At 59.9% G+C, this 57671-nt stretch carries 45 protein-coding genes and 1 riboswitch (1 of these 46 cut by a window edge); of the genes, 13 read left to right on the plus strand and 32 right to left on the minus strand.

Annotated elements, in window-relative coordinates; all coding sequences use genetic code 11:
• On the minus strand, positions 1–568 hold the 5' end (the start) of the coding sequence (gene cytX, locus CXK96_RS16455) for a putative hydroxymethylpyrimidine transporter CytX (protein WP_200640687.1). The gene continues 701 nt to the left of window position 1, outside the view; 568 of the gene's 1269 nt are visible here — the first part of the coding sequence; the start codon lies at positions 566–568; its stop codon lies off the left edge, out of view.
• Positions 569–946: 378 nt separating this feature from the next.
• A complete protein-coding gene (gene thiC / locus CXK96_RS16460; RefSeq protein WP_102837564.1) occupies positions 947–2827 on the minus strand; it encodes a phosphomethylpyrimidine synthase ThiC in 1881 nt (626 codons plus the stop codon).
• Between the two features lie 102 nt (positions 2828–2929).
• Positions 2930–3036: riboswitch (TPP riboswitch) on the minus strand.
• Between the two features lie 195 nt (positions 3037–3231).
• Between thiC and CXK96_RS16465 the strand changes: the two genes are divergently transcribed.
• On the plus strand, positions 3232–4683 hold the full coding sequence (locus CXK96_RS16465; RefSeq protein WP_102837511.1) for a TolC family outer membrane protein: 1452 nt from the start codon (positions 3232–3234) through the stop codon (positions 4681–4683).
• A gap of 150 nt (positions 4684–4833) precedes the next feature.
• Here CXK96_RS16465 and waaA read toward each other — a convergent pair whose 3' ends face one another.
• On the minus strand, positions 4834–6102 hold the full coding sequence (waaA, locus tag CXK96_RS16470) for a lipid IV(A) 3-deoxy-D-manno-octulosonic acid transferase (RefSeq protein WP_102837512.1): 1269 nt from the start codon (positions 6100–6102) through the stop codon (positions 4834–4836).
• 144 nt (positions 6103–6246) lie between these two features.
• On the opposite strand from waaA, the gene CXK96_RS16475 reads away from it, so the two are divergent.
• From CXK96_RS16475 to CXK96_RS16490, 4 genes are all read left to right on the plus strand, one after another.
• Positions 6247–6579, plus strand: a complete 333-nt coding sequence (locus tag CXK96_RS16475; protein ID WP_102837513.1) for a DMT family transporter — start codon at positions 6247–6249, stop codon at positions 6577–6579.
• Between the two features lie 68 nt (positions 6580–6647).
• Entirely contained in the window at positions 6648–7820 is a 1173-nt protein-coding gene (locus tag CXK96_RS16480) for an NAD(P)/FAD-dependent oxidoreductase (RefSeq protein WP_102837514.1), read from the plus strand.
• Positions 7820–8632: an aldo/keto reductase gene (locus CXK96_RS16485; protein ID WP_102837515.1), complete on the plus strand. Its 813-nt coding sequence runs from the start codon at positions 7820–7822 to the stop codon at positions 8630–8632. Before CXK96_RS16480 ends, CXK96_RS16485 begins: the two co-directional genes overlap by 1 nt.
• A 36-nt stretch (positions 8633–8668) precedes the next feature.
• Positions 8669–9556, plus strand: a complete 888-nt coding sequence (locus CXK96_RS16490; RefSeq protein WP_102837516.1) for a metal ABC transporter ATPase — start codon at positions 8669–8671, stop codon at positions 9554–9556.
• A gap of 49 nt (positions 9557–9605) precedes the next feature.
• Here CXK96_RS16490 and hldE read toward each other — a convergent pair whose 3' ends face one another.
• From hldE to msbA, 4 genes are all read right to left on the minus strand, one after another.
• Positions 9606–11027 (minus strand): bifunctional D-glycero-beta-D-manno-heptose-7-phosphate kinase/D-glycero-beta-D-manno-heptose 1-phosphate adenylyltransferase HldE, encoded by a 1422-nt coding sequence (hldE, locus tag CXK96_RS16495; RefSeq protein WP_102837517.1) that lies wholly within the window; start codon positions 11025–11027, stop codon positions 9606–9608.
• Positions 11028–11105: 78 nt separating this feature from the next.
• Positions 11106–12500: a PIG-L deacetylase family protein gene (locus CXK96_RS16500; RefSeq protein WP_102837518.1), complete on the minus strand. Its 1395-nt coding sequence runs from the start codon at positions 12498–12500 to the stop codon at positions 11106–11108.
• 3 nt (positions 12501–12503) lie between these two features.
• On the minus strand, positions 12504–13400 hold the full coding sequence (locus tag CXK96_RS16505; RefSeq protein WP_102837519.1) for a GNAT family N-acetyltransferase: 897 nt from the start codon (positions 13398–13400) through the stop codon (positions 12504–12506).
• The gene (gene msbA / locus CXK96_RS16510) at positions 13400–15217 is read right to left on the minus strand and encodes a lipid A export permease/ATP-binding protein MsbA (RefSeq protein WP_102837520.1); all 1818 of its coding nucleotides are present in this window, start codon (positions 15215–15217) and stop codon (positions 13400–13402) included. The genes CXK96_RS16505 and msbA overlap by 1 nt, the downstream gene beginning before the upstream one ends.
• A gap of 35 nt (positions 15218–15252) precedes the next feature.
• Between msbA and CXK96_RS16515 the strand changes: the two genes are divergently transcribed.
• Positions 15253–15852, plus strand: coding sequence for a lipopolysaccharide kinase InaA family protein (locus CXK96_RS16515; protein WP_102837521.1), 600 nt, complete (start codon positions 15253–15255; stop codon positions 15850–15852).
• Positions 15853–15879: 27 nt separating this feature from the next.
• Complete coding sequence (locus tag CXK96_RS20665; protein WP_146030710.1) at positions 15880–16731, plus strand: hypothetical protein; 852 nt, start codon at positions 15880–15882, stop codon at positions 16729–16731.
• Between the two features lie 71 nt (positions 16732–16802).
• Here the strand turns inward: CXK96_RS20665 and CXK96_RS16525 are convergent, their stop codons facing one another.
• The 14 genes from CXK96_RS16525 to glnE all read right to left on the minus strand — a co-directional run bounded on the left by CXK96_RS16525 (position 16803) and on the right by glnE (position 33711).
• Positions 16803–17345, minus strand: a complete 543-nt coding sequence (locus tag CXK96_RS16525; RefSeq protein ID WP_256061702.1) for a serine acetyltransferase — start codon at positions 17343–17345, stop codon at positions 16803–16805.
• Positions 17346–17350: 5 nt separating this feature from the next.
• Positions 17351–18544 carry an O-antigen ligase family protein gene (locus CXK96_RS16530; protein ID WP_102837524.1) on the minus strand — a complete coding sequence of 398 codons (1194 nt, stop codon included), beginning with the start codon at positions 18542–18544 and terminating at the stop codon, positions 17351–17353.
• Positions 18541–19461, minus strand: coding sequence for a capsular biosynthesis protein (locus tag CXK96_RS16535; RefSeq protein WP_256061701.1), 921 nt, complete (start codon positions 19459–19461; stop codon positions 18541–18543). The genes CXK96_RS16530 and CXK96_RS16535 overlap by 4 nt, the downstream gene beginning before the upstream one ends.
• A 200-nt stretch (positions 19462–19661) precedes the next feature.
• On the minus strand, positions 19662–20891 hold the full coding sequence (locus tag CXK96_RS16540; RefSeq protein WP_256061700.1) for a hypothetical protein: 1230 nt from the start codon (positions 20889–20891) through the stop codon (positions 19662–19664).
• A 14-nt stretch (positions 20892–20905) separates the two neighbouring features.
• Positions 20906–21823, minus strand: a complete 918-nt coding sequence (locus CXK96_RS16545) for a glycosyltransferase family 2 protein (RefSeq protein ID WP_102837526.1) — start codon at positions 21821–21823, stop codon at positions 20906–20908.
• Positions 21810–23564: a carbamoyltransferase family protein gene (locus tag CXK96_RS16550; RefSeq protein ID WP_102837527.1), complete on the minus strand. Its 1755-nt coding sequence runs from the start codon at positions 23562–23564 to the stop codon at positions 21810–21812. Before CXK96_RS16550 ends, CXK96_RS16545 begins: the two co-directional genes overlap by 14 nt.
• A gap of 12 nt (positions 23565–23576) precedes the next feature.
• Positions 23577–25019, minus strand: coding sequence for a lipopolysaccharide kinase InaA family protein (locus CXK96_RS16555; protein ID WP_102837528.1), 1443 nt, complete (start codon positions 25017–25019; stop codon positions 23577–23579).
• Between the two features lie 5 nt (positions 25020–25024).
• Positions 25025–25759 carry a lipopolysaccharide kinase InaA family protein gene (locus CXK96_RS16560; RefSeq protein ID WP_102837529.1) on the minus strand — a complete coding sequence of 245 codons (735 nt, stop codon included), beginning with the start codon at positions 25757–25759 and terminating at the stop codon, positions 25025–25027.
• Complete coding sequence (rfaP, locus tag CXK96_RS16565) at positions 25759–26565, minus strand: lipopolysaccharide core heptose(I) kinase RfaP (RefSeq protein ID WP_102837530.1); 807 nt, start codon at positions 26563–26565, stop codon at positions 25759–25761. Before rfaP ends, CXK96_RS16560 begins: the two co-directional genes overlap by 1 nt.
• Positions 26562–27683, minus strand: coding sequence for a glycosyltransferase family 4 protein (locus CXK96_RS16570; protein WP_102837531.1), 1122 nt, complete (start codon positions 27681–27683; stop codon positions 26562–26564). Before CXK96_RS16570 ends, rfaP begins: the two co-directional genes overlap by 4 nt.
• Positions 27683–28684: a lipopolysaccharide heptosyltransferase I gene (gene waaC, locus CXK96_RS16575; RefSeq protein WP_102837532.1), complete on the minus strand. Its 1002-nt coding sequence runs from the start codon at positions 28682–28684 to the stop codon at positions 27683–27685. Before waaC ends, CXK96_RS16570 begins: the two co-directional genes overlap by 1 nt.
• A complete protein-coding gene (gene waaF / locus CXK96_RS16580; protein ID WP_102837533.1) occupies positions 28685–29719 on the minus strand; it encodes a lipopolysaccharide heptosyltransferase II in 1035 nt (344 codons plus the stop codon). It abuts the gene before it with no gap.
• A 79-nt stretch (positions 29720–29798) separates the two neighbouring features.
• Positions 29799–30722: a branched-chain-amino-acid transaminase gene (gene ilvE, locus CXK96_RS16585; protein ID WP_102837534.1), complete on the minus strand. Its 924-nt coding sequence runs from the start codon at positions 30720–30722 to the stop codon at positions 29799–29801.
• Between the two features lie 43 nt (positions 30723–30765).
• Positions 30766–33711 (minus strand): bifunctional [glutamate--ammonia ligase]-adenylyl-L-tyrosine phosphorylase/[glutamate--ammonia-ligase] adenylyltransferase, encoded by a 2946-nt coding sequence (gene glnE / locus CXK96_RS16590; RefSeq protein WP_102837535.1) that lies wholly within the window; start codon positions 33709–33711, stop codon positions 30766–30768.
• Between the two features lie 276 nt (positions 33712–33987).
• Between glnE and aceE the strand changes: the two genes are divergently transcribed.
• Positions 33988–36633: a pyruvate dehydrogenase (acetyl-transferring), homodimeric type gene (gene aceE, locus CXK96_RS16595; RefSeq protein WP_102837536.1), complete on the plus strand. Its 2646-nt coding sequence runs from the start codon at positions 33988–33990 to the stop codon at positions 36631–36633.
• A 24-nt stretch (positions 36634–36657) separates the two neighbouring features.
• A complete protein-coding gene (aceF, locus tag CXK96_RS16600) occupies positions 36658–38667 on the plus strand; it encodes a dihydrolipoyllysine-residue acetyltransferase (RefSeq protein ID WP_102837537.1) in 2010 nt (669 codons plus the stop codon).
• A gap of 66 nt (positions 38668–38733) precedes the next feature.
• Here aceF and CXK96_RS16605 read toward each other — a convergent pair whose 3' ends face one another.
• Positions 38734–39261 (minus strand): hypothetical protein, encoded by a 528-nt coding sequence (locus CXK96_RS16605; protein ID WP_102837538.1) that lies wholly within the window; start codon positions 39259–39261, stop codon positions 38734–38736.
• Positions 39262–39371: 110 nt separating this feature from the next.
• On the opposite strand from CXK96_RS16605, the gene CXK96_RS16610 reads away from it, so the two are divergent.
• Together CXK96_RS16610 and msrA are read left to right on the plus strand one after the other, a co-directional pair.
• A complete protein-coding gene (locus CXK96_RS16610) occupies positions 39372–42047 on the plus strand; it encodes a putative bifunctional diguanylate cyclase/phosphodiesterase (RefSeq protein WP_102837539.1) in 2676 nt (891 codons plus the stop codon).
• A 95-nt stretch (positions 42048–42142) separates the two neighbouring features.
• Positions 42143–42790 (plus strand): peptide-methionine (S)-S-oxide reductase MsrA, encoded by a 648-nt coding sequence (msrA, locus tag CXK96_RS16615; RefSeq protein WP_102837540.1) that lies wholly within the window; start codon positions 42143–42145, stop codon positions 42788–42790.
• 521 nt (positions 42791–43311) lie between these two features.
• Here the strand turns inward: msrA and CXK96_RS16620 are convergent.
• The 10 genes from CXK96_RS16620 to bioB form a co-directional block, all read right to left on the minus strand.
• On the minus strand, positions 43312–45090 hold the full coding sequence (locus CXK96_RS16620; RefSeq protein ID WP_102837541.1) for an acyl-CoA dehydrogenase C-terminal domain-containing protein: 1779 nt from the start codon (positions 45088–45090) through the stop codon (positions 43312–43314).
• Positions 45091–45312: 222 nt separating this feature from the next.
• On the minus strand, positions 45313–47106 hold the full coding sequence (locus CXK96_RS16625) for an acyl-CoA dehydrogenase C-terminal domain-containing protein (RefSeq protein ID WP_102837542.1): 1794 nt from the start codon (positions 47104–47106) through the stop codon (positions 45313–45315).
• Positions 47107–47261: 155 nt separating this feature from the next.
• Positions 47262–48599 (minus strand): GGDEF domain-containing protein, encoded by a 1338-nt coding sequence (locus CXK96_RS16630; RefSeq protein ID WP_102837543.1) that lies wholly within the window; start codon positions 48597–48599, stop codon positions 47262–47264.
• Positions 48600–48713: 114 nt separating this feature from the next.
• On the minus strand, positions 48714–50519 hold the full coding sequence (locus CXK96_RS16635) for a phenylacyl-CoA dehydrogenase (protein ID WP_102837544.1): 1806 nt from the start codon (positions 50517–50519) through the stop codon (positions 48714–48716).
• 238 nt (positions 50520–50757) lie between these two features.
• Positions 50758–51015, minus strand: a complete 258-nt coding sequence (locus tag CXK96_RS16640) for a hypothetical protein (RefSeq protein ID WP_102837545.1) — start codon at positions 51013–51015, stop codon at positions 50758–50760.
• Between the two features lie 89 nt (positions 51016–51104).
• Positions 51105–51803 (minus strand): dethiobiotin synthase, encoded by a 699-nt coding sequence (gene bioD / locus CXK96_RS16645; RefSeq protein WP_102837546.1) that lies wholly within the window; start codon positions 51801–51803, stop codon positions 51105–51107.
• Positions 51800–52624: a malonyl-ACP O-methyltransferase BioC gene (gene bioC, locus CXK96_RS16650; protein WP_102837547.1), complete on the minus strand. Its 825-nt coding sequence runs from the start codon at positions 52622–52624 to the stop codon at positions 51800–51802. The genes bioD and bioC overlap by 4 nt, the downstream gene beginning before the upstream one ends.
• Positions 52621–53343 carry an alpha/beta fold hydrolase gene (locus CXK96_RS16655; RefSeq protein WP_102837548.1) on the minus strand — a complete coding sequence of 241 codons (723 nt, stop codon included), beginning with the start codon at positions 53341–53343 and terminating at the stop codon, positions 52621–52623. The genes bioC and CXK96_RS16655 overlap by 4 nt, the downstream gene beginning before the upstream one ends.
• Entirely contained in the window at positions 53336–54517 is a 1182-nt protein-coding gene (gene bioF, locus CXK96_RS16660) for an 8-amino-7-oxononanoate synthase (protein ID WP_102837549.1), read from the minus strand. Before bioF ends, CXK96_RS16655 begins: the two co-directional genes overlap by 8 nt.
• 104 nt (positions 54518–54621) lie before the next feature.
• Positions 54622–55680: a biotin synthase BioB gene (gene bioB / locus CXK96_RS16665; RefSeq protein WP_102837550.1), complete on the minus strand. Its 1059-nt coding sequence runs from the start codon at positions 55678–55680 to the stop codon at positions 54622–54624.
• Positions 55681–55773: 93 nt separating this feature from the next.
• Here bioB and CXK96_RS16670 point away from each other — a divergent pair, with 93 nt between their 5' ends.
• Together CXK96_RS16670 and CXK96_RS16675 are read left to right on the plus strand one after the other, a co-directional pair.
• Complete coding sequence (locus tag CXK96_RS16670) at positions 55774–56481, plus strand: ComF family protein (protein ID WP_102837551.1); 708 nt, start codon at positions 55774–55776, stop codon at positions 56479–56481.
• A gap of 67 nt (positions 56482–56548) precedes the next feature.
• A complete protein-coding gene (locus CXK96_RS16675) occupies positions 56549–57523 on the plus strand; it encodes a serine/threonine protein kinase (protein WP_102837552.1) in 975 nt (324 codons plus the stop codon).
• Positions 57524–57671 lie beyond the last annotated feature (148 nt).

Raw genomic sequence — 57671 nt, forward strand, 5'->3', positions numbered from 1 at the left:
CGTCCCCCTGACGTGCCCACAGCGCCTGGAGATCGGCCTTGTCGAACAGGTTCCAGGTCAGCCAGACGCAGGCACCGAGCAGCAACCATATGCCCCATTTGCGCAGAATCTTACGGACGAAGGTCAGCGGGCCGGTGATCGCCAGTAGCGTCGCCAGCGCACCGAAGAACAACGTCCAGAGCGCGGGGTTAACCCAACCGCTTTGCTCGCCAAACGCCCGCGCAGACAGCACGCTTGCCGCATCGCGCATGACAATGATCTCGAACGCGCCCCAGCCGACCAGCTGAACCAGATTCAACAAGGCCGGGAGCACCGCGCCGCGGTCGCCCAGGGTGCGCTTCAGATTGGCCATCGAGGACAATCCTGTGTCGCTGCCGATCACCGCAACCGCCCCGAGCAATATCACGCCGACCGCAGTGCCGCTGAGGATCGCCAGCAAGGCGCCGCTCATGCCCAGGCCCGGCGCCAGCAACGCGCCGAGTTGCAACACCATGAGGCCGACGCCCAGCGAGAACCACAGGGAGAACAGATCACGCCCACCGAATACACGGTGCTCAGCGGCGATCATCTGATGCGGGGAATAACGACCTGGAATGTTCACATTGTTATCTCAGAGAAACCGGTTGCCCGGCACAACCGTGAGCACGATGTTTCGCCTCACGAAAAGGAATACCAGCAGCGATCCAAAGAGCGGATGACGCCGAAGGCTTATCTGCTTCAAATAGAGAGGTACCGGTTGGCCGCCGAATCATTTCGGCAGGACCGGTTGGTCGATGAGTGTAAAGGCTCCGCCGTTTCCCACCCTACAGTTGAGCCATGCAGCTGCCCCCCGGCGTGACCGCACCGCGACAAGCGGTTAGGACCGACTCTGCTGTGTCGCAGGGTGGATCACGCTTCATCGATCCACCCTACGACACAGTCCACCGGAGTGATGGCGACCCGGCCGCTACACCTGTTTGTAGATCACCGAGCCTTCGTCCTTGAAGCGCGAAGACTGCTCCTTGAAGCCGGCCTCGATCGCTTTTTGCTCATCGGTTAGCCCGTTCTGCGACGCGTATTCGCGCACTTCCTGAGTGATCTTCATCGAGCAAAATTTCGGCCCGCACATGGAGCAGAAATGCGCGACCTTGGCGGAATCCTTCGGCAGGGTCTCGTCATGGAAAGCGCGTGCGGTGTCCGGGTCCAGGCCGAGGTTGAACTGGTCTTCCCAGCGGAATTCAAAGCGCGCCTTGGACAGGGCGTTGTCGCGGATCTGCGCGCCCGGATGGCCTTTGGCGAGGTCCGCGGCGTGGGCGGCAATCTTGTAGGTGATGATGCCGGTCTTAACGTCATCCTTGTTCGGCAGGCCGAGGTGCTCCTTCGGCGTGACGTAACAGAGCATGGCGCAACCAAACCAGCCGATCATGGCCGCACCGATGCCCGAGGTGATGTGATCGTAGCCGGGCGCGATGTCGGTGGTCAGCGGGCCGAGGGTGTAGAACGGCGCCTCATCGCAGCATTCCAGCTGCTTGTCCATGTTCTCCTTGATCATCTGCATCGGCACGTGGCCAGGGCCTTCGATCATGCACTGCACGTCGTGCTTCCAGGCGATCTTGGTCAGCTCACCGAGCGTTTCAAGCTCACCGAACTGCGCAGCGTCATTGGCATCGGCAATCGAGCCCGGACGCAGGCCGTCGCCCAGCGAGAAGCTGACGTCGTAGGCCTTCATGATTTCGCAGATTTCCTCGAAGTGGGTGTAGAGGAAATTCTCCTGGTGATGCGCCAGGCACCATTTGGCCATGATCGAGCCGCCGCGGCTGACGATGCCGGTGACGCGCTTGGCGGTCAGCGGGACGTAGCGCAACAGCACACCGGCATGGATGGTGAAGTAGTCAACGCCCTGCTCGGCCTGTTCAATCAGGGTGTCGCGGAACAGCTCCCAGGTCAGGTCCTCGGCCACGCCGTTGACCTTCTCCAGAGCCTGGTAGATCGGCACGGTACCGATCGGAACCGGCGAGTTGCGGATGATCCACTCGCGGGTTTCGTGGATGTGCTTGCCGGTCGACAGGTCCATCACGGTGTCCGAACCCCAGCGGATGCCCCAGGTCAGCTTGGCGACTTCTTCTTCAATCGAGGAGCCCAGCGCCGAGTTGCCGATATTGCCGTTGATTTTCACCAGGAAGTTGCGGCCGATGATCATCGGCTCCAGCTCGGTGTGGTTGATGTTGGCGGGGATGATCGCGCGGCCGCGGGCCACTTCGTCACGCACGAACTCGGCGGTGATTTCCTTCGGAATCGAAGCCCCGAAGCTCTGCCCGGCATGTTGCTCGGTGAGCAGGCCGGCGGCGCGCGCTTCCTGCAGCTTCATGTTTTCGCGGATGGCGATGTATTCCATCTCGGGCGTGATGATGCCCTGACGCGCGTAATGCATCTGGCTGACGTTCTTGCCCGGCTTGGCCCGGCGCGGATTGCGCACATGGGCGAAGCGCATCTTGGTCAGCTCGGCATCGGCCAGGCGTTGCTGGCCGAATTGCGAGGTCAAGCCGTCGAGCAGTTCGGTATCGCCACGGTCATCGATCCAGGCCGAGCGCACGTCGGCCAGGCCTTTACGCACATCGATGGTCACGCTCGGATCGGTGTAGGGACCGGAGGTGTCGTACACCAGCACCGGCGCGTTGATCTCACCGCCGAAATCCGTGGGTGTTACGTCGAGACTGATCTCGCGCATCGGCACGCGGATGTCAGGGCGCGAACCCTGCACATAGATTTTCTGCGAACGCGGGAAAGGCTGGATCGACCCTTGGTCGACCTGGGCTGATTCACTCAGGTTTTGTTGTTCTGCACGCATCAGGCTGGCTCCTCGAAAGTTGTCGGGGCGAACCTGAAAAACACGGCGGATGAAGGGCATCGGGCGCGCCGGAACTGGCGCCGAGAGAGCTTGCCGAAAGACTGGCGAGCACATCTTGTTCCCTACGCAGGCCTTAACCTGATCAGGTTCAACGGGATCCGGAACTTTCCGATCTCAGCCTTCGCTTCAAGGCACCCCGACAAGAACGGGGCCGAGTCTAATCAAGACTGACCGGGAATACCATGCCGATGGCAAGCGCCGCGACCGTCGGGTCACATCCGTCCCCGCCCGCCCTGCTGCCTGATCGCCTCCAACAAGGTCCCGAACACCCTGCTCAAGCGCCTTGACCGCCCGCATGACCACGCATAGCCTTGCCCATCACTTCGCTTCAGGGAAAGACGCACATGCTGCGCAGACTCACGCTGGCACTCGCCGTGACCGCCGCCTCGTCCGGGCTGACCTGGGCCCAGACAGCGCCACCGCTTTCCGCTCGGACCGACCTGGTCAGCGTCTACCGACAGGCCGTTGAGAACAACGCCGACCTTGCGGCGGCGCACGCGCAGTTCCAGGCGATCCAGGAAGTAGTGCCCCAGGCCCGTGCCGGTTTGCTACCGAACCTCAGCGGCGGTGCGGAGCTCAGCAACACGCGCACCGATGTCGATACATCCATGGGCTCGCGTTCGCTGTCACGCAGCGGCACCGTCTATAAGGCAACCCTCAGCCAGCCGATCTTTCGCCCCGAGCGCTGGTTCCAGTTACAGGCGGCTGAGGCCATTAGCGAACAGGCCGCGCTGGAATATTCAATCGCCGAACAGGATCTGATTCGCCTGACCGCGCAAGCCTACTTTGCCGTATTGCGCGCCCAGGATAATCTTGCCGCGGCCAAGGCCGAAGAGTCAGCTTTTCAGCGCCAGCTCGACCAGGCCAATGAGCGCTTCGAAGTTGGCTTGTCCGACCGGACCGATGTTCTGGAAGCACAAGCAGGCTTCGATACCGCACGCGCCAACCGGCTGCTCACGCAACGGCAAGTGGACGATGCGTTCCAGGCCCTGTTTACCCTGACCAACCGCGAATACCTGGCTCTAGAAGGCATTGAGCACAGCTTGCCGGTGCTGCCGCCCATTCCTAACGACGCCAGCGCCTGGGTCAACACCGCCACGCAACAGAACCTCGATTTGCTGGCCAGTAATCAGGCCGTTAACGCGGCCGAGGAAACCCTACGCCAGCGCCGTTCGGGTCATGCACCAACACTCGACGCCGTGGCGCGTTACAGCAAGGGCGACAACGACAGCCTGGGGTTCACCAATACGGGTAGCGAAGCGGTGACCGGCATCCCCCGCTACACCGGCGATGTCGAGCAGCGCAGTATCGGGCTGCAGTTGAACATTCCACTTTATAGCGGCGGCCTGATCAGCTCTCAGCGCCGCGAAGCCTTCCATCAGCTAACCCAGACCGAGCAACAGCGGGAAAGCCTGCGCCGCCAGGTGGTCGAGACCACGCGCAACCTCTATCGGGCGGTGAATACCGATGTGGAGCAAGTGCAGGCGCGGCGGCAATCGATCGTTTCCAACCAGAGCGCGCTAGAAGCCACCGATATCGGCTATCAGGTCGGTACTCGCAATATTGTCGATGTGCTCGACACGCAACGCCGCCTGTTTGCTTCGGTGCGTGACTACAACAATGCCCGCTACGACTACATCATCGACAGCCTGCGCCTGAAACAGGCCGCCGGCACACTCAACCCCGGTGATCTGGAAGATCTGCAGCGGTATCTGAAAACCGACTACGACCCGGATACCGATTTCCTGCCGCCGGACCTGTCCGAGAATTTTGCCCGCCCGGTGCGCATCGATTAGTCGTGGCGAACCGGCCCAATACTCTAAGGCGGATCGAGGCACGCCATGATCGGGCCCCAAAACGGGCCTGATCTACAACCGGTTCAGCGCGGGGTCTAGCGGACACTCGTGGCCGGCAGAGCGGAATCGGCCAAACAGCCTGACGCCTCGCTACTTGAGCAAGGCACCCAACCCCTCCAGCAAACGCCCAAGCGCGCCCTGATTGTTTTTCAGAACCTTCAGGCCTGCGCTGCGTGCCTTTTCGACGCGCTCGGAGTCGTTCCAGAACAGCTCTATCGCCGATGCCAGCTCAGGTGCGTTGCTGACTTCAGCAAGTGCGCCTGCATCACGCAGTTGTGCGGCGATATCGAGGAAATTGAACAGATGTGGCCCCGTCAGCACGGGCTTGCCCAGCGCGGCTGGCTCCAGCAGGTTGTGGCCACCCGTAGGCACCAGGCTGCCACCGACGAAAGCGGCATCGGCCAATGCGAACAGAAACAGCAACTCGCCCATGGTGTCGCCAAGCACCACTTGAGTCTCGGGCTTCGGCGGTTCAGCGAGGGACCGGCGAACCGTGCTGAAACCCTGCTTGCCACACAGCTCATACACCGAGCGAAAGCGCTCAGGATGGCGCGGCACCAGGATCAACAGCGCATCGGGGCGTTCAGCCAGAATTAATCGATGCGCCGCAAGCAAAATCTCGTCTTCACCCGTGTGGGTGCTGGCACCGATCCAGATCGGTCGCGACATGGCATCCCACTGCTGACGGAGTTGCGAGGCGCGCTCGGGCAGCGCCGGATCAATATTCAGGTCGAACTTGATCGAGCCGGTGACCTGCACGCTATCCTCACGAGCGCCTAGCTTTCGAAAGCGTTCGGCCTCCGCATTGGTCTGCACGGCGATCAGGCTCAGTTCGGCCAACATCGGCGCGGTCAGTCGGGAGAAGCGTGCGTAGCCGCGTGCTGAACGCTCGGACAGGCGCGCGTTGGCCAGCGCCACAGGGATGCCCCGCTGCGCACATTGATGAATATGGTTGGGCCATAACTCGGTTTCCATCACGACCGCCAGCTTTGGCTGCAGGCGTTGCAGAAATCGCGACGCCGCCCACGGTAGGTCATAGGGCAAATAGCAGTGCTGCACCCTGTCGCCGAACAGCGCCTTGATGCGCTCGGAGCCCGTCGGCGTCATGCAGGTCACGGTGATCGGCAGCAATGGATAGCGCTCCATCAGCGCCCGAATCATCGGCGCCGCAGCAATGCTTTCGCCGACCGACACCGCATGCACCCAGATGCCACCCGGCTGGAACGCCGGAAGCCCTACAGCGAAGCGCTCGCCGATTCGCGCGCCATAAGCCGGCGCTCGACGAGCACGCCAGAACAGACGCGCAAACACCAGAGGCAAGGCGAGATGAAACAGCAAGGTATAGAGGGCACGATTCATGGGCGCGGAGCTTAGCAAAGCGTCGGACGCAACGGCCACAGCGAAGCGCAAAGCGAAATCCGCTACCGTTGCGCAGAACTTGCCCGTTCCGCGGGAGCCGAATGAACGCAGCGCAGACCGGCACTGCCCGCAACCGGAGACCGTATGACTGGCTATTTCTATCTCGCCATCGCTATCACCGCCGAGGTGATTGCCACCACCTCCATGAAGTCGCTGGCTGGCTTCAGTCGCCCGCTACCGCTGTTTCTGGTGATCGCGGGCTACAGCCTCTCATTCTGGATGCTTGCTTTGGTGGTCAGGACCATACCGGTGGGCATTGCCTACGCCATCTGGGCAGGCCTCGGCATCGTCTTGGTGAGCATCGCCGCAGCAGTAATCTATCAGCAGAAGCTCGATCTACCGGCGGTGCTAGGCATGGCGCTGATCGTCGCTGGCGTGGTGGTGATCCAGGTGTTTTCCGGCAGCACTGGACACTGAGCCGGTTCGGCTGATGTTCATGGGTGAGCGGTTATACTGCGCGCCTGATTTCTCCAAGAGGTCCCTTCATGTCCGAGTCACTGAGCACCGATGTTCTGATCGTTGGCGGCGGAGTCGCCGGCCTGTGGCTGAACGCACGCCTACGCCGACTGGGCTATTCGACGCTGCTGGTGGACAAGGGTGTGCTCGGCGGCGGACAAAGCGTCAAGTCTCAGGGCATCATCCACGGCGGGACCAAGTACGCATTGAGCGGCGCGTTGACCGGCGCATCGGAAGCCATCGCCGACATGCCACGACGCTGGCGCGAGGCGCTTGCCGGCAGCGGCGAGCTGGACCTCTCAGGTGTACGCCTGCTATCGGACGCTCACTATTTATGGTCGCCAGGCACCCTGACGGGCAACCTCACCAGCTTCTTCGCCAGCAAGGCGGTCCGGTCGCGTGTCGGCCAGGTCAAGGGCGGTGAGCTGCCCCCGGCGCTCCAGGATCCGCGTTTCAAAGGCAAGGTCTACCGCCTCAGCGAACTGGTACTGGACGTGCCCAGCCTGATCCGCCGACTCGCAGAGCTGTCGGGCCCAGGCCTGCTGAAAGCCGAGCGAATCGAGCCTCTACTGGAGAACGGCGAGTTGACCGGGCTAATTGTCGACGGCCGCTCGATCCGCACTCAACGCATTGTCCTGACTGCCGGCGCGGGCAATGCCGAACTGCTGAGTGCGCTGGGCCTCGCTCAGCCTGCGATGCAGAAGCGCCCATTGCACATGGTCATCGTCAAGGCGCCGACATTGAAGCCGCTGTATGCACATTGCCTTGGCGGCGGTTCCAAGCCACGCATTACGGTAACCAGCCACCCTGCTGCCGACGGCGAATGGGTGTGGTATCTGGGCGGTGACCTGGCCGAAGCCGGCGGGGTTGCGCGCGATGAAGCGTCGCAGATTGCCGCCGCGAAGAACGAGCTGGCCGAGCTGGTTCCCTGGATTGACCTGTCGGCAGCCAAATGGGCCACGCTGCGCATCGACCGAGCCGAGCCTGCGCAATCCGCACTGGCCAGACCGGATAACGCCTTCCTCGCCGAACAGGGGCGCCTGCTGGTGGGCTGGCCGACCAAACTGGCGCTGTCCCCAGACTTCGCCGATCGGGTCGAGGCCGCATTGATCCGCGACGGCATCCAGCCGCAACCCTTAACGCCACTGCCAGAACTGCCACGCCCCGCTGTCACTGGGCCATTCTGGGAAGGGTTGGTCTGATGGAAACCACCCTTCATGCCTTGCACCGCCGGCTGGGCAGCACCGGCTTGAATGTATCGCCATTGGGCTTGGGCACGGTCAAGCTGGGCCGTGATCAGGGCGTGAAGTACCCCAGCGGCTTTCGTATTCCCGACGATGCACAGGCGCGCCACTTGCTTGATTTGGCACGGGATCTCGGCATCAATCTGATCGATACCGCCCCCGCCTACGGCGTCAGCGAACAGCGCCTGGGCCCGCTGTTGCTGGGCCAGCGCGATCATTGGGTGGTGGTCAGCAAGGTCGGCGAGGAGTTCGTCGACGGTCAATCGCAGTTCGATTTCTCGCCGGCCCATACCCGCTTTTCCGTCGAGCGCAGCCTCCAGCGGCTAAAGACCGACCGTATCGAACTGGTGTTAGTGCATTCGGATGGGCGCGACCTGGACATTCTGCAGAACAGCGGCGTTTACGGAACCCTCGCCGAGCTCAAGCGCGAGGGGAAGATTCTTGGCTACGGCCTGTCAGGCAAAACCGTCGAAGGCGGCCTTTTTGCCCTTGAGCAGGGCGACTGTGCGATGGTGACCTACAACCTCAACGAGCAGGCCGAACGGCCAGTGCTCGACTACGCTCAGGCAAACGCCAAGGGCATCCTGGTCAAGAAGGCGCTCGCCAGCGGCCATGTTTGCCTGAAGCCAGACGAGGACCCCGTACGGCTCAGCTTCGAGCTGTTGTTCAGTCATCCTGGCGTCGGCGCGGCAATCATCGGCACCATCAACCCGCAACACTTGTCAGCTAACGTACGTACCGCCGCATCCGTTTTATCCCAACAACAATAAATGGCCAGACGGCCGCCGACTGCCAGGAGGAGCCGAATGCCGCGCGTACTGATCCGCAAGAATCCGACCGCCTTCAAGACCCTGCCGCTGCTCGTCGAAGCCAGCCCGGAAGGCTTGCGCTACCAGAGCCTTGGGCGTCCGCTGAACTTCAGCGAGATGCTCGAACGTCGCCGACCGGTAGCCGTGGACGATCCGAGCCGCTTCAATATCGAACTGGCTAACCTCGGCGTCTCGGTACGCCTGACGATCTGCTGGCAGGGCCAGGATTACTGGGTACTGGTGCGCCAGCAACGCCAGGACCGAGGCGACGTGGTACTCAAGCTGATTTCCGGCTACGTACCGGCCCACGAACTCAGTCTGCCTCTGCTCACCGCGATTCAGGAAGTTGCTGAAGAATGTTTGCTGGAAACCCCAGAAGGCTGGCTCGCCGGGCGCTTCGGGGACACATGGCTACCGGCTCCCTATGAGGGCAGCCTGCGCTATCGGGAGGCTGTGCATTTCAACCTGGCCTCGCTTTCAGGCTCGGCGAGACCGGTGCAATGCGGCCAGATGACCTTGATGGAGCGCCCGCGAGCCTATGTTCATCTGCCAACGGCTTCCCTGCAGTTGGTGTACGACATGCGCCTCGATCTACCGAAGGAAACCCGAGAGCTCGGCCTGTTTCATGTCGATGAACGGCTGGAAGACGGCAAGCTCGTCGCAGAGTTGTCCCGCAGCAGGCCCGACCTTTATCTGGTCCCGCTGCTGCAGGGGCGTCCGACCGCCGCGTTGTACACCCTGCGCAAAGGGCAGCCCGTTCCGGCCAGCACGCGCGGGCTGTGGCTGTCGGAAAGCTTTGCAGGCCAGGAGGAATGGGTGGTGCGCGAAGAGCGAATCACTTGGCGCGACTGGATCAAGACCCTCGCCGTGGCGGCATCCGGTTGAGCTGACATGGAGAGGCTGCCCAGCCCGGCCGGCTGGGCAGCGGCCAGGCTTATCGCTTGCGGATTTTTTCTACAATGGCCGTAGTAGAGCTGTTCTCGACCAACCCCAACACCTTGACCTCACCGCCATAGGCCGTGACCAGGTCCGCACCGACAACCTGATCGACACCGTAATCGCCGCCCTTGACCAGCACATCCGGCTTGACCTCGGCGAGCAGATTTTCAGGTGTGTCCTCCGCGAAAGATACAACCCAATCGACCGCGCCGAGCCCAGCCAGCACCGCCATGCGCCGATCAACCGAGTTGATTGGCCGGCCCGGCCCCTTCAGACGACTCACCGACCCATCATCGTTAACTGCGACGATCAAGCGATCCCCTTGAGCGCGGGCTTGCTCCAGATAGGTAACATGCCCGGCGTGCAGGATGTCGAAACAGCCATTGGTAAACACGATCTTCTCGCCTTCGGCGCGCGCATCTTCTATCGCGGTGAGCAACTGCTCGAGCGTCATTACCCCACGCTCGGAACCTTCCTCGCGCTGCACTGCACGACGCAGTTCCGGTGCGCTGATGCAGGCGGTGCCCAGCTTGCCGACCACGATACCGGCGGCAAGATTGGCCAGGGCCACTGCCTGGGGCAGCTCCTCTCCAGCAGCAATGGCCGCCGCCAATGTCGAAATCACCGTATCGCCAGCGCCAGTGACATCGAATACTTCACGTGCGCGGGCCGGCAGGTGCAGCGGTGAATGCTCGGGACGCAACAGGGTCATGCCGTGCTCGCCGCGGGTCACCAAGAGGGCACCAAGTTCAAGGTTGTGCATCAGGGCAGCGCCCTTTGCAACCAGTTCGGCCTCGTCCGAGCAGTGACCGACAATGGCCTCGAACTCACCGAGGTTCGGCGTAATAACCGAAGCGCCGCGATAGATTTCGAAGTCCTTCCCTTTAGGGTCAGCCAGCACCGGAATGCCACGCTTGCGCGCGGCCTGAATCAGCGACTGGTGATTGCGCAGCGCACCTTTGCCGTAGTCGGAAAGAATCAGCACCTTCACACCCAGCAACAGCTGCTCGACGTCGCGCAGCAACGCGGCCGGATCGGTGTCGAACGGCTCTTCGAAGTCCATCCGCAACAGTTGCTGGTGCCGGCTCATCACCCGCAGCTTGATGATGGTCGGCTGATGCTCGATGGATTGAAAGTGTGCCTGCACACCAGCTGCAGCCAGGCTATCAATCAGGCTTTGGCGGGCTTCATCCACGCCCGTGACACCAACCAGTGCGGCCGGCGCACCTAATGCCGAGATGTTAAGAGCCACGTTGGCGGCGCCACCCGGCCGATCCTCTACCTGCTCGACCTTGACCACCGGCACCGGCGCCTCCGGCGAAATCCGCGACGTGCCGCCATGCCAGTAACGATCGAGCATGACGTCGCCAACCACCAGGACAGAGGCTTGGTCGAAACGGGGCATGGACAACTTCATGGGGGCTCCGGTGAGGAAGAGAAAACGGCGGCGATCATAACATGCACTACGCAACAGCCCGCCTGGGCTGGCGCCTTGCTAGAGGTGGCGAACCCAGAACAGCTCATGGCGGCGCACCGCCTTGCGGAAAAACTCGTCCTCGCCACTGAGCGGCCAATGTCGGCCGACAAGCGCCGCCTGGATCAACCGACGCAAGCGCTTCTTTAGCGGCAGCGGCCCCTGCAAATCGTGCTGCATGGCCAACGCCATGGCCTTGTTCAGCCGCGCGTCGGCATCCAGCAGAGGGCTCCACAGACGATCCGCCGGCAGCGGCTCGATGGCAGGGGGCAACGCAATGCCACCATCAGCCGGACCCATTGGCCACCGATCGTTGTCGTGCAGGTGGTTGGCATAGAGCAGCAGCGTGTCGGGCAGCCAGTCGCCCTCCTCTATCGCCTGACAGAGTGCTCGTGTGGCAGCGACATGGTCGGAGTGCGGATCGAGTTCCGGATGCGGCGTGACCACCACTTCAGGACGGAAATGTGTCAGCAGCGAGCGCAGGTCGGCCTGCAGATTTTCCCAGCTTGGCACACCATCCAAATCCGCCGGTAGGGCCAGAGGATTGTGCTGACGCACGCTGCGGATGTCCCGCTCACCCGACTCGCGCGAGCCGAAGGGATGCACCGGGTCCTCGGCCATGGCTGGCAGCTGCAGGCAGTAATAGCCGAGCTGCACGCAACGCGATTGCGGCACGCCGCCCCAGAGCGGTATCGCAAGGCTGTCCCAACTGCGCAGGCGCCCCTTCAAACGGGCCGCAGCAGGCAGATCCAAACCCAGGCGCTGGTAGTTGTTCGCCTCGATCTCGCCCTGAGTCAGGGTAACGATGGCGACGTCGCGCGCTCGGCTGTACAAGCCGAAGGCGGCCAGCTCGGCATCGTCAGCGTGGGGAGCGATGATGAGGATGCGGCGCTCGGCGTAGTCCGGATTGCGCATCACGTACAGGGTCGCATCGTTCGAGAGCTCGCAAAAACGCCCGCGAAAGCTCAGCCCCCCTTGGACGAGCAGCTCGTGCTGACCGGAAAGGTTGAGGTAACGCCGACCCGCGACACCGCGCTCGAAGTCCTGGCGGTCCTCACCAATCCATACCTGCGGGTCGAACCAGCGCCCTAGCCAGCTGGCCTTCAGATTGACCTCGAGAAACAGCGTATCTGCAGCGTCGAAGCCGTCAGGCAGAACCAGACGGCCGCCCTCGATGCGCACCGGGTAGCGCTTAGCATCTTCAGGAAAGGCGTAGCGGTAGTCGTCCTGCGGCCGGTAGAACAGATGATCAGCGAACCATGCCTCATGGGCGATCCAGCCGAGAACTCCCAGCAGCGGTATCAGCCACCAGTTGACCAGCGCTCCAATCAGCAACAGCGCAACGAGCGCGGTGAGCAGCGCGATGCGCTTGTGCTGGCGATGACGTTTAAGCAATTGCTGCTTGCGTGCACTCATGGCTCACACCTGGTAGACCGGGACGCGGTTGCACCAGCGGTCCTTGTACTCCCGGTCCGCACGACCAAAGGAATAACGCAGCGGTTTGCCCAGCGCGCGGGCATCGGCCCAGGCTGCCTGGGTATTGACGAAGCTGAGGACGCTACCGGGGCTGAAGTTGCGCTGTTGCGGATCAACACCGCCGTTGATGTACTCGATCGACACCCACTTCGGCGCTTCGACCCGGTAAAGCACCTGGACGGCGATGGGCAGGTCATCAAGCAGGACCACCGAGCCGGTCATGAACTCGCGCAGTAGTGCAAAGACCTCTTGCAGGCGGCCCTTACCGGGGGCCTCGAAACCCCACCGGCGCTGGAACAAATCAGCATAGAGTGCAGCCTGTTCGGTTGATGTGAACTCCTGCATCGGACGCAGCACACCACCGGCCTCTTCCAGCAGACGCTGTTCGCGACGCTGGTTATAGCGGAACTTCTTCGAGTACTCCTCGGGCTCACGCGCCAGCGCCAAGCCCTCCGGCTGCCCGCTCAACGTGCTGATCGCAGCAGCATTCAGCTCGGACACGTAGCGCATGCGCTGACGGACCGGCACACGGGCCTGGTCGGCGACCGGTAGAATGATCTCCGCGTTGCCCATATCGAACAGGCCGCGTTTGCCGGTCTTCTTCAGCACATCCTTGGAAAGCGCCAGATGCCGCCCCCAGCAGGGAACCGCCGCAATCAGCTCACCTTGCTTTTCCCAGCCCAGATAGCGCACTGGAATACCAGCGAGCCCAGCCAGCCGCTCGATGACCTCAGGGTGCGTCGCAACGCTGCCACCGTAGCGCTGCCAGACCTCGGAATACGTCGATGCGTCGATAACGCGCCAGCCACGCTCGCGCCAGCTATGCAGGAACTGAAACATCAGGATCCCTGCTCTTCGGGCACTTCGTCCTTGAACTGAGTGGCGTGGAGCCTGGCGTAGGCGCCGTTCGCGGCCAGCAGCTCGGCGTGGGTACCGCGCTCGACGATGCGGCCCTGCTCCATCACTAGAATCTGGTCGGCCTTCTCGATGGTGCTCAAGCGGTGCGCGATGACCAGCGTGGTACGGCCCTGCATGACATGATCCAGCGCCCCCTGGATGTGCCGCTCGGACTCGGTATCCAGCGCCGAGGTAGCTTCGTCCAGAATCAGCACCGGCGAGTTTTTCAATAATGCACGAGCAATCGCCAGGCGCTGACGCTGACCGCCGGACAACAGCACGCCGTTCTCGCCGACCATGGTCTGATACCCCTCCGGCATCTGCTCGATGAACTCATCGGCGTAGGCATCACGGGCCGCGCGGCGTATGTCGTCCAGCGGCGCGCCAGCCAGATCGCCGTAAGCGATGTTATTCGCCACCGTATCGTTGAACAGCGTCACCTGCTGAGTCACTAGTGCTATGTGCCGGCGCAGATTGCGCAACGTGTACGACTCGACATCCGCCCCGTCGAGCAGTATCTGGCCTGCCTCATGGTGGTAAAAACGCGGAATCAGATTTGCTAGCGTGGATTTGCCGCTGCCTGAGCGCCCAACCAAGGCCACCATCTGCCCAGGCTCAATCGTAAAGCTGATGTCGTGCAGCACACGCTTGTCTGTGCCCGGATAAACGAAGTCAAGGTTATGCACCTTGAGGTGACCACTGACGGCTTCGCGCTCGAGCGACCCCCTATCTACTTCCGGCTCCTCGTCGAGCTGCTCGAAGATGCTCTCTGCGCCGGCCACGCCCTTCTGGATGGTTGAGCTGACTTCCGAGAGCTGACGAATCGGCTTGGGCAACAGCCCAGCCAAGGTGATGTAGGCCACCAGATCGCCAGCAGACGCGTCGCCACGCAGCAGCAACACCAGGAACATCAGCACTGCCATGGCGCTGTAGATGACCAGTTGCAAGCTCGGCGTGTAAACCGCGTTGGTTTTGACCATACGCAACTGCTTTGCGGTGTTCTCCGAACTTGCCGCCAAAAAGCGGCTCCGCTCATAGGGCTCGCCACCGAAGCTGCGAACCACTCGGTAGCCCTGAATGGTTTCCGAAGTCACATGGGTCACGTCGCCCATCGCGAGCTGAATCTTCTTGCTCTGCTTTCGGAATTTCTTGCTGGCGCTCGACACCATGAAACCGATCACTGGCAGTATCGCCAGCATCACTAGAGTGAGCTTCCAGTTCATCCACAGCAGCGTGGCGAACAGGAAAATCACTGTCATGCCCTCGCGCACTACCACCTTGATCGCATCGGTCGCAGCGCCGGTCACCATGGTCACGTTGTAGGTGATCCGAGAGATCAGATGCCCGGAGTTATGGCTATCGAAATAGCGGTTGGGCAGCGTAAGCATATTGTTGAATAGCGCCAGACGCAGGTCGTGTACCAAACCTAAAGAGACCTTTGCGAGAAAAAAATTTCCGAGAAACGAGCCGATACCCTGAACCAATGCGATCATGATGATTAGCAACGGCACGGCCTGCAGCAACTTCAGCTTGGCCAGCCACTGCACCTCGTTGAGATAAGGCGCCTGGGCGAAAAAGCTCGCATCTGGATTATTCAGTCCGTCGACGAAGAACTTCAGGATATAGCCCAGTGCTGGCTGGGTAGAGGCGAAGAGAAGGAAGCCGGCGAGACTGATCGCAAACAGCCCCCAATAGGGGAGCACATAGCGCAGCAATCGCAGATACACAGTGACACTGGATTGCTGGGTAGAATTGGCCATTCGGCAAGCCCCATACGACTGGCTAGAGGAACAAGATGCGGATTGTAACAGCGCAGGAACTAGAAAGCTGGCTGGCTAAAGGGGAGGTCCTAGAGCGGGATGCTCGGGGACCAAAGGTCGTTGCGCTTGACAGTGGAACATACCTAAAGATCTTTTACACTCGACGTCACCCACTACTGGCACGAATTGCCCCCTATGCAAACACATTTGCTCGCAATGTCGATCTACTGCGTAAGCACAATATCCCGACCGTGGAAATAACCGAAACTTTCTGGCTTAACAAACGCATCGGACTAACCGGATGCATCTACCGGCCGTTGCCTGGTAGAACGCTGGAGCAGATCTATAACAGGAACCCTGAGAGCTTACAGGCGCACATTCTAGAAATAGCAAGCTTCATCAAAGGTCTTCATCGAAAAGGGATATATTTTCGCTCACTGCACCTTGGAAATATAATACTAACCCCTGACAGCAAACTAGGATTAATCGACGTGCTTGATTTAAGGAAAAATAAAAACAAGTTAAGCAACAGATTGGTGAAAAGAAACTTTAGCCACTTAGAAGCTTACTTAAAAAGAAAAAAAATAGCTGACTTTCCGCTAGAGCAGCTAATAAATGCTTACCGATCAATCTAAACCAAGTTTACAGGGGGAGGGGCGCCAATGCTAGCAACGCTAAGCGTTTTTGCAGAGAGCTTTCCGTATACATCTAGAACCAAGCGCCTAACACTACATACGTCTCTCTCGCACTCCAGAGAGTTGACTCATAATATCTATGAACTGATAAGCGCACGCACTTGCTCCAGCCAGCGTATCAAGGCAAAAATATCAAACGGCCCCAATGCATTATTTTTGAAAAGCTCAGCGCTAAATAGCTGGAAATCAAAACTACGCTTAACACTAGGAATTCAACGCTCAAAAAAGAACGGCGCCGGCTACGACTGGCCGCTAGAAGAACTTATAAATTCTATGGAGGCAAACAATCTCAACATACCTTCCGCAAGAATCTTCGGATTCGGATATGTCCGCCATAGACTAGGCTGGATAGTGGAATTTTTTTTAATTACTGAGCAACTCATTTCGCATGTCGATGGTACGCATTGGCTTGCAACTGAAGGAAACGACCCTAAAGAGCTAATAAGCCGAGCTCTAACACTGATACTAAGACTTCATGAATGCGACTTTATCCACCTTGACCCCTGGATCGCCAATTTCATGATCAACCCCAATAACCTCGACGACATCCGCATCGTTGATTTAGAGAACTGCATACTGGCGCCGACGCAGCACTTTCTAGAAACCTTAGGCATACAATTCGGCATTCTGTATAGACGAGTAGTATGCGACTACGTCGCAGAAGAACACTTTGACGAATTAGTCAAACACACTGTCATGTTGCAAGAGGTTCACTGCGACGAAAGGTTCTGGAGAGCTTACATGATATCTAAAAGGGAAAAAATAGCACGAAAATCGAGAAGGAGAACACCGCTTACAGGGAACATAGCCCCTGGTTGATCCTCACAATTTCAGCAAAAGTTTGCAACTGCCAAGCGGGATGACAACCGCACCACAAACCAGGCACATCATCAACAAACCTGAGCGTTTAAATGAGAAGTCTTTGTAGTCACATACACCCCAGAAGAAGGCAAGCTTTTATTAACGAAACTCATCGCACCGATAGTTACCCCGCTAGCAATCTCGATATTATCTCCAATGATGCACGAGTGCGCACACAAGCTCACATTGTCACCGATCCGTATAAGTTTTTCTCCGCCACCGCCCTTTATGCCAATCGTGCAACCCTGCCAGATTTTAAAATTTTTACCAATCGTAGAATATGAGCTAACTACAATACTTGAAGGATGTGCAATCCATAAGCCCTCGCCGACCGTTGCGCCAAGCATGATTTCAACATTGTATTTTCGACTTATTCGCTCGTTCAGCATTTTGGCCCGTCGCTTCCAGAAACGACCGCCTTCAGCATAAAGCACGTAGGCAACACGAAACCAGAATAAATAAGCATAGCGATTGCTTCTTTTGCACTTCTGCCTTAGCCGGCGCCACGAAAAATCTTTGTGGCTGCCACCTAAAATCTCTAGGCACCAGTACCGCTTCATGACTTTCAACATTGACATCATCGAGCCCCCGACCGACAGCTACCTGCACCTTCGTACAAGAGTATTGCCGCCGGCAACCAGAAAACGATCCAAAAAACACCTGGACGCAAAAAGATTACATAGTAATTAGCAATCGAAACAACGAGAACAAAAACCATAAGCGCCAAACCCAGAGAGGCGGAGCTTTGTTCCAAACGATAGCGCCACCCACCCCAAAGCAGAGTGACTATCCACAATAGCAGAAGCAACAAGCCGGGAAGCCCATATTCATAGAAGAACTGCAGGTAGAGGCTGTGAGCCTGATTGAAACAGCGCTGGATGACTTCGATACAGATATTCGGATCGGCCCCAGCTCCAGCGCCCCACAACCAGAACGTGCGAAACTTCGCCAACCATTGCCAGAAGATTTCGTCTCGATAACTTGCGTCTATCCCGCCCACGCTTGAAAGAAGAAAAACTCCTGCAATGCAAAAGGGCGCTAAACCCCACAGCAGCATCCGAAACTGTCGTGCAGTGAGCGAAACCGCCAGATAAGTAATTGCCGCCGCCAAGAGGCCGACCCACACCCCTCGCGAGTAGGTGAAATAGCAATACGCCGAGGCTCCAAGAAACGCAATTAGGCACAATAACCTCATCCCACTTTTCTCGCGCAGCGATAGGCATAGAGCCACGATTGCTACAACACCAAAGTACAAAGCGGATACGATCGGATTCTCGAAGTCTGCCACTTTATGGCCAGCCCAAGAATCCAGTCTGAACGCTCTAAAACCGAAGCCTAAGTTATCGATGAGGAGAGCTTGAAACAGGCTGAGCCATGCAAAGAACGCCGCCGTATAGACGACCGCCAGAAGCAGGACTCGCCAAAGAGTCTTGTTCTGCATTACCAGGGCAATGGCTAGCACATACAGGCCTGCGTTCAGGAGCAACCGAAGCCATTTCCACGGCGCGCCAACGCTCCCCTCGTTAAACACTGCAACGAACGCTACCCACGCGCACAGTGCCATCAACACGCTGAGCGCCGTCTTATCGAAAGACGGCAGTAATCGCCTATAGAAAAAGAGCGCGACGAGCGCGGGTGCAAACAGCGTTAAATTGGTAATAGTGGCATAACGACTGCCATCTGCAATAAAGCAAATCCCGGCCAGTTGCAGATATAGTCCGAGTGCGAGCAGTGCTCGCAAGGACTCAGGAAATGACCGGGAAAGGCTCATGAGGCCAATGCCTCAATTCTCCTCGTTACCGCCGCATAGTGCTCGGCCCCACCTTCCTGCCATCGGCCAGACACGCAGTATTCCTCTTGGAGATAGCTAATGAACGCGCGCTGCAACTCCTCACTCAGCGCCCAGGCTGGCAGTTTTTTCAGCAAAGAGACAGCCTCCACCGCACTTCGCGCACTAGCCGCAACCCCTTCAATTGCATAGAAAGCTTCCCCCAAAACCAGCACCGGTTTTGCCAGAAGAATGCTCTCGAGGCCGACCGTCGAATTTACCGTAATGATGCATTCCGCTTTTTCTATCAGTTCCTGAGTCGAATTTCCGTTGGCGAAAAAAACCCGGTCTGAGGCACTCTTGGCGAGGTCGGGGTACTTCACACGGCTCGATGGATGCTCCTTCAGCACCACGACTGTTCCACTGCTTTGCGCAACCAGCTCGGCAAAAGCAAAAAGTTCTCGCATATTACGTATCCAGGGCGAGAACAACCGAATCTGCGTGTCCCAATCATCTTGGAACGGGATAAAGATATAGCTTTCAGGTAGCTCAACGTAATGACTTTGCTGCTTTGCTTCTCTTGGAACTAGCGACACCGATTTGGCTCCATGGAGCCTGTCAGGGTATCGCTTTGCATAGCTCCGATAGAACTCAGGATCTCTTGGCACAGAGTTGCGATAATTCACTCCTTGTGAATCAAGAGTTGTAGTACCAGGGAGCAGTCCATTTTCGAAATACAACCTCAGCACGCCTGCATCACACATGCTCGCGAGCAATGCACAATAGCGATGGCTACCATTCCACATTGCAACAGCGTCGGGCCTCTCCTTACCCAGCAACCGATGGAAACGGAGCGCTACCACTAGCAGCTCCAACTTGAGCAAAAAGCGATATAGTGCTCCGTGATAACGTCCCTTCATTGCCCTCTCGGTGCACTTTTCCTGTACCAACCGACTCCACTCCACCCGAAGTAGCGCTTGCCGTATCCCGAAAGCAGACGGAAGCGGCAACGTCGCAGGCGTAGCGACGGCGCCTGTCAAATCGGAATTTTCAAGAAGGGCGCTGAAGTACCTTATTTGGTGCTTAGCTAATCCGAGAAATAAAACTTTCATAAATATTATTAACAACCTCGGTTCGGAGCAAACAAACGAATGCCAACAGGCTCCGAAGCGTTCGTCACTTCCTGAACACGGTCAATCAAAGAACCAAGCGGATTTTCCGGATGCTCAATATGGTAGGTCAGGAACTGGAGCAAGCGTTCCTTTACCTTTCCCGGCTCAGCTAGAGCTTCTTCAATACAGGGTGCCAGCTGAGATTCAACAACGCATTTAGGTAGTCCATATCGCTCCACCGCGAAATAATCCTCGCCCCGCCCAATGAGTACGAAAGGAACCCTGGCACGGGCCACATCCAAGACGGCGTTTGTATACCCACATAACACAAGATCGAAGCTCCCGGCAGATTGCTCGAGCGTCTCGCCTGCTGGCAATAAAATGATCCGCTCAGAACGCTCAGCATAGTCCCGCCATGGATAACCGTGCCCACGGGGATGAAGCTTCACCGATAACCTTGCATCTGGATGCTGTTCGAGCCACCTCACGACCCATCTGCAACATTGCAAATAGGACTCTGTATGCTCGTAATCTGGACCAGAACCGAGAAACAATAGATGCGGCGTCCTCCTGCTAACACTCTCGGCCAACTCGGTCTTTTTGTGATCTGTCAGATAATACGGCCCCGCATACACAGCACAGCATTCACCGAAAGCATCGCCAAGCGAAGACAGATAGTTATAGGAACTTTGGCCAAACATTAGATAGTAGTCGTAATCGAAATAGTCATAGCGACTGGACTGCCCAGACGGCACGGAATGCGCCAGATGCATCACGCGCATGCCCTCCGTGCGCAACGCCTTGATGAAGCTTGGAACTATCCATCCGTTTCGTTCGGACAACACAACCTTCGCCTGATAACGCTGCAGCAAGAACGCCGCATGCGCAGCATGCCAGTACAGCAGGAACGGGACGGGCCGGGGCGGCCTGACAAACTGCCGAGCGCGAATCAGTACTCCATCTGATTCTTCGACAAACTCCTCTACGTGGAGGCCGTTGGCTCGCAATGCCTGTAGGAAAGCTCTTTTTCGGCCTTGTTCGTATGATTTACGTGAGGGATGAATCAGTAGTACGTCGCATGGCGTTGGTGAGATATGACGGCCTATGGACAAAAAGAACGCCAACAGGCCTTTACCTGCCAACCTACCGCGCAGTCGCCAGGACACCAGTCGCCCCTTCCCGCGGCGTAATGGTGCACTGACTACGAAGTCAAGCAGCTTGCGCAACGTCATGTCCATAGGCCGCCCCATGCTCAGCGTGTTCCGCTCAACCAAAGCCGCAACGCTTTGCGGGTGTAGGACGTCTTGAAAATGACCCGCCAATCAGTACTAATCGCCTGCCGATACATCCCGCGCGCCTCGGCAAACCGCCCAGCCAACAACAGCCCACGAAAAAGCGAAAGGCAGCGCTGAGCCTTGAATGCTCTGCGTAATGATGCCATGGCCGCTGGCACTCGCCCTTTGTCGAACACCTCCTCGACGAGGGCAAGCCCAACCGCACAATCCTGCTTGATATCGTGCCTCATGCTGTCGTCGTGCTTGTAGATTAATGCCATCGGCGCAGCGAGAACTGTACAATCGAAGTTTGCGAGTGCTTGGGAGAAGACCGGTATATCCTCGGCGTTGCGGAATCTTTCGGGGTAGTTCCCGATTCCAAAAACGTCACGATGGATAGCGGACGCTCCGTTTGCAAGGCCGATAGTCTTGCTCAGCAGATATCCGCGCAACCGTTCCAGTCGTTCTACCGGCAGCACTGCGGGCAAATGCCTACGGCGCTTTCCATCGGGCCATACCGCCCAATAGCCACCAATCACCATGCGGGTGCGTGGGTACAGCTCAAGGTGCTTACATAATAACGATAGTGCATTCGGTGCCAACTCGTCGTCGGCATCGAGAAACACCAGATACTCCCCCAAGGCCTTCTTGATGCCGAGATTTCTCGCCGAAGACGCTCCCCCGTTAGGTTTATCAATCACGCGAAACCGTCCAGGGTACATAGCTTGCAACTCAGCAAGCACAGCAGGAGTTTCGTCTGTAGAGCCGTCATTTATTACCAGCAGCTCGCTATGCTCGCTTAGCTGCCTGATCACGGATTCGACTGCACGCGAGAGCGTTTTCGCATAGTTGTATGCCGGTATGACAACGCTAACCAGCAAATCAGGCGCGTTCATACCAACCCTTGCCCTCCTTGACCACGAGGATGTCCTCCATGATCAGGTACTGCAGATCCGAGCCATAAAACATGTTCAGCGCATCGGTCGGCGAGCAGATCATTGGCTCGCCGCGGCGGTTCAGCGAGGTGTTCAGCGACACGCCGTTACCGGTCAGTTTTTCCAGCTCCAGCATCAGATCGTACCAACGCGGATTGTGCCGACGCTCCAGCACCTGGGCGCGTGACGTTCCATCCTCGTGGACCACTTCGCCAACACGCTCCTTCCAGCCCTCGTTGACCTCGAAGGTGAAGGTCATGAACGGGCTCGGGTGGTCGACCTTGAGCATCTGTGCCGCAACGGTGTCGAGCATCGACGGGCAGAAGGGCCGCCAGCGTTCGCGAAATTTGATTTGCTCGTTGATGCGGTCGGCCACGCCTGGGACGTTCGGGCAGCCGATGATGGAACGGCCACCTAGCGCACGAGGACCGAACTCCATGCGGCCCTGGAACCAGGCGACCGGGTTGCCGTCGACCATGATCCGGGCGACGCGCGCGGGAGTATTGGTGATCTGCTTGAACACCGGTTTGTTCGGGTGTTTGGCACAAGCAGCGATGACGTCTTCATTGGAATAAGACGGTCCGAGATAGACGTGTTCCATCTTCTCCACTGGCACGCCGCGCTGCACTGAAACATAAGCTGCAGCTCCAACCGCAGTACCAGCGTCACCGGAGGCCGGCTGGACAAATAATTCCTTGACCTCGTCGCGGGCAATGATCTTCTGGTTGAGCTTAACGTTCAGCGCGCAGCCGCCGGCAAAGGCGATCTTGCCGGTTTCGCGGATGATGTCGCCCAGGTAGTAGTCCATCATCTGCAGGGCCAGCTTTTCGAACAGCGCCTGCATAGCGGCTGCGTAATGGATGTAGGGGTCGTCGGCGATATCGCCTTCGCGCTTGGGGCCCAACCACTCGATCAGTTTGGGCGAGAAGTAGTAGCCCTTGCCCTCCTCCTTGTAGCGACGGAAGCCTATGACGTTGGCGTAATCGGTGTTGATGGTCAGCTCGCCATTCTCAAACGTGGCCAAGCGCGAAAAGTCGTATTTAGCCGCGTCGCCGTAGGGTGCCATGCCCATCACCTTGAACTCGCCGTCGAGCATCTCGAAGCCGAGGTATTCGGTGATCGCGCCATACAGCCCGCCCAGGGAGTCCGGATCGTAGAACTCCTTGATCTTGTGGATCTTGCCGTTCTCACCCCAGCCGAAGAAGGTGGTGGCGTACTCGCCCTTACCATCGATGCCGAGAATCGCGGTTTTCTCGGTGAAGCCGGAGCAGTGATAGGCGCTGGAGGCATGAGCCAGGTGATGCTCGACCGGCTGCAGTTTGACCTTTTTCAGGTCAAAGCCTAGTTGCAGCAAGCACCACTCGACTCGCTTCTTGTAACGGTAATAGCGGCGGTTGCCCATAAGGATGGCATCCAGCGCTCGGTCGGGCGCATACCAGTAGCGCTTGGCATAGTGCCAGCGGGCCTTTTCGAAAATACTGATAGGCGCAAAGGGAATCGCAACTACATCGACGTCCGCCGGCATGATCCCCGCCTGTTCCAGGCAGAACTTGGCGGATTCGTAGGGCATGCGGTTCTTCGCATGCTTGTCACGCACAAAGCGCTCTTCTTCTACGGCGGCGATCAGCTTGCCGTCGATATACAGGGCGGCGGAAGGATCATGACTGAGGGCGCCGGAAAGGCCGAGAATCGTCAATGCCACGGGTATTGCCTCTTAATCTTCGATACTGGTGCCGGGCACCGTGGGTAAACGTTGGTCAAGCAGCCGGTACAGGGCGCTGTCGGTCGGCCAGTTGCGCAGGAATCGCGCACGGTCCTTGGCGTAGGCCCGGGCGAAGCTGGCATCGCTGCCATGCTGCTGCACGGCATCCAGGTCGATCAGCGACCAGCGATCATGCTCCCAGAACAGATTGTGCCCTTTGAGATCGCCATGACTGATTCGCTCGCGAATCAGTGCCGCGAACAGCCGGTCTAAGGCAACCAGCTCCTGCTCTGGAGGACAGCCATCCAGATACGGCTGAAAACGCGCGATTATATCTTCTCCGCGCAGCAATTCGGTAATCAGCCAGGCCGATCCGCGCATCCACAGCCAGCGGCGCTCAATGACGGCCAGCAAGCGCGGCGTAGCGATCCCCAGAAAATCGAGGCGATTGCCTTCGATCCAGCTATGCCACGCCCGGCTTGGGCGCCAGAAGCGCTTGAGCCAATGCAGCGGATTCTTGATGTTGTAGCGCTTGACCAGAAGTGGCCGCCCAGCAAGATCGACTTGCGCCACGGTAGCTGCGCCGCCCGTCTTGAACAGTTTGCCCTTGGCGATGAACGCATCCGGGTCGGCAAGCACCGCCTGAAGACCGGATTCTTCATCGCGCCTCACCACCTGAGCACCGAACGCACCGATACGCGCGCTGAAGAGACTGCAATCGCGCGCGACCTTGTTCAAGTAATCATTCAGGCGCCACGCGCGAGTCTTGTGAATTTCTTTGAGCAACGCCTCAAGTGGCAACGCTTGCTCACTGTTGGCGAGCAGATAGTGCACCAGCAGCTCTTCGATAAACGGCTCAAGCTCTGCTGGCAGCTGTGCAAAAAAAACACCAAGATTCTCCAGCACCCGCTTCCGGGACAACAGACTTCCGGGCACCTCTGTCTCCACGCCACCGCCGTCAACCACATACAGCTGATCGCCTGTACGCAGCAAATTGTCGAGATGCAGATCGGCTTGCCAGACGCCGCGCGCATGCATTTGCGCGATAAGCGCGAGTGCATCTGCTAACACCGGTTCCTGCGCGGAGGACAGCGGTGCATCTCGCTCGGCTTCCCGCCAAAGACTCCAGAGACTGCGGGCATGCTCGAGATAGCTGAAGGTCAGATATCCCCCCTCATGTTCAACCCACCCCTCGTCCAGCAGCGTGGCCGTCGGCAGGCCCTGTTCGGCCAAAAGCGCAGCACCTTGCCGCTCACGCTGATAGTGTCGACCCGCCTTATCTCCTACCAGCACCTTGACCAGCACCTGGCGCTCGTTCCAGTTAGCCCGCCCGACATAACGCTGTCCGGGCAAGACGCGCAACCATTGCTCGATAACCAACTCACCCGAGGGAATATCCAGAACCAGCGGCAGTGACGGATCACGACCGGCTTTGCTCAGGTCACCGAGCCTCATTCTGTTCATTCACGCCCCTCGAAGAACTTCAAGACCGCCCTGACCCTGGCCTTGTCTCGCATATCCAACTTCTGGTGACCGCTGTACTGCAGATAGAAACGCAAGCGCTGCGTCCGGGTGAGCTGGTACTTGGCAACTTTGTCTAGGCAAGCTAGATCCTTGACGATGCGCCGCTGCAGGAACGGTCCACGCCAGAAGGCGCCGGTCGGGCAGTCGATCAGATAAAGGCGGCGTTGCGGATCGACCAGCAGATTGCGCCATTTGAGGTCGTTATGCGCAAAGCCCCTGTCGTGCATCGCCCGCGTCGAGCGAGCCAGCTGAAGACTGACATCCTGCACCCAGCGAGGATCACGCAAGCGCGCATCACCAGTGTTCGCCAGTAGCGCCAAATCTTCAGTTTGCTCCAGCTCGCGGGTGATCAGCGCTCCACGCAAGAAAGCACCACCTCGGCGCTCCAAGCCGTACGCCACAATGGGTGCGGTGGGAATGCTCCAGCGACGAAACAACATCAGATTCTGCCATTCAGCCTTGACGCGCGGCCGGCCCACGAAACGACGCAAACCTTTCCCGGCGCCGGAGTAGCGCTTCACGTAGTAGCGAACACCGTTGCGCTCGATGCGGATGACCTCCGACAGCAAGTCCTGAGTCAGCCGCTCACCTTCGAGATTGAAAACGTTATCTAAACTGCCGAAGGCTTCGCTCAGATCGACGTAGGCGGGATCCATGGTCCAACCAGCCATCACAGCGCATCCCCGTAGCGCAGCTTACGGTCCTGCAGCTTTTCAGCCTTTCGTTGCAACCGTGCCACCAGCTCAGATTCGTCTCGCAGAACGTCGCGCAGTGGCCGCTGAAAGTATTCGCGCAGGAAGCGCAATCTGTCGCTGCGCGTCAGACCGATTCCAAGCGCCGAGAAGTACAATCCAGCCAGATCCTTGTCACGCCAGCGCCGAGGGGTCTGGCTGCGGGTTTGAGCACGGTGCAGGTCGATCAGTGACAAGCGGAAATCGCTTGCTGTCACCGGTTTGTCGGTATGCAGCAGAAAGTGGCAGATATAGAAATCGCGGTGGTTGACCCCGGCGCCGTGCATGGTGCCGGCCATGCGCGCCACTTCTGCTATCAGCGCGCGTTTGAAAGTCGGAGACGGCGGTTGTGCCAGCCAGTTAGCCGAGAAATCTTCGAGGCTGACTGTCGGCGCCAGCTCTTCGGTGATGATGAACGAATGTTGTGTGGCGGGATTGCTGCCGCGCTCGCCGTAGGCTACTGCCGTCATGGTCGGTACACCCACATCATGCAGGCGCTGGATGGCTCGCCACTCCTGCCCCGCTCCGAGCACTGGCAGCTTGGCCGTGCTGAGGTTCTTGACGATCTCGCCCCAGCCGATGCCGCGGTGGATCTTGACGAAGTAACCGCGTCCGTCGACCTCTGTGCGCAGCGTGCGCCGGCCTTCAAGCTCTCGGTAGACCTGCCCTTGCAACTGCTCCACGGCCTCGAACGGATCGCGACCGGCCCATAGGGTTTTGAAGGGTTCAGCGACGATCAGCTTCATGAGCGCTCCGCAAGGATCACGTCGGCAGCCCGCTCGGGCATGCTGTAAAGATCGGCGCGCTCGGCAAACGCGAGGGCATTCTGCGACCAAAGAACTCGCTGCTCATTGCTCGCCAACATTTCGGCTAGCAGACGATCAAGGGTGTCTTGGACGAACGGCGAGGGCACTACACGGCCGCAGTCGGCATCGGCCATGTAGTGTGCATAGCCGCACACATCAGTGACCAAGACCGGAAGCCCGGCGACCAGCGCTTCTAGCAACACAGTACCGGTATTTTCGTTGTACGCAGGATGGATCAGCAGGTCCCCTCCGAGCAGAAAGCGGGGGATGTCGCTGCGGCCTTTGAGAAACTCGACCTGAGTGGCTACACCCAGCTTCTTGGTCTGCATTAAAAACGGCTGGGGATCGTCCTGACCTACAACGAACAGGCGTGTCCGCTTCTTCAGTTCGCGAGGCAGCGAAGCGACGGCTCTAAGGCTGCGGTCGAGTCCCTTGGTTTTGAACCCGGAACCGATCTGCACCAACAAGAGGTCATCGTCCTCTAGCTTGAACTCACGACGGAAATCGGCCCGAATCTCTGCGGCATTGGACGGCGCCCGTCGATCCTGGGCGATGCCCGGCGGCAGTAGATGAAAACGGCCGGCGGGCGTCGCGTAGTGTTTGACGAACAGCGGCTGCTGCACCTCTGAAATCATCAGGATTTCGGTATTGGACCGAGGCTCGAATACTGCTCGCTCGTATTCGGCGAAATGCTTGTAGCGGCCCCAGCGGCGGTAGATCGGATTGCGCAGTGTCTGAGCTTTATCTTCGAAACAGGGATCTGCGGCGTAATAAACGTCAAGCCCCGGCATCTTGTTAAAGCCGACCACTCGATCTACTGGTCGCTTGGCCAGGTCGGTTTCAACCCAGGCAGTGAAGCGCTCGTTGCGGGTGTGATTGAAGATCGCCTTGACCGGCGCTATCAAGACTTCGAAACCCGCAGGCACTTCGCCCTCCCAAATCATCGCGTAGACCCGGATTGCATGGCCGCGGCGCTGGCATTCCAGGGCGATGCGCATGAAGTCGCGCTGGAGCCCGCCGAACGGAAAGTACTTATAGAGGATAAAGGCCAGTTGCATCAGGGCGTCTCCGATGACCGCAACAGGGCCTTGAGTTCACTTGCGACGCGCTCAGAAGGCAGCTCGTCAAAACAGGGTTTGTGGCGGTCACCTTTGCCGGCGTTCGGCCCAGGCGCGCACAGGTGTACTTGGGAACGGCCATATGCACCGACGCGGCCCGGCAACGTGGGGCCGTAGAGCGAAATACTCGGAACATCCAAGGCGGCGGCGAGATGACCAAGCCCCGTATCAACCGCTACACAAGCACGCGCGCCGGCGACCACTTTGGCAACACCACCCAGATTGAGCCTGGGCAATACCGAAGCACCTGGCAGATCTTTAGCGATTCGTTCGGCTCGGGCCTTTTCCTCCGCGTTACCCCAGGGCAAGCGGATCGCCCAGCCGAACTCACTCATGCGCTCGGCCAGTTCGCGCCAGTAACGCTCCGGCCAATGCTTGCTTGCCCAGGTGGTGCCGTGCAGGAAGAGTAAATAAGGCTGCTCGCCGGGCGTAGCCAGCTGGCTGCGATCCAAGCCGTACTCAGCGACTGTCGCGGGAGCCGGATAACCGAGCGCCTGGGCAAATAACTGTCGTACCCGCTCGAGAGCATGCTGTTCCCGCGGCACGCTGAAGCATCGGTCATAAAACCGCGCCGCCAGCGGTTCGCGAATCGAGGCACGATCGAAACCGGCGACAGGCGCCGTGATGTAACGGGTTAACCAAGCGCTTTTCAGCAGTCCCTGCGCATCGATGACCAGGTCGTAACGGGTCTCGCGCAGACGCGCCTTGAAGCGCCTCCACTCACCTGAGCGAAGGGTTTGCAGAGGATGTTTGCGCCAGCGACGAATCGCCACGGGGATCACCTGCGCCACCGCAGGGTGCCAGGCAGGGATCTCAGCGAAACCCTCCTCCACCACCCAGTCGAACTGGATACCTGGAATGGCGCGCTGGGCGTCGGTCAACGCCGGAAGCGTATGGACCACGTCACCCAGCGAAGAGGTCTTGACCAGCAAAACCCTCACTCAGCGCACCTCGACCGGCTGGGGAACCAGGCGCCCCAGCGCCTCGATGACCGGGCGCGGTTTCAGTTCGCGCATGCAGTTGTTATGACCGAAACGGCAGGTGCGCTCGAAACATGGACTGCAATCGAGCCCCAGACGTACAACCTCAACCTGCTCGGACAAAGGTGGCGTGAAGGCCGGCGATGTCGAGCCATAGACGGAAACCAGCGGCCGCCCGAGCGCGGCGGCTACGTGCATCAGCCCCGAGTCGTTGGACACCACCGCCTCGGCGCAGGAGAGCAAATCGATAGCTTCAGCCAGACTGGTGTCGCCCGCCAAGTTCAGGGCCTCTTCACGCAGTCCGGGAATCAACTGCTGCAGGATCTCTTCACCGACAGCATGGTCGTTCTTCGAGCCAAACAACCAGACCTGCCAGCCTTCACGGATCTTCACCTCGGCGACCTTGGCAAAATGCTCGGCGGGCCAACGTTTGGACTCACCAAACTCGGCACCGGGGCAAAGCGCCAGCACCGGACGATCCAGTGAAAGCCCGAAACGCGCCAACGCTGCGTCGCGGGTCTCTTCGACGATACGCAGAGAGGGCTTCGGGTAGGGTTGGGGCAACTCGGCGCCAGGCTCGAAGGCCAGCGCCATGAAGCGCTCGATCATCAGCGGATAGCGTTGTTTATCCAGCTTGCGCATGTCATTGAGCAGGCCGAACCGCATCTCACCACGCCAGCCGGTGCGTTTGGGAATGCCTGCAAAAAACGGCACCAACGCAGACTTCAGCGAGTTGGGCAGCAGGATTGCCTGCTGATATTGCCCACGCAGACTCGCCGCGATAGTGCGCCTAGTCGCCATGTCGAGCACACCGTGACCCACCGGAAAACTCAACGCCTGCCTGACCTCGGGCATGCGCTCGAGGATCGGCCGGCTCCACTCCGGCGCGAGCACATCGATCTGGCAGTCAGGGTGGCGTTGTTTCAGACAGACGAACAACGTCTGCGCCATCACCATGTCGCCGACCCAACTAGGACCCACAATCAGAATATTCATAAAGGCAGCTTCACGCTTCGGGCCTCAGGCTGCAAGCGCGTGCCGCTCAGGCGGCTCGCGCTTACGGCAGACACGGCGCTTACTTGACCAGCGTCCGCCATTCAGCGTGCGCGTCGGTCTTGCCGGAAACCAGATCGAAATAGGCTTTCTGGATGCGTTCGGTTACCGGGCCGCGACGGCCAGGACCAATATTGCGACCATCCACTTCGCGGATCGGAGTGACCTCTGCCGCAGTACCGGTGAAGAAGGCTTCGTCGGCGATATAAACCTCATCACGGGTGATGCGCTTCTCGACTACCTTGATGCCCAGCTCGTCGGCCAGGGTCAGCACGGTGCCACGGGTGATGCCATTGAGGCACGCCGTAACTTCAGGGGTGTAGATCACGCCGTCTTTGATGATGAAGATGTTTTCACCTGAACCCTCAGCCACATAGCCTTCCGGATCCAGCATCAATGCCTCGTCAGCACCGCCGGAGATGGCTTCCTGCAGTGCCAGCATGGAGTTGATGTAAGCGCCGTTGGATTTGGCGCGGGTCATGCTGATGTTGACGTGATGACGCGTGAAGGAACTGGTGCGGACCTTGATGCCGACTTCCAGCGCTTCGTCGCCCATGTAGGCGCCCCAGTGCCAGGCGGCGACGATCACATGTACTTTCAGGCCGCTGGCGCGCAGTCCCATACCTTCTGATCCGTAGAAAACCATCGGACGGATATAGGCGCTTTCAAGGTTGTTCTCACGTACAGCGGCGCGGGTCGCCTCGTTAATTTCCTCTTTCGAGTACGGCATCTTCATATTCATGATGTGCGCCGAATCGAACAGACGATCCGTGTGGGCCTGCAAGCGGAAGATCGCGGTGCCGGCCGGTGTGTTGTAGGCACGCACGCCTTCGAACACGCCCATGCCGTAATGCAGGGTGTGGGTCAGCACATGGGTGGTCGCATCGCGCCACTGCACCATCTCACCGTCATACCAGATCACGCCATCACGATCGGCCATCGACATTGTTGCCACCTCAAGATTCGATAAATGCTGTTTGCAGACGAGTTCAGCTGAGCCCCAGCTCACGCCAGATGCGCATCACCGCGCGACGCTCGTCTTGAAATTGGTCCCCGCTCACAACGCCAGGCAGTTTCTGCAGTGATTGCCGGTGGGCCGCGGCGCGGTATGCCTTGTAGGCATCCTGCAGCAGCCGAACCTCATCGCCGGTCATCAACCCGGCCTGCTCCAACCCATCGAGGATGCGGATATTGTCGGTATAGCGCAGCAGTTGCGGATGCTGGTGCGACCACGCCAAAGCCGCGTATTGCACCATAAATTCGATATCCACGATACCACCGGCGTCCTGCTTGAGATTGAACTCGCTATCAGCCAGGAAGGCTTTTTCAGCGGTACCGGCACCGGTTGCACGGGTGCCAAGGTTGTCGCGCATCTTGGCGCGCATCTCGCTGACCTCACCACGCAACCGCTCAAGATCTCGCGAGCGCCCCAGCACCGAAGCCCGAACGTTCTCGAAATCTGCTGCCAGCTGAGGGCAGCCCACCAAGACCCGAGCGCGCACCAGCGCCTGATGCTCCCAGGTCCAGGCCTCCTCGCTTTGGTAGCGATTGAAGGCGCCCAGCGAGCTGACTAGCAGGCCGGAGACGCCTGACGGACGAAGGCGCATATCGACCTCGTAGAGCTGCCCCGAGGTCGTCTGGGTAGTCAGGAGATGAATGATGCGCTGCCCGAGGCGGGTATAGAACTGCGCGCCATCGATGGGTTTGGCGCCGTCGGTCTCGGCGTTCGGGTCACCGTCATGGATGAACACCAGATCCAGGTCGGAGCCGTGCCCGAGTTCAATGCCACCAACCTTGCCATAGCCCACGATGATAAAGGCCGGATCGCACAGCGAACCGTCTGCACGCTGCGGCTGGCCGTGCCGTGCGACGGTGTGGCGCCAGGCCAGTGCCAACACCTCTTCGAGAATGGCCTCCGCGAGCCAGGTCAGGTAATCGCTGACTTTCATCAGCGGCAGCGTGCCGGCAATCTCGGATGCCGCGACACGTAAACGGTGCGCCAGCTTGAAGTGGCGCAAAGCTTCCATTTGCTGTTCGAGATCGTCTTCGGGAATGCGTGTTAGCCGCTCGCGCAGCTCGGCGGCGAGCTCTGGCGCCTGTGGCGGGCTGAACAGCCGCCCGGCATTGAGCAGCTCGTCGAGCAGCAACGGGAAGCGGGTGATCTGCTCGGCGATCCAAGGGCTTCCGGCACAAAGCTCAAGCAGCCGCTGCAACGCGCCTGGGTTTTCAGTCAGTAGTACGAGATAAGCCGAACGCCGAGCCACTGCCTCGACCAGAGGAAGCACGCGCTCCAGCACCAGATCCGGATCGTCCTGCTCGACCGCCTGAGCCAGAAGGCGCGGGATGAAGGCATCGAGACGCTCCCGCCCCAACCGCTGCATGGTGCGCACCTGATTGCCGCTGCGCAAGGCAGCGAGTCGCTGGCAAGCGGTCTGGCCATCACGAAAACCCGCATCGCTCAACTGACGACAGGCGAATTCCTCGTCCCAGTCCTGCTCCCACAACGGCAGCCATTCGCCGCCGACCAACGTCTCGCCTTCGGCGCTTTCGTCTTCATCGGGATCGGCAATGACCTGACGGAAATGCCAGTCAACCCGGCCGCGCCAATAGAGAAGCTGCTGGTGAAAGGCCTCCCAGTCAGCGAAGCCCATGATCAAGGCGACGCGATCACAGTCGGTCTGATTCTCCGGCAGCATCTGCGTCTGTCGATCATCGATGGCCTGCAGCGCATGTTCGGTGTAGCGCAAAAACTCATAGCCTTCGCGCAACTCTTCCACGGCAGCAGGCGGCAGATAGCCCTGCCCGGCCAGGGTTGTCAGCACCTTGAGCAAGGGGCGCTGCTGCAAGCTAAGGTCGCGCCCTCCATGGATGAGCTGGAAAGCCTGGGCGATGAACTCCACCTCGCGGATGCCACCGGAGCCCAGCTTGATGTTGGCGGCCATGCCTTTGCGCCGGACCTCTTGCTGGATCAGCTGTTTCATCGTGCGCAGCGCATCGATCGCGGAAAAATCGAGATAGCGCCGGTAAACAAAGGGCCTGAGCATTTCCAGCAATTGTTTGCCGGCGGCCTGGTCGCCTCCGACCACGCGCGCCTTGATCATGGCGTAGCGCTCCCAGTCGCGCCCCTGATCCTGGTAATACTGCTCCAGCGCATTGAAGCTCAACACCAGCGAGCCGGACGAGCCATAGGGCCGCAATCGCATGTCCACGCGAAAGACGAAACCATCGACTGTCGGCGCGTCGAGCGCTTTGATCAGCCGCTGCCCGAGGCGAACGAAAAACTCCTGATTATCCAGAGAGCGCTTTGCCCCAACTGTCTCGCCACCTTCTGGATAGCCAAAGATCAGGTCGATATCCGAGGACAGATTCAGTTCACGTGCGCCCAGCTTGCCCATGCCAAGCACAACCATGTGCTGGGCATCGCCGCTGCGTCGACCAGTCGGAACACCAAACTGCTCGCAGTGGCGCTCGTATAGCCACTGGTACGCCAGGTCGATACTGGCGTCAGCCATGTCGGACAGATCGCCGCAGGTTTCGGCAAGAGCAGCCTGGCGAGTCAGGTCACGCCAGATGATTCGCACCTGCTGGCGGTTGCGGAACCGCCGCAGCTGGCGAGCCAGGCTGTCCTCATCAGCGCAATCGCCAAGCAGCTCGGTGAGCGCCGCACGCATTTCACCATCCTTTAGCGATCGCTCCAGCAAGCCGCTTTCGGCCAGCTGCAGCAGCATCTCGGGATCTCGGCTAACCTGTTCGCTGACGAAGTCGCTGGCGGCGCAAACCCGACCGAAGGCCTCGCGGCGAGAGGCTGGCCATGCTGAAAACAGCTGCTCGGCCTGCTCCGATGTGTCGCGCAAGGCGTCGAGGAACGTCTCCTCAGCACGGGTGACCAAAGGTTGAAGCGACGTCGGCAGTGCAACCAGCGATGGCAAACTCATGAATGTTCCTTTGTACAAGAACGGCCAGAAGGATAGCGATAACGTCCGGAGTAGAGCCCCTGACGCCGGAGCCAGCCCGCCCGACCGACCCGTCACATTGTAGTTTTACTACGAAATACTCCAACAGGGGGCTGAATCGGCTGCGGTTTTGTAGTAAAACTACAGAGCCCGGCTCTACCCCCGGCACCACATCCAAGAACATATACGCACCGGCTCACAAAGCCGGCCGCGAAGCAGGCAACCGATTCTGGAAGCCTTTCCGCCCTGGAGCAAGCCATGCAAGATCTCGATCCCGTCGAAACCCAGGAATGGCTGGACGCCCTCGAGTCAGTTCTCGACCGCGAAGGTGAAGACCGCGCCCACTATCTCATGACCCGGATGGGGGAGCTGGCAACCCGTAGCGGCACCCCGCTGCCCTACGGCATCACTACGCCGTACCGCAACACCATCCCTGTCACCCGTGAAGCGAAGATGCCCGGCGACTTGTTCATGGAGCGTCGAATCCGCTCCCTGGTCCGCTGGAACGCGCTGGCGATGGTGATGCGTGCAAACATGAAGGACCCGGACCTGGGTGGACACATTTCCACCTTTGCCTCCAGCGCGACGCTCTATGACATCGGCTTCAACTACTTCTTCCAGGCTCCCACCGAAGAGCATGGCGGCGACCTGATCTATTACCAAGGTCACGCCTCCCCCGGCATCTATTCGCGCGCGTTCCTGGAAGGCCGCCTGAGCGAAGACCAGATGCTCAACTTCCGTCAGGAAGTGGATGGCAAGGGCCTGTCGAGCTACCCGCACCCGCACCTGATGCCGGACTTCTGGCAGTTCCCGACCGTGTCCATGGGCCTCGGGCCGATCACCGCGATCTACCAGGCGCGTTTCATGAAGTACCTGGAAAACCGCGGATTCATTCCGAAGGGCAAGCAGCGCGTCTGGTGCTTCATCGGCGACGGCGAATGCGACGAGCCGGAAACCCTGGGTGCCATCTCCCTGGCCGGCCGTGAAAACCTCGACAACCTGGTATTCGTCATCAACTGCAACCTGCAGCGTCTCGACGGCCCGGTTCGCGGCAACAGCAAAATCATTCAGGAACTGGAAGGCGTGTTCAAAGGCGCCAACTGGAACGTCAACAAGGTCGTCTGGGGCCGCTTGTGGGACCCATTGTTCGCCGCCGACGAAGACGGCCGCATGCAGCGCCGCATGGACGAGGCAATCGACGGGGAGTACCAGAACTACAAGGCCAAAGATGGCGCCTACGTGCGTAAACACTTCTTTGGTGCTGACCCAGAGCTGCTCAAGCGCGTCGAGAGCATGTCGGATGAGGAAGTCTGGAAGCTCAACCGCGGCGGCCACGACCCCTACAAGGTCTATGCAGCCTACCACCAGGCGGTCAACCATAAGGGTCAGCCGACGGTCATCCTGGCCAAGACCATCAAGGGCTACGGCACCGGTGCCGGTGAGGCGAAAAACATCGCCCACAACACCAAGAAAGTCGATATCGACAGCCTGAAGAAATTCCGCGATCGCTTCGACATTCCGGTCAACGATTCGCAGCTCGAAGAACTGCCGTTCTACCGGCCAGCCGAAGACAGCGCCGAGATGCGCTACCTGCGCAAGTGCCGCGAAAAACTCGGCGGTTCGCTGCCACAGCGTCGGCCAAAGAGCTTCAGCATCCCGACGCCGCCATTGGAAACGCTCAAGGCCGTACTCGACGGCTCCGGTGATCGCGAGATTTCCACCACCATGGCCTTTGGCCGGATTCTGTCGCAACTGGTCAAAGACAAGGATCTGGGCAAGCGCATTGTGCCGATCCTCGCTGACGAGGCGCGCACCTTTGGTATGGAAGGCATGTTCCGCCAGCTGGGTATCTACTCCCCAGTGGGGCAGCTGTACGAGCCGGTCGACCGCGACCAGGTGATGTACTACCGCGAAGAGAAGGACGGCCAGATTCTTCAGGAAGGCCTGAACGAAGCCGGCGCATTTTCCTCGTTCATCGCAGCCGGTACCGCTTACAGCAACTACAACCAGCCAATGCTGCCGGTCTACATCTTCTACTCGATGTTCGGCTTCCAGCGGATCGGCGACCTGGCCTGGGCAGCGGGCGATGCGCAGACCCGCGGCTTCCTGCTGGGCGGCACCGCCGGCCGCACCACGCTAAACGGCGAAGGTCTCCAGCATGAGGACGGCCACAGCCACATCCTCGCCAGCACCATCCCCAACTGCCGCAGCTATGACCCCACCTACGGCTATGAGCTGGCGGTGATCATGCACCACGGCATGCACGAGATGATGGAGCTGCAGAAGAGCGTCTATTACTACATCACGGTGATGAACGAGAACTACCAGCAGCCGGCCATGCCGCAGGGTGTCGAGGAAGGCATTCTCAAAGGCATGTACCTGCTCGAAGAAGCCAAAGGCGACTTCAAGCACCGCGTGCAGCTGATGGGCTCGGGCACCATCCTGCGCGAGGTACGCGCCGCGGTGGACATCCTAGCCAAGATGGGCGTGGGTGCCGACGTCTGGAGCGTGACCAGTTTCAACGAGCTGCGCCGCGATGGCCTGGCGGTGGACCACTGGAACCGCTTGCACCCAACCGACGAACCCCGCAAGAGCTATGTCGAGCAGTGTCTGGAAGGCCGCGAAGGTCCGGTCATCGCCTCCACCGACTACATGAAGCTGTTCGCCGATCAGATTCGCCAGTGGATTCCGTCGCGTGAATTCCAGGTGCTGGGCACCGACGGCTTCGGCCGCAGCGACTCGCGCGCCAAGCTGCGTGACTTCTTCGAAGTCGATCGTCGCTGGGTCGCGGTCGCCGCCCTGCAGGCCCTCGCCGCTCGCGGCGCCATCGAGCGCACGGTCGTGGCCAACGCCATCACCGAGTTCGGTATCGACCCCGAGAAGCGCAATCCTCTGGATTGCTGATGCGTGCGCACAGGAGAACCTATTGTGAGTGAAACCATACGCGTACCCGACATCGGCAGCGGTGAGGGTGAAGTAATCGAGTTGTTCGTCAAGGTCGGCGACCGTATCGAAGCCGACCAGAGCATCCTGACGCTCGAATCCGACAAGGCCAGCATGGAAATTCCTGCACCCAAGGCGGGTGTGGTAAAAGCCTTGAAGGTCAAGCTCGGCGACCGCCTGAAAGAAGGCGACGAGCTGCTGGAGTTGGAAAGCGAAGACGGCCAAGCTAGCGAAGAGCCGACTCAAGCCGCCGAAGAGCCTGCGGGCGCAGCGGCCGACGGCCCGGCAGATGAAGCCGAAGATCCTACGCCAGCAGGCGACGACAACGAGTCGGCTTCCGCCGAGGAAGGCGAATCGCAAGAGATCAAGGTTCCGGACATTGGCTCTTCCGGCAAGGCCAGCGTGATCGAAATCTCAGTGAAGGCCGGTGACACCATTGCCGCCGAGCAGCCGCTGATCACCCTGGAATCCGACAAGGCGAGCATGGAGATCCCCTCCCCCGCCGCCGGCGTGGTCGAAAGCATATCGGTCAAGGTGGGCGATGAAGTCGGCACTGGCGATCTGATCTCGATTCTCAAGGGTGAGGCGGCGAGCAAGCCAGCCGCGGCCAGCCCTGCCCCCGCAGGCCAGGCACAGAGTGCACCCAAGGAAAAGCTTAGCGAGCAGGCGGCTGAAGAGCCCGCCGAAGCAGCTGTCGAATCCGTGGAGGAAGTACGGATTCCGGACATCGGCTCCAGCGGCAGCGCCAAGGTCATTGAAGTCATGATCAAGGCCGGCGACAACGTCGAGGCTGACCAGTCGCTGATCACCCTTGAATCGGACAAGGCCAGCATGGAGATTCCCGCGCCCAAGGCTGGCGTGGTGGAGTCCCTGTCGATCAAGGTCGGTGATGATGCCAAGACCGGCGACCTGATCCTGACCCTGAAGGTGGCTGGCACAGCACCGGCGAAGAAGGCCGAAGCCAAACCGCAGGAAGCAGCCCCGCAACAGCAGGCAGTCGCGCCGAACAAGCAAGGCGTGCCTGAATCTAAAGCGGCCGCTGCCCCTGCTCCGGCCGTGAGCGGCCCAAGCAAGGCCGGCACCAAGGTACATGCCGGCCCTGCGGTCCGCATGACTGCACGGGAGTTCGGTGTCGAATTGGCCGATGTTCCTGGCACCGGGCCGAAAGGACGGATCCTCAAGGAAGACGTGCAGGCCTACGTCAAGAATATGATGCACAAGGCCAAGCAAGCGCCGGCCACGGGTGCTACCGGTGGCGCGGGCATTCCGCCGATACCGGAGGTCGATTTCAGCAAGTTTGGCGAAGTCGAAGAAGTGCCAATGACCCGGCTAATGCAGGTGGGCGCTGCCAATCTGCATCGAAGCTGGCTCAACGTCCCGCACGTGACCCAGTTCGAGTCATCCGACATCACCGAAATGGAAGCCTTCCGCGTTTCGCAAAAGGCTGTCGCCGAGAAAGCAGGCGTCAAACTGACCGTGCTGCCGCTGCTGCTCAAGGCCTGTGCACACCTGCTTAAGGAACTGCCGGAGTTCAATGCCTCGCTAGCCCCTAGCGGCAAGGCTGTGATCCGCAAGAAGTACGTGCACATCGGTTTTGCCGTCGATACGCCTGACGGCCTGCTCGTGCCGGTAATCAAGAACGTCGACCAGAAGAGCCTGTTACAACTGGCAGCCGAGGCAGCTGAGCTCGCCGAGAAGGCGCGCACCAAGAAGCTGTCGCCCGACGCCATGCAGGGCGCCTGCTTCACCATCTCCAGCCTCGGCCACATTGGCGGCACCGGCTTCACGCCAATCGTCAACGCGCCGGAAGTGGCGATCCTCGGTGTATCCAAGGCGACCATGCAGCCGGTGTGGGATGGCAAGGCCTTCCAGCCTCGCCTGATGTTGCCGCTGTCGCTGTCCTACGACCACCGCGTCATCAACGGCGCCGCAGCGGCGCGCTTTACCAAGCGCCTGTCCGAGCTGCTGGCGGACATCCGCACGATGCTGTTGTGATCCGATGAGTTACAAAAAACCCGCCTTCAGGCGGGTTTTTTGTCTGTGAGATAACGCTAAACGTCCTTAGCCCTTCTGCAGATTGCGGAACAGGAATGATAGCGCCTTCGCCAGCTCCTCGGCCCCCTTGGGGTCACGGAGGATGGTCAGCCATGGTTCGCCGCCCGCTGCGCCGACGAAAGTGCAGGCCACGCCTTGCGGCGGGCACTGGTACTGAATGTAGGGGTCCATGCCGAACACCGAGAACCCACGGTTACGTACAGCGACGTTGCCGGACGCATCGCGGCGCTCCTCACGAATAAGCAACTCGCCAGGCGCTCCAGCGCTGAGCTGGTATTCGAGATCCTCTGGGTTGGCTTGCCCGACTTGATAGGCCGAACGCAATCCATAGGTTTTAAGCAGCGCATTGCTGTGCGCAAGCAGGGCTTTTCGTTCGTTCTGCGTGAGATAAAGCGTCTTGAGCTCGCCCAGATAGCGGGACGATTCATCCGAGCCCAGGGTATTTGGCTCGGCAGCCTTGAGCTGTCCGCTGGTGATCAGGAAAATCGAGATTAACAGTAACTTTGATAGCCGACTTGTCAGTCCCTGCTGCATGATGCACCCTTGCGGTAATTAATATTATTTAGCCATCGCCACGCCGTAGAAAGCGTCTAAGCTGCGGCTAACGAAGCGACTCCCGCAGCATACTGGAAGCAAACCGCTCGATGAAAATACATACCGATGCCGCCAGCCGTTTGGCGACCGAGGTTGTGACGCAGTTGCCAGTGCCTTCGAGGCTGGGCATGCTGCGTTTCGAGCGTTTGAACGAATCCAGCTGGGCCCTGCTGTTTCTCGATCCCGCCTGCGAGCGTTACCTGGGCCAACCTGCGCAGGATCTCTGCTCTCTCATCGACTCGCCTTACGCCAGCCTCATGGAGCCGCAGGCTCGCCTTAAACTTCATGACGTCGTGCAGGCGCAGCTGGCAACCCTGGGCCACTACTCCATTCGTTATTGCCTGCACACCTGCGGTGGGCCGCTGGACATGCTGGAGATCGGCGAACTCTGCCAACAGTATGGTCGAGAATTGGTGCGTGGCTACCTGATTGTCGAACCCCATGCAGAGCGGGCCTCCCCAGCCTTGGAATCCGAGAACGCAAAGTTACGGTCGACCCTGGAGTTTTATCAGCAGGCCCAGGATGAGCACCTCGAACACCTGATTCGCTCCCGTGCTCAACAGAGCCTTATTGTGCGCCTGGCACGGCACCGTTACAGCGCAGCTGACCCACAACTAGAAGCAGCCCAGCTGATCACCCAGGCCGCCAGCGAAGCCTATGGGATTGCTCGGGCCTCGATATGGCATCTGAAGGGAGATCAGCTAGAGGCTATTGCAGCCTACTGCCGCGACAGCGGCAGTTTGGAATACCCATCATCACTGAACATATCGGCTTGCCCGCGTTACATGGACGCGCTGCACAGTGGACGAGTGATCGACGTGCAAAACGTTGCCGAAGACATCCGCACAGCGGAACTCACTCAGTCATTCTTCAAGCCACGAGGCATCACGTCGATCCTTGACGCAACGATCCGGGTGGGTGGGGAAGTTTTCGGCGTGCTCTGCCTGGAACACTCCGGCTGCGTCAGGGTCTGGCATGCCGATGAGGTAGCGTTCGCTGGCGAACTGGCCGATCAGTACGCTCAGGTACTGGCCAATCAGCAGCGCGTCAGTGCCACTCACACCCTGCACCTCTTCCAACGCGCCGTCGAACAGAGTGCAAGCGCGTTCATCCTGGTCGACCGTGACGGCATCGTCGAATACGTGAACCCGAGCTTCACCTCCATCACCCAGTTTTCAGCCGATGAAGTGCGTGGTCGCCGCCTGGCGGACCTGACTGCATTGGAAAACCTCAGCGAATTGCTGTTCGACACCTCATCGGCGTTGTCACAGAGCAACAGCTGGCAGGGCGAATTCCGAAGCCGCCGCAAAAATCTGGAGCCTTACTGGGGGCAGCTGTCGATTTCCAAGGTATTTGGCGAAAGCGGTGAGCTCACGCATTACATAGGCATTTACGAAGACATCACGCAGAGCAAGCTGGCGCAGCAGCACATCGAACGCCTGGCCTATACCGATAACCTGACCAGCCTCGGAAATCGCCCGTTTTTCATCCGCAGCATTGAAGAGCGTTTCGCCGCCAGCAAAGATCCTCAGCTGTGTCTGTTACTGGTGGATATTGACAACTTCAAGCGCATCAATGACAGCCTCGGGCACCAGACCGGTGACAAACTGCTGGCCAGCCTGGCTCGCCGTTTGCGCAACAGCCTCAACCGCGACAGCGTACTCGCGCGCTTTGCCAGCAACGAATTTGCCCTCCTGCTCGACAACATGGACTTGGAAGAGGGCCAGCTGCTGGCGCATCAAGTGTTGCGCATCCTCGACAAACCCCTGTTCGTCGACAAACAGCTGATCAGCGTCAGCGCCTCCCTCGGCCTGGCCTGCTCGCCTCTGCATGGCCGTGATCCAGAGACGCTGATGAAACACGCCGGCCAAGCCCTGCACAAGGCCAAGGCCAACGGCAAGAATCAGGTACAGGTGTTTACCGAAGCCTTGCATGCCGAGGCCAACTACAAGTTGTTCGTCGAAAACAATCTACGCCGTGCGCTGGTGCAGAATGAGCTCGAGGTCTTCTATCAACCCAAGCTCTGTCTGCGCAGCGGTCGGCTGCAAGGACTGGAAGCGCTGCTGCGCTGGAACCATCCTGAAAAAGGCATGATCCGCCCAGATCAATTCATCGGCGTTGCCGAAGAAACCGGGCTGATCATCCCGATAGGCAAGTGGGTCGCACGTGAAGCGTGCAAGATGGGGCTGCAGCTGGCAGCGTTGGGTATCGGCACACCACAGGTCGCGATCAACCTGTCACCCAAGCAGTTCTCAGACCCCGACCTGGTCGGTTCTATCGCCGCCATTCTCTCCGAAGAACAGCTGCCGCCCGACCGCCTGGAGCTGGAATTGACCGAAAGCCTGCTACTCGAAGCGACCGAAGAGACCCGCCAGCAGCTGTTAGGCCTCAAGGCCCTCGGGGTCACGCTGGCCATGGATGACTTTGGTACCGGCTATTCGTCGCTGAGCTACCTGAAGAAATTCCCCATCGACGTGATCAAGATCGACCGCAGCTTCATCAAGGACATCCCGGATAACCAAGACGATATCGAGATCACCTCAGCCGTCATAGCCATGGCTCGCAACCTTAATCTGAAGGTGGTTGCGGAAGGCATCGAGACGGTCGAGCAGCTGAACTTCCTGCGCCATCAGCGCTGCGATATCGGGCAGGGCTACCTGTTCGACAAACCCATCCCCGGCGACCAGCTACTGACCTCGCTACGCCGATACCCACACTGGCTCTAACGGTTTCCTGCCTACCGTCCAGGCACGCGCGCGTTGGATTTGTCAGCTTGGTAGCCTAGGCTAGCTGAAAACCTGCCCAAGGCACGAGGACCACAATGACCCTGCGCTCGCAAATTCTCGTTCATAAACAAGCGCTACCTGATGCGGGACAAGCCCTGCCCGGACGCGCCACACCCGTCCCGGTACCCGAAGCCCACTTCGTCAGCGGCAACCCGCTGCAACCACCTTTCCCGGCGCACCTGCAACAGGCCATGTTTGCCATGGGCTGTTTCTGGGGAGCCGAGCGACGTTTTTGGCAGCAGCCCGGTGTCTGGACAACCGCAGTGATCTATGCCGGCGGCCACACACCAAACCCCACCTACGAAGAAGTTTGCTCCGGCCTCACCGGGCACACTGAAGCCGTGCTGGTAGTCTTCGATCCCCAGCAGATCTCCTATGGTGACCTGCTCAAACTGTTCTGGGAGGCGCACAACCCAACACAGGGCATGCGCCAAGGCAACGACATTGGCACTCAGTACCGCTCGGCGATCTATTGCTTTACCGAGGCTCAACTCGAAATGGCACGCGATAGCGAAGCGCGCTTTCAGACAGAACTGAACAAGCACGGGCTGGGCAGCATCACCACAGAGATTGGCGATCTGCCAGCGTTCTACTACGCCGAGGCCTATCACCAGCAATATTTGGCGAAAAACCCAGGCGGATACTGTGGGCTGGGAGGCACCGGCGTCTGCATGCCGGCCTGAAGCGACACGGCGTCGATGACTGACTGATGGTCATCAGGTGCCAAACCAGGAAGCACGGATTGTTAGCGGCTTGTGTGACGCCGTTGCGCCAGATCGCCCGAGCCTCAGGCGAACTCGGCTGGAGCCGATAGAAACTCGATTCATTGAGAACTCGATGAATCAGGTAACGCCTGGTCTCTGCTGTATGAAAAAAGAAAACCCCGCCGAAGCGGGGCCTTTGCAGACTGTAACCGACATCCGTGACTTACGCCTTCCTGGCGTCGTTCCGCTACGCGTCCGTTTTGTGGCTGAAGCGCTTCCCTACGCAGCGTCCATGGCGGAAAAGACTACCGATCGGTCAGAGAAACCTGTAGTAGCAGTTCGCACCACGACTTGTAAGCATTCACCTACACCCAAACCTTTCCTTGGCGTTGCGTGTAAGCGATTGACTACAAGCGAAGCAGATCTATGACTGAGGCACTGGCACATTGTTCCCAAAGATGGCCAATTAATTTCAATGTGCCTTCACGGATTAATCTTTTTTAGAACTGCGCAGCATCCAGTAAATACAACGATTCACTGCCGGCTCGTACGGTGGCGCTCAACGAGTGGATGCGAGGCAGCAGTCGTGCGAAATAGAACCGCGCGGTGCCTAGCTTGCTGGCATAGAAGTCGTCCTGGGCCTCTTTGCCCAGTGCGGCTTCAGCCATCCGGGCCCACATATAGGCGTAAGCCGTGTAACCGAACACATGCAGATATTCGACCGAGGCCGCACCGATCTCGTTGGGATTGCGCTTCGCGCTGTCGATGACAGAGGCGGTGAGCGCGTCGAGGTTCTCCAGTGCTGCTGTCAGAGGCGCCGTGAACTCTTCAAGCTCACTGCCCGTTGCTGCACAGAAGCCGCGGATTTCTTCGGCAAACGCGCTGTAAAGCTCACCACCACTGCCCACAACCTTACGTCCGAGCAGGTCCAGCGCCTGGATACCATTGGTACCTTCGTAAATCTGAGTGATCCTGCAGTCGCGCACCAGCTGCTCCTGCCCCCACTCACGGATGAAGCCGTGGCCGCCAAACACCTGCTGACCATGGACAGTGGTCTCCAACCCCATGTCGGTGAGGAACGCCTTGGCAACTGGCGTTAGCAGAGCCACCTGCGCCTCGGCACGCTGGCGGGCTTCGACGTCATCGCTGAACTTGGCGATGTCCAGTTGAAGCGCCACGTAACTGGAGAACGCGCGGCCACCTTCATTCAGCGCTTTCATCGTCAACAGCATACGGCGCACGTCCGGATGCACGATGATCGGGTCGGCGGCCTTTTCTTGCGCTACCGGACCAGTCGGCGCGCGACTTTGGATACGCTCACGCGCGTACTCAATGGCGCTCTGATAGGAACGCTCGCCCGTGGCCAATCCCTGGATACCCACGCCTAGACGCTCATAGTTCATCATGGTGAACATCGCTGCCAGGCCCTTGTTCGGCTCGCCGACCATCCAACCTGTGGCCCCGTCAAAGTTCATGACGCAGGTGGCCGAGGCCTGGATGCCCATCTTGTGCTCGATCGAGCCGCAGCCGAGGCTGTTGCGCTCCCCAAGGCTGCCGTCTTCGTTGACCATCATTTTGGGGACCAGGAACAACGAGATACCGCGGGAACCGGCCGGCGCATCGGGCAGCTTGGCCAGTACGAGGTGGATGATGTTCTCGGTGAGATCGTGCTCACCACCGGTGATGAAGATCTTGGTGCCGCTGACCTTGTACGATCCGTCCGCCTGCGGCTCGGCCTTGGTGCGAATGATGCCCAGATCGGTACCAGCGTGTGGCTCGGTCAGGCACATGGAGCCGGACCAGACACCGGCATACATGTTCGGCAGGTACTTCTGCTTCAGCTCTTCGCTGGCATGGGCGTAGATGGACAGGCAGGCGCCGGAGGTCAGCATGGGGTACAAACCGAACGCCAAGCTGGCCGAGTTCATCATCTCCTCGACCTGCGCCGAGATTGCTTTCGGCATACCCATGCCGCCGTAGGCTGGGTCACCGCCTACACCGACCCAACCGCCTTCGGCATAAAGGCGATAGGCCTCCGGGTATCCCGCCGGGGTGGTTACCGCGCCGTCGACCCAGCGGCAGCCTTCCTCATCACCACTGCGGTTGAGGGGCGCAATCGAATTAGCAGTGATCTTGCCCGCCTCCTCGAGGATGGCTTCGGCGGTTTCCGCATCGACGACTTCCGCCAGCGCTGGCATCGTCTGCCAGAGCTTCGGGGCGTCGAAGACTTCGTTTAGGACGAAACGCATGTCGCGCAGCGGTGCTTTGTAGTCAGCCATGGAAAGGACCTCGCAGAAAACATGTCACCCGGCCGATTGGCCGCAGCAGTTTCGCGAGTCTAACTGAAGACCAATCGGCGCCCGAAGCGTCTTTAAATGACTGACCGGTTCCCATCTCGACGCTTAAGGCAGACTTGCTGGTGCGCCCCCCATCCACGAGACCCAGCTGATATCGCCCATAAAAAAGCCCGCACGAGGCGGGCTAAAGGGTTTGCTGATGGATCAGAAAGCGAATTGGTCAGCGGCCAGCCTCATAAGGCTGGCACTACCGGCCTCGATGGCTGCCTTGTGGGCTGCGGTGCGCGGCAGCAGGCGAGCAAAGTAGAACTCGGCAGTGGTCAGCTTCGACTGATAGAAGGCCGCATCGCTGCCCGCCTCGTCGAGCCGGCCCTGTGCCACTACAGCCATGCGCAGCCAGAAGTAGCCGAGAATCAGGTAGCCGCAGTACATCAGGTAGTCCACCGAGGCCGCGCCGACTTCGTCAGGGTTCTTCATTGCGGCCATGCCGATTCGGGTGGTGATCTCGCCCAGCTCGCGATTCAGGCCAGCCAGCTGCGTGACGTATTGCTGCAGCTGAGGATGCTGCGCGTTAGCCTCGCAGAACTTGTGTACCTGCTTGGTGAAACCAAGCATCAGCTTGCCCTGGCTGCCGAGGACCTTGCGGCCCAGCAGATCGAGTGCCTGAATGCCGTTGGTACCTTCGTAGATCGGCGCGATGCGGCAATCCCGCACCAGCTGTTCCATGCCCCACTCGCGAATGTACCCGTGGCCGCCAAATATCTGCATGCCGAGATTGGTCACCTCCAGCCCCGTGTCGGTCATGAAGGCCTTGCAGATAGGGGTGAGAAACGCGAGCAGATCCTCGGCTTCCTTGCGCTTGTCGGCGTCCGGGCTGTGTATTTGATCGAGCAACTGCGCGGTGAAGTAGGCCAGGGCTCGGTTGCCCTCGTTGAACGCCTTCATGGTCAGCAGCATGCGTCGCACATCGGGGTGCACGATGATTGGGTCGGCAGGCTTCTCGGGAAACTTCGCCCCGGTCAGAGCACGCATCTGCAAACGCTCGTTGGCGTATTGGATGGCGCCCTGGAAGCTCGCCTCGCCACTGCACAAGCCCTGCATGCCGGTGCCAAGCCGAGCATGATTCATCATGGTGAACATGCAGTTGAGACCCTTGTTGGGCTCACCGATGAGGAAACCCTTGGCACCATCAAAGTTGATCACGCAGGTCGCCGAGGCCTTGATTCCCATCTTGTGCTCGATGGAGCCACAGGCGACAGCGTTGCGCTCGCCCGCTTCTCCGGTCGCGTCAGGCAGGAACTTGGGCACGATGAACAGTGAAATACCCTTGGTTCCGGCCGGGGCGTCGGGGAGTTTGGCCAGAACCAGATGCACGATGTTCTCGCTCATGTCGTGCTCGCCGGCGGAGATGAAGATCTTCGTGCCGCTGATCGCATAGCCGCCATCTGCCTGCGGTACCGCACGGGTCTTGATGATGCCCAGATCCGTGCCGCAGTGGGATTCGGTGAGGCACATGGTGCCGGTCCAGCGGCCCTCGGTCATGCGCGTCAGGTAAACCTGTTTTTGCTCGTCGGTACCGTGGGCGGCTATCGCAGCCATGGCGCCATGGGTCAGCCCCGGATACATACCAAAGGAGGTATTCGCCGAGCCGACCATCTCGCCGACCACCAGCCCCAGCGAGTGAGGCAGACCTTGACCGCCATAGTTAGGATCCGAGGCAAGGCCCATCCAGCCGCCTTCAGCATACTGCGCAAAGGCTTCCTTGAAGCCCTTCGGGGTCACTACCACACCGTCGTCGAAATGGCAGCCTTCCTCGTCACCGCTTCGGTTAAGTGGCGCAAGGACCTGCTCGCAGAACTTGGCGCCCTCTTCGAGGATGGCGCTGACCGTGTCAGGCGTCGCGTCCTCTGCACCGTTGGCCGCGTAGCTGCCATGAAAGTCGAACACTTCGTCGATCAGAAAGCGCATATCGCGCAGGGGAGCCTTGTAAGCGGGCATATCGTTCTCCAGAACAGCACAGTGCATTGTTATGCCGCCACGCTACTGTCAGATCGACCCGCTCGCCATCACATTGCAGGCGCTGAATGCGCCGCCATAACCACCGACTGCCCCACCGATCGCACCGTCAACACCGGCTGTTTTCCAGCTGCGCCCTAGACGTCGGCGCTCACCTCTTTCAACGTACGCATCGCACCGCGGCGGTTCTCTCCATGCGATCGGATGCAGTTGCGCCCTGCACCCTTGGCGCTATAAAGCGCCTGATCGGCCTTCTTGATGACTTCCTCGGGGCTGCGCTGCGTCATCAGGCGCTCGGCGACGCCGATGCTGATGGTCACCGAGACCGCGGCTGCCGAAGCGACACCGCGGCGTTGCCGCCCCTGCTCCGCATCCTTCGGCCGGCTGGACTTGTCGCGCAGCTGCAGTGGATAGCTCTCGACGGCCTGCCGCACGGCTTCCAGATGCGGCAAGCAATGCGCCAGCTCACGCCCCGGAAATACCAGCGCGAACTCTTCACCCCCGTAACGGTAGGCACGACCACCGCCACCGACCTTGCGCAACCGGCTCGCAACGAGGCGCAGCACTTCATCTCCCACATCGTGTCCGTGGGTGTCGTTGAAGGCCTTGAACCGATCGACGTCGGCCATGGCGATTACATAGTGGCGCCCCAGGCGCTGCAGCCGCTCGTTCAGGGCGCGACGGCCAGGCAGGCCGGTCAACTCGTCACGAAACGCCATTTGATAGGCCTCCTGGGCAATGGAGACTACCAACACCAGCATCATCAAGCTGCTCAAGACGTTGAGCGCACCGGGTCGACTGAATACCTGAGGCAGCATCAGGAGCAGGCCGATCAGCGCAATCAACTGCGCCGCGTGCACTGGCCGTGGCCGCCGCAGGTACTGCGCTAGCACCCCGATTATGGCGATCAGAAATACTGGATAGGCCAGCTGGATCAATTGCAGCCAGTCAGCCTGCAATGACGGCCAGCGAACTTCCGTCAGCCAGTCGAGCACCCCCGCAGGGAAGCGCCGCGCCAAGGCCAGCGCCAAGACCGAAACGGCAAATACGACAGCGAGCCGTGCCAGACCGTCCTGCAACAGATGTGCACGCTCTTGCCAAAGGGCATACAGACCGTAGAGCGCCGGCAAGAGAAGACTGCACAGGTGGAACGTGAGTGCAGCCTCTGGCAGAAGCGCGCCGGTGAGCCGGTAATGGTCGACCTGGGTATCGAGCAGGAAATAGACGATATAAACCGTCAGCAGCAGAAAGGTCTCCCGAACCCGCGCATAGGCGATGCAAAAGGCCCCGCCTAGCAACAGCAACACGGTGGGCAGCACATTGAACAGCGACGTGAAGAACTCATTCAGCGTCGGTTGACGCGCAGCGACAAGCCCTCCGGCCAATAGCGCCAGGGGTGCATAGAAATGACTGAAGCGAGCTGGACTCAGACGAGGCACGGCGGTTCCGGTAACGCCCGTGAGGAAAGCAGGCATTCTGCCTGCACTTGATGACAGGTTCACCCACGAGGTGAACAACAATGACTGGCATAGCGAAAAACAGACAAAAAAAACCGCTGCCGTAGCAGCGGTTTTTTTTTGCGAGAGACCTTAGTAGGCCAGCTCGAAGTGCGCTTCGTCCATGTCCATCAGGTTGTCAGCTCCGGACAGCATGGTTTCAACGTGGGTACGGGTGCGCGGCAGGATGCGCTGGAAGTAGAAACGCGCCGTCTGCACCTTGGCGGTGTAGAAGCCATCCGCGTCTTCGCCAGCTGCGATTTTTTCCGAAGCCAGACGCGCCATGTCGGCCCAGAAGTAGGCCAGGCAGGCATAACCGCAGTACATCAGGTAGTCCACCGAAGCAGCACCGACTTCTTCACGGTTCTTCATCGCGGCCATGCCGACCTTCATGGTCAGGTCGCCCCACTCTTTGTTCAGTTTGGCCAGCGGCTCGACGAACTGCTTGACCGCCTCGTTGCCTTCATTGGCCTGGCAGAACTTGTGCACGACCTTGGTGAAGCCTTTCAGCGCCTCGCCCTGGGTCATCAGCACCTTGCGGCCCAGCAGGTCGAGCGCCTGGATGCCGGTGGTGCCTTCGTACAGACAGGAGATACGGCTGTCGCGGACGTTCTGCTCCATGCCCCACTCGGCGATGAAGCCGTGACCACCGTAGATCTGCACACCATGGTTGGCCGCTTCAAAGCCAACTTCGGTCATGAACGCCTTGGCGATCGGCGTCAGGAACGCCAGCATTGCATCGGCGGCCTTGCGCTGCTCTTCATCCTTGCTGCGCTGGGTGATATCCACCTGCTTGGCAGCGAAGTAAAGCATTGCACGATTGCCTTCAGCGAAGGCCTTCATGGTCAGCAGCATACGGCGTACGTCCGGATGCACGATGATCGGGTCAGCGGCTTTCTCAGGAGCTTTCGGGCCGGTCAGCGAACGCATCTGCAGGCGCTCACGCGCATACTTGATGCCACCCTGGAAACCGATCTCGGCGTGAGCCAGGCCCTGCAGAGCAGTACCCAGGCGGGCCGTGTTCATGAAGGTGAACATGCAGTTCAGGCCCTTGTTCGGCGGGCCGATCAGGAAGCCGGTGGCAGCGTCGAAGTTCATCACGCAAGTAGCATTACCGTGGATGCCCATCTTGTGCTCGAGCGAGCCACAGGACACACCGTTGCGCTCGCCTACGCCGCCTTCGACGTTCGGCAGGAACTTCGGGACGATGAACAACGAAATACCCTTGGTGCCTTGCGGCGCATCGGGCAGGCGAGCCAGAACGATATGGACGATGTTGTCGGCCATGTCGTGTTCGCCAGCAGAAATGAAGATCTTGGTGCCTGAAACCTTGTAGCTGCCGTCAGCCTGAGGCTCTGCCTTGGTGCGCAGCATGCCCAGGTCAGTGCCGCAATGCGGCTCGGTCAGGCACATGGTGCCGGTCCACTCGCCGGAAACCAGCTTGGTCAGATAGGCCTGCTGCTGCTCGGGCGTGCCGTGCTCGTGCAGGGTGTTCATGGCGCCATGAGACAGGCCGGGGTACATGCCCCAAGACCAGTTGGCTTCGCCGACCATTTCGCTGATGGCCATGCCCAGCGATTCAGGCAAGCCCTGACCACCGTGCTCGACATCATGGGCGAGGCTCGGCCAGCCGCCTTCCACGAACTGCTGATAAGCCTCTTTGAAGCCGGTGGGCGTCTTCACGCCGCTCTCGCTCCAGGTACAACCTTCGGTGTCGCCTACTCGGTTGAGGGGGGCAATCACCTGCTCACAGAACTTGGCGCCTTCATCAAGAATGGCGTTGACCATGTCCGGGGTGGCGTCTTCACAACCCGGAAGGCTTTGGTAGTGCGCTTCGTAGCCGAGCAATTCGTCACGTACAAAGCGGATATCGCGCAAGGGGGCCTTGTAGTCAGGCATATCGTAAACCTCAGCGGTGGGTTCTTGATTCAGGTGGCCGACAGATCGGCCACGCTTGATTTGATTGGACCATCCGGCATTGCCCCGGCAGGTCAAACAGGCGTTTGAAACATACGTTTAGGCCTGAACGATGTCAAGCAGCGACCATGACGCCATTCGTCGGCATCTGAATAACCATAGACAGGGATAGCGGTGCCCGAGATCGGGCGAGACGGCCGGCCAGACAGGCCGGCGCAGGTCAGGCTTTGGTGTTGACCAATGTGCCGAGTACTTCGTCGGCAGTCTGCAGAAGGCGGACGCCGGCTTTGGCTTGATGCTCACCCACTTTCATCTGAACCAGTTGCTCGGTCAGCTCGACCGTGTCAGCCACGGCCTGAGAGGTTTGGGCAGCCGGCAGGGTGCGATCAGCCACGACGCCACTGGCCTGGTCAACTCGCTGCTGTCCGGCTTGGTATGCGCCAAGGCCGGCAGATAAAAGGCTGTTGTTGATCTGCATGGTTCAACCCCTCTGAGATCACATAGCTATCATTGATACCAGAGCCGCTCCGCTGACGCCAGTTCCACGTCGCTATAACAAACGCGTATTCACGCCGTGAACGGCATGAGCCGGAGCGCTGATAGGTCGAGGTAGCGCGCAACCTCGGCCGGGCTTGCAGTCGCCAAGCGCGGCACCCGACCGAGGCATGGTGCCTCAAGGCGCTGCTCCAAGGTCGCGAGATTTTCCTGCAACCGTGAGGTGGCCGGATCGACGATGTTGGCGACCCAGCCTGCCAGCCTAAGTCCATCTCGCGCGATGGCCTCGGCGCTGAGCAATGCATGGTTGATACAGCCAAGGCGCACGCCGACCACGAGGATGACCGGGAGGCTGAGCGCTATGGCGAGATCGGAAAGTGTTTCGTCTCCTGCCAGCGGAACGCGCCAACCACCTGCGCCTTCGACTAGAGAGAACTGAGCGTGCAACGCCAACACTCGACGAACCGGCTCGGCCAGCGCCGCGACACTCAGCTCGACACCAGCCTCGCGAGCGGCCAGATGCGGCGCTATCGCCGGCTCGAAGGCCATAGGATTGACCTGCTCGTAGCGCAGCGGCAGTGTGCACTCACCGAGTAGCGCCAGCGCGTCGCTGTTGCGCAGGCCTTCGGCGGTAATTTCGCAACCAGATGCGACCGGCTTCGCTGCTGCCGTGCTGAGCCCGGCCAGCCGCGCGGCATGCAGAAGCCCGGCAGCGATGGTGGTCTTGCCGACTTCGGTGTCTGTGCCGGTGACGAAATAAGCCGCGGTCATGTCAACTCCTTGCACAACACGCCATACACCACCTGATAGGTCGCCGGGAGCCCGCTCGGCGTACGGAACCGCTCGTAGGCATCGATCAGCGCACGAATACGTGCGCGACCGGTCAGCCCGCCCGGACGGCCAGGGTTCAGATTATGTGCGCCGAGCGCTTTGAGTTCACTCGTCAGCTGCCGCAGCTCGGCGAAATGCAGCACCTCGGGTTCGACGTCCAGCCGTTCCAACCGCAAACCACTGGCGGCACAGTGCTGCTGATAGGCGCTGAGTGGACGGAAGCGATTCACGTGAGCAAAACCGTCGACCGCCTGCCAGCTGTCGCGCAGTTCTTGCAGCGTGCCACTGCACAGACTGCTGAAGGCGAACACACCACCGGGACGCAGCACCCGCTTCGCCTCGCCGACTACGGCGGAGAAATCTTCACACCACTGCAGCGCCAAGCTGGAAAAAATCAGATCTACCGACGCATCACGCAGCGGCAAGCATTCGGCATCGCCAGCAACGAAATGGCTGGCGCCGCCCAGAGGTTGAGCATGGCGCAGCATGCCTTCGGCAATATCCAGCGCGACGCCTTTGCCAGCAGGGAAACGGCTCGCAAGGCTTCGAGAGAAATAGCCGGTGCCACATCCCAGATCGAGCCAGCGCGCTGGCGCTGTTGAGCAGGGCAAACGCGCGATCAGCGCGTTACCTACCGTGCGCTGCAGCTCGGCCACGGCGTCATAGCTGGACGCAGCACGGGAGAATGACGCCGCGACCTGACGTTTGTCAGGCAGGGCGCTTCCCGTCCCCAACGTCGGTGCCGTGGCCGCATCCGTCATTTCACTCTACCCTTGATGAATGCCGCGATGGTTGCCGCCACGTCATCCGGCCGCTCCAGCGGCAGAGCATGGCTGGTCGACGCGACCAGTTCGGCTTCGATCCCCGGCATCCAGCGTCGAAGTGCGTCACAGGCCGTCGGTGGCACCAACGCGTCGCCACCGGCGAACAGGTGCAATTGCGGTCCGAAATAGCCGTGCAACGCGCCGCGTCCATCCAGCTCAGCAAGCAACTGCAGGCCCGCATCGAGCACAGCCGGCTCTGAATCGGACTGGCTGACCTCCAGCTGACGGGCCAGCGTTCGCGGGTCGTAGCCACCGCGGCTGCAGAGCAGACGGAAACGTTTCAATGTTTCCTCGGGATCAAGCCGGAACGCCTCTTGAAAGGTGTCAAAAATATCCGGCGCCATACCCTCGGGCCATTGTGGCCGAGCGCGGAAGCACGGATTGCTGGCAATGGTGACCAGCCCGCGGCAGGAGTCCACGCGACGCGCTGCGAGCTGCGACGCCAGCATCCCGCCCAACGACCAACCGGCCAACCAGCTGTCATCGGGTACGCGGCGGTCGAGTTCATCCAGCCAGGCACCCGCCTCGGCAAGCTCCGGCAAAGGCTCGATGGTTACGTCAAGATCCGGCGCAAGCTCTGACAAAGCCTCGCACAAAGGCTGCAACGCAGCCGGGCCAAACGCCCATCCGGGCAGCAAAAACAGCTGATCAGGCATTTGCTTCAGGCTCCTCGGCCATTCGATTCCAGCATTCGGCCAGGATATCCAAGAGTCGTTCCACCTGCGCTTCGCTATGCGACGCACTGAAGGTCACCCGCAGCCGAGCACTGCCGGCAGGCACGGTCGGCGGGCGAATGGCACCGACCAGAATCCCGCGCTCGCGCAACGCCGCCGAAAGCTTCAGGGCCAGCTCGCTGCTACCGATGAGAATCGGCTGGATCGGTGTTGGGCTATCCATCAAGGTCAGGCCGATCTCGGCCGCGCCCTGGCGGAATCGTGCAATCAAACCGTTCAGATGATCTCGACGCCAGCCCTCGCTGCGCAGCAACTCCAGACTTTTCAACGTTGCGCAGGCCACCGCAGGCGGCTGGCTAGTGGTGTAGATGTAGGGACGTGCGAACTGGATCAGCGTTTCGATCAGGTCCTCGCTGCCCGCTACGAAGGCCCCAGCGGTGCCGAAGGCTTTACCGAGCGTGCCGACCAGGACCGGCACGTCATCAATACCCAGGCCGAAATGTTCGACGATGCCGCCCCCGGTCTTACCCAACGGGCCGAAGCCGTGAGCGTCGTCCACCATGACCCAGGCATTCTTGGCTTTCGCAGTCGCGCAGATCGCTGGCAGGTCAGCCAGGTCGCCATCCATGCTGAACACACCGTCAGTGACCACCAGCGTATCGCCAGCGGCCTTGTCCAGGCGCTTGGCCAGGCTATCGGCATCATTGTGCAGATAACGGGAGAAACGCGCGCCGCTGAGCAAGCCGGCGTCGAGCAGCGACGCATGATTGATCCGGTCTTCCAGCACCGTATCGCCCTGCCCCACCAGCGCGGTGACGGCTGCGAGGTTGGCCATATAACCGGTGGAGAACAGCAAAGCGCGTGGCCGACCGGTGAACTCAGCCAAAGCCTCTTCGAGCTGGTGATGCGGTGTGCTGTGCCCCATGACCAGATGCGAGGCACCGCCGCCCACGCCCCAGCGCTCGGCGCCCTGCCGCATGGCGAGGATCACATCAGGATGGCTGGCCAGCCCGAGATAGTCGTTGGAGCAGAACGCCAACAACGGTTCGCCATCGACCGTCACCTCCGGCTGCTGCTGTGTTTCCAGCAATGGGCGATGGCGATAGAGATGGGCGGCGCGGCGCTCGGCGAGACGGGAAGCAAGATCGAACGGCATGGCAGAAGGGCTTCTGTAGGAGCCAGCTTGCTGGCGAACCTGTAGCCGCGTCGATGCATCGGGAGCTTCGCGGCTACAGGGGTCGTACTTTTCGTTGGCGCTAATCAGGCCGACGCGGCGTCGTAAAACAGCTTGCTGTCACGTTGCTCGACCAGCGCCTGCTCAATGGCAGCCTGGTGCACTTCGTCGTCGTGCTCTTCACGCGCTTCGGGCTGAATGCCCAGGCGCTTGAACAGCAGCATGTCCTTGTCGGCTTGCGGGTTGCCGGTGGTCAGCAGCTTCTCGCCGTAGAAGATCGAGTTGGCGCCGGCGAGGAAGGCCAGGGCCTGCATCTGCTCGTTCATCTGCTCGCGACCGGCGGACAGCCGTACGTGGGATTTCGGCATCATGATCCGCGCCACGGCAAGCATCCGAATGAAGTCGAAGGGGTCGACGTCCTGCTCCTCGGCCAGCGGCGTGCCCTTGACCTTCACCAGCATGTTGATCGGCACCGACTCTGGATGCTCGGGCAGGTTGGCCAGTTGAATCAGCAGGCCAGCGCGGTCGTTCAGCGACTCGCCCATCCCGAGGATGCCGCCTGAGCAGATCTTCATTCCCGACTCGCGCACATAGCTCAGCGTCTCCAGACGGTCGGCATAGGTGCGGGTGGTGATGATGTTGCCGTAGAACTCCGGCGAGGTATCGAGGTTGTGGTTGTAGTAGTCCAGACCCGCGGCAGCCAGTGCCTTGGTTTGCTCCTGATCGAGCTTGCCGAGCGTCATGCAGGTTTCCAGCCCCAGCGCTTTCACGCCTTCGACCATTTTCAGGACGTAAGGCATATCCTTGGCAGAGGGGTGTTTCCAGGCTGCACCCATGCAGAAGCGCGTCGAGCCGATGGCCTTGGCTTCGGCAGCCGCTTCCAGGACCTTCTGCACTTCCATCAGCTTTTCTTTATCGAGGCCGGTGTTGTAGTGGCCTGATTGCGGACAGTATTTGCAGTCTTCCGGACAGGCGCCGGTTTTGATCGACAGCAATGTCGAAACCTGGACGCGGTTGGCATCGAAATGCTGGCGGTGCACGCCCTGAGCCTGGAAGATCAGGTCATTGAAGGGTTGTTCGAAGAGCGCCTTGACTTCAGCGAGGCTCCAGTCGTGACGGGTAACGGAAGCGGCAGTGGCGCTCATGAGTGATCCTTGTAATGAATGGCGGCTCGGTGGCCAGGCACGGATGCGAAATGGTTAGCCAAGGCCGAGGCGCTGTCAACCAGGAAAGGAATCATGGTTTACAACTGGTTAAATATTGAGCATTACTGTGCACTGTGTGATGAGCGCTGCGAAACCGGTCAATCGATCTGCGGCCCCTGCGAGGCCGAGCTTCCCTGGCTGCGCGAGCATTGCTCCCGTTGCGCCTTGCCATTGCCGACCTCCGGACTGATCTGCGGCGAATGTCTGAAGCGACCGCCCGCGTTCGACCAGGTCAGCGTGCCGTGGCGCTTCGCCTTTCCGGTAGACGCCCTGATCACCCGCTTCAAACACCAATCCCAATGGCCACTCGGCCGACTGCTAGCGGAGCAGCTTTCGCGCCATTTGCAGCACGCGTTCGATGAGGGTTTACCGCGTCCCGACGCCTTGCTGCCGGTGCCCTTGGCCCGCAAACGCTTGCGTCAGCGCGGCTTCAATCAAGCGAATATGATCGCCGACTGGCTGAGCACTGCATTGGCGATCCCGGTCGATACTAAGATTCTGCAGCGAGTCCAAGACACCCAGTCGCAACAGCAGCTCGATGCGGCGAGTCGGCGCCGGAATCTGCGCCAGGCGTTTGCTCTGAGTGACGACCGGAGCCTGACTGGCCGTCATCTGGCGATCGTCGACGATGTGCTTACCACGGGCGCAACCGCCGAGGCACTGGCCCGCCTGCTCAAGCGCGCTGGCGCGTCGCGTGTGGATGTGTATTGCCTGGCGCGAACACCGAAGCCTGGCGAGTAGTAAGGCACTGCGCGGTTGTGTAAACACACCAGTGCAATACACTGGTTGCCCGCCTGCGGAGCCGACCATGAGCCACCCCTTCGACACGCTTACGCCTGACCTTGTGCTCGATGCGGTGGAAAGCACCGGCTTTATCAGCGACGCCCGCGTACTGGCATTGAACAGCTACGAAAACCGCGTCTACCAAGTGGGCATCGAGGACGAAACGCCTATCGTGGCGAAGTTTTATCGCCCAGGCCGTTGGAGCAACGAGGCCATTCTCGAAGAGCATCAGTTTTCCAAAGAACTGGCCGATCGCGAGATTCCGGTCGTGGCGCCATTCGAGCGTGACGGCAAAACCCTGTTCGAACACGCCGGCTTTCGCTTTGCGCTGTTTCCCCGCCGTGGCGGCCGCGCCCCGGAGCCGGGTAATCTGGATCAGCTCTACCGCCTCGGCCAACTGCTGGGCCGCATGCATGCAGTCAGCGCCAGCCGACCGTTCGAGCACAGGGAAACACTCAATGCCCAGCATTTCGGCCATGAGTCGCTGGCGACGCTGCTTGAAGGGGATTTCGTGCCCAGGAGTCTGCTACCGGCTTACGAGTCGGTGGCGCGCGACCTGCTCAAGCGCGTCGATGATGTGTTTGCCCGCACCGAGTTTCAGCCGATCCGCCTGCATGGCGACTGCCACCCCGGGAACATCCTCGCCCGTGACGATGCGTTTCACCTGGTCGACCTGGACGATTGCCGCATGGGCCCGTCGGTACAGGACATCTGGATGATGCTTGCCGGCGAACGTCACGAGCGACTCGGACAGCTGTCCGAACTGGTGGATGGCTACAGCGAATTTCACGACTTCGCCCCACGCGAACTGCCGTTGATCGAAGCGCTGCGCGCGCTGCGTCTGATGCATTACAGCGCCTGGCTGGCCCGCCGCTGGGATGACCCGGCCTTCCCGATGAGCTTTCCTTGGTTCGGCACCGAACGCTACTGGGGTGATCAGGTGCTGATCCTCCGTGAGCAGATGTCGGCGCTGCAGGAAGAGCCGCTGAAGCTGTTCTAGCTGCAGCCTTGATCACCGAGCGACTGGCGCATCCTACGACGCTCGGGGCGCTCCTCTGGTGGGCTGAAGCCCACCCAACAGACATCGTTTCGCAGGGTGGATCACGCTGCACCGATCCACCAAAGGCGTCACGGTGGATGTAAGAGCT

This window comes from Stutzerimonas stutzeri (assembly GCF_002890895.1).
GTDB lineage: Bacteria > Pseudomonadota > Gammaproteobacteria > Pseudomonadales > Pseudomonadaceae > Stutzerimonas > Stutzerimonas stutzeri_AB.

Coding starts and splice junctions, on each gene's coding strand:
- thiC (WP_102837564.1), bottom strand. CDS start 2,827: ATGCGTGCAGAACAACAAAACCTGAGTGAATCAGCCCAGGTCGACCAA.
- CXK96_RS16465 (WP_102837511.1), top strand. CDS start 3,232: ATGCTGCGCAGACTCACGCTGGCACTCGCCGTGACCGCCGCCTCGTCC.
- waaA (WP_102837512.1), bottom strand. CDS start 6,102: ATGAATCGTGCCCTCTATACCTTGCTGTTTCATCTCGCCTTGCCTCTG.
- CXK96_RS16475 (WP_102837513.1), top strand. CDS start 6,247: ATGACTGGCTATTTCTATCTCGCCATCGCTATCACCGCCGAGGTGATT.
- CXK96_RS16480 (WP_102837514.1), top strand. CDS start 6,648: ATGTCCGAGTCACTGAGCACCGATGTTCTGATCGTTGGCGGCGGAGTC.
- CXK96_RS16485 (WP_102837515.1), top strand. CDS start 7,820: ATGGAAACCACCCTTCATGCCTTGCACCGCCGGCTGGGCAGCACCGGC.
- CXK96_RS16490 (WP_102837516.1), top strand. CDS start 8,669: ATGCCGCGCGTACTGATCCGCAAGAATCCGACCGCCTTCAAGACCCTG.
- hldE (WP_102837517.1), bottom strand. CDS start 11,027: ATGAAGTTGTCCATGCCCCGTTTCGACCAAGCCTCTGTCCTGGTGGTT.
- CXK96_RS16500 (WP_102837518.1), bottom strand. CDS start 12,500: ATGAGTGCACGCAAGCAGCAATTGCTTAAACGTCATCGCCAGCACAAG.
- CXK96_RS16505 (WP_102837519.1), bottom strand. CDS start 13,400: ATGTTTCAGTTCCTGCATAGCTGGCGCGAGCGTGGCTGGCGCGTTATC.
- msbA (WP_102837520.1), bottom strand. CDS start 15,217: ATGGCCAATTCTACCCAGCAATCCAGTGTCACTGTGTATCTGCGATTG.
- CXK96_RS16515 (WP_102837521.1), top strand. CDS start 15,253: ATGCGGATTGTAACAGCGCAGGAACTAGAAAGCTGGCTGGCTAAAGGG.
- CXK96_RS20665 (WP_146030710.1), top strand. CDS start 15,880: ATGCTAGCAACGCTAAGCGTTTTTGCAGAGAGCTTTCCGTATACATCT.
- CXK96_RS16525 (WP_256061702.1), bottom strand. CDS start 17,345: ATGTTGAAAGTCATGAAGCGGTACTGGTGCCTAGAGATTTTAGGTGGC.
- CXK96_RS16530 (WP_102837524.1), bottom strand. CDS start 18,544: ATGAGCCTTTCCCGGTCATTTCCTGAGTCCTTGCGAGCACTGCTCGCA.
- CXK96_RS16535 (WP_256061701.1), bottom strand. CDS start 19,461: ATGAAGGGACGTTATCACGGAGCACTATATCGCTTTTTGCTCAAGTTG.
- CXK96_RS16540 (WP_256061700.1), bottom strand. CDS start 20,891: ATGGACATGACGTTGCGCAAGCTGCTTGACTTCGTAGTCAGTGCACCA.
- CXK96_RS16545 (WP_102837526.1), bottom strand. CDS start 21,823: ATGAACGCGCCTGATTTGCTGGTTAGCGTTGTCATACCGGCATACAAC.
- CXK96_RS16555 (WP_102837528.1), bottom strand. CDS start 25,019: ATGAGGCTCGGTGACCTGAGCAAAGCCGGTCGTGATCCGTCACTGCCG.
- CXK96_RS16560 (WP_102837529.1), bottom strand. CDS start 25,759: ATGGCTGGTTGGACCATGGATCCCGCCTACGTCGATCTGAGCGAAGCC.
- rfaP (WP_102837530.1), bottom strand. CDS start 26,565: ATGAAGCTGATCGTCGCTGAACCCTTCAAAACCCTATGGGCCGGTCGC.
- CXK96_RS16570 (WP_102837531.1), bottom strand. CDS start 27,683: ATGCAACTGGCCTTTATCCTCTATAAGTACTTTCCGTTCGGCGGGCTC.
- waaF (WP_102837533.1), bottom strand. CDS start 29,719: ATGAATATTCTGATTGTGGGTCCTAGTTGGGTCGGCGACATGGTGATG.
- ilvE (WP_102837534.1), bottom strand. CDS start 30,722: ATGTCGATGGCCGATCGTGATGGCGTGATCTGGTATGACGGTGAGATG.
- glnE (WP_102837535.1), bottom strand. CDS start 33,711: ATGAGTTTGCCATCGCTGGTTGCACTGCCGACGTCGCTTCAACCTTTG.
- aceE (WP_102837536.1), top strand. CDS start 33,988: ATGCAAGATCTCGATCCCGTCGAAACCCAGGAATGGCTGGACGCCCTC.
- CXK96_RS16605 (WP_102837538.1), bottom strand. CDS start 39,261: ATGCAGCAGGGACTGACAAGTCGGCTATCAAAGTTACTGTTAATCTCG.
- CXK96_RS16610 (WP_102837539.1), top strand. CDS start 39,372: ATGAAAATACATACCGATGCCGCCAGCCGTTTGGCGACCGAGGTTGTG.
- msrA (WP_102837540.1), top strand. CDS start 42,143: ATGACCCTGCGCTCGCAAATTCTCGTTCATAAACAAGCGCTACCTGAT.
- CXK96_RS16620 (WP_102837541.1), bottom strand. CDS start 45,090: ATGGCTGACTACAAAGCACCGCTGCGCGACATGCGTTTCGTCCTAAAC.
- CXK96_RS16625 (WP_102837542.1), bottom strand. CDS start 47,106: ATGCCCGCTTACAAGGCTCCCCTGCGCGATATGCGCTTTCTGATCGAC.
- CXK96_RS16630 (WP_102837543.1), bottom strand. CDS start 48,599: ATGCCTGCTTTCCTCACGGGCGTTACCGGAACCGCCGTGCCTCGTCTG.
- CXK96_RS16635 (WP_102837544.1), bottom strand. CDS start 50,519: ATGCCTGACTACAAGGCCCCCTTGCGCGATATCCGCTTTGTACGTGAC.
- CXK96_RS16640 (WP_102837545.1), bottom strand. CDS start 51,015: ATGCAGATCAACAACAGCCTTTTATCTGCCGGCCTTGGCGCATACCAA.
- bioD (WP_102837546.1), bottom strand. CDS start 51,803: ATGACCGCGGCTTATTTCGTCACCGGCACAGACACCGAAGTCGGCAAG.
- bioC (WP_102837547.1), bottom strand. CDS start 52,624: ATGACGGATGCGGCCACGGCACCGACGTTGGGGACGGGAAGCGCCCTG.
- CXK96_RS16655 (WP_102837548.1), bottom strand. CDS start 53,343: ATGCCTGATCAGCTGTTTTTGCTGCCCGGATGGGCGTTTGGCCCGGCT.
- bioF (WP_102837549.1), bottom strand. CDS start 54,517: ATGCCGTTCGATCTTGCTTCCCGTCTCGCCGAGCGCCGCGCCGCCCAT.
- bioB (WP_102837550.1), bottom strand. CDS start 55,680: ATGAGCGCCACTGCCGCTTCCGTTACCCGTCACGACTGGAGCCTCGCT.
- CXK96_RS16670 (WP_102837551.1), top strand. CDS start 55,774: ATGGTTTACAACTGGTTAAATATTGAGCATTACTGTGCACTGTGTGAT.
- CXK96_RS16675 (WP_102837552.1), top strand. CDS start 56,549: ATGAGCCACCCCTTCGACACGCTTACGCCTGACCTTGTGCTCGATGCG.